The organism is Variovorax sp. dw_308, assembly GCF_019207085.1.
GTDB lineage: Bacteria > Pseudomonadota > Gammaproteobacteria > Burkholderiales > Burkholderiaceae_C > Variovorax.
In genome coordinates this window covers 169,351-214,428 of the sequence record NZ_JAATOM010000011.1, presented here as the reverse complement: position 1 = coordinate 214,428, position 45,078 = coordinate 169,351, and the positions used below count along the sequence as shown (strand labels likewise).

The 45,078-nt window shown below is 65.2% G+C and carries 42 protein-coding genes and 1 tRNA gene (1 of these 43 only partly in view); 11 read left to right on the top strand and 32 right to left on the bottom strand.

Annotation, left to right across the window (positions count from 1 at the left end; genetic code table 11):
* Positions 1–513 (bottom strand): FimV family protein (locus tag HCU76_RS21670; protein WP_371319876.1); only part of this gene is annotated, 513 nt, incomplete at its 3' end.
* An 85-nt stretch (positions 514–598) separates the two neighbouring features.
* Here HCU76_RS21670 and HCU76_RS21665 point away from each other — a divergent pair.
* The 5 genes from HCU76_RS21665 to HCU76_RS21645 are packed head-to-tail and all read left to right on the top strand — an operon-like array spanning position 599 to position 6,106.
* Entirely contained in the window at positions 599–2,119 is a 1,521-nt protein-coding gene (locus HCU76_RS21665) for a 3-hydroxyacyl-CoA dehydrogenase (protein ID WP_213954307.1), read from the top strand.
* An 8-nt stretch (positions 2,120–2,127) separates the two neighbouring features.
* Positions 2,128–2,907, top strand: a complete 780-nt coding sequence (locus tag HCU76_RS21660) for an oxepin-CoA hydrolase, alternative type (protein ID WP_213954306.1) — start codon at positions 2,128–2,130, stop codon at positions 2,905–2,907.
* Positions 2,908–2,964: 57 nt separating this feature from the next.
* Positions 2,965–3,684: a Crp/Fnr family transcriptional regulator gene (locus HCU76_RS21655; RefSeq protein ID WP_213954305.1), complete on the top strand. Its 720-nt coding sequence runs from the start codon at positions 2,965–2,967 to the stop codon at positions 3,682–3,684.
* 34 nt (positions 3,685–3,718) lie between these two features.
* Complete coding sequence (locus HCU76_RS21650) at positions 3,719–4,804, top strand: phosphotransferase (protein ID WP_213954304.1); 1,086 nt, start codon at positions 3,719–3,721, stop codon at positions 4,802–4,804.
* A 30-nt stretch (positions 4,805–4,834) separates the two neighbouring features.
* The gene (locus HCU76_RS21645; protein ID WP_213954303.1) at positions 4,835–6,106 is read left to right on the top strand and encodes an acyl-CoA dehydrogenase family protein; all 1,272 of its coding nucleotides are present in this window, start codon (positions 4,835–4,837) and stop codon (positions 6,104–6,106) included.
* A 78-nt stretch (positions 6,107–6,184) separates the two neighbouring features.
* Here HCU76_RS21645 and HCU76_RS21640 read toward each other — a convergent pair whose 3' ends face one another.
* From HCU76_RS21640 to HCU76_RS21620, 5 genes are all read right to left on the bottom strand, one after another.
* Positions 6,185–6,664: a GNAT family N-acetyltransferase gene (locus HCU76_RS21640; protein ID WP_213954302.1), complete on the bottom strand. Its 480-nt coding sequence runs from the start codon at positions 6,662–6,664 to the stop codon at positions 6,185–6,187.
* Positions 6,665–6,677: 13 nt separating this feature from the next.
* Positions 6,678–8,012, bottom strand: coding sequence for a phosphoglucosamine mutase (gene glmM, locus HCU76_RS21635; protein WP_213954301.1), 1,335 nt, complete (start codon positions 8,010–8,012; stop codon positions 6,678–6,680).
* The gene (gene folP, locus HCU76_RS21630; RefSeq protein ID WP_213954325.1) at positions 8,009–8,863 is read right to left on the bottom strand and encodes a dihydropteroate synthase; all 855 of its coding nucleotides are present in this window, start codon (positions 8,861–8,863) and stop codon (positions 8,009–8,011) included. The genes glmM and folP overlap by 4 nt, the downstream gene beginning before the upstream one ends.
* Positions 8,864–8,927: 64 nt before the next feature.
* Positions 8,928–10,847, bottom strand: coding sequence for an ATP-dependent zinc metalloprotease FtsH (gene ftsH / locus HCU76_RS21625; protein ID WP_213954300.1), 1,920 nt, complete (start codon positions 10,845–10,847; stop codon positions 8,928–8,930).
* Positions 10,848–11,018: 171 nt separating this feature from the next.
* Positions 11,019–11,687 carry an RlmE family RNA methyltransferase gene (locus tag HCU76_RS21620; protein ID WP_213954299.1) on the bottom strand — a complete coding sequence of 223 codons (669 nt, stop codon included), beginning with the start codon at positions 11,685–11,687 and terminating at the stop codon, positions 11,019–11,021.
* Between the two features lie 82 nt (positions 11,688–11,769).
* On the opposite strand from HCU76_RS21620, the gene HCU76_RS21615 reads away from it, so the two are divergent.
* Together HCU76_RS21615 and HCU76_RS21610 are read left to right on the top strand one after the other, a co-directional pair.
* Positions 11,770–12,249, top strand: coding sequence for a YhbY family RNA-binding protein (locus tag HCU76_RS21615; protein ID WP_213954298.1), 480 nt, complete (start codon positions 11,770–11,772; stop codon positions 12,247–12,249).
* A 3-nt stretch (positions 12,250–12,252) separates the two neighbouring features.
* Positions 12,253–13,020: a glycosyltransferase gene (locus tag HCU76_RS21610; protein ID WP_213954297.1), complete on the top strand. Its 768-nt coding sequence runs from the start codon at positions 12,253–12,255 to the stop codon at positions 13,018–13,020.
* Positions 13,021–13,024: 4 nt separating this feature from the next.
* Here the strand turns inward: HCU76_RS21610 and HCU76_RS21605 are convergent, their stop codons facing one another.
* From HCU76_RS21605 to rpsB, 21 genes are all read right to left on the bottom strand, one after another.
* A complete protein-coding gene (locus HCU76_RS21605; protein ID WP_213954296.1) occupies positions 13,025–13,459 on the bottom strand; it encodes a DUF4149 domain-containing protein in 435 nt (144 codons plus the stop codon).
* A gap of 5 nt (positions 13,460–13,464) precedes the next feature.
* The gene (gene greA, locus HCU76_RS21600; protein ID WP_213954295.1) at positions 13,465–13,941 is read right to left on the bottom strand and encodes a transcription elongation factor GreA; all 477 of its coding nucleotides are present in this window, start codon (positions 13,939–13,941) and stop codon (positions 13,465–13,467) included.
* A 64-nt stretch (positions 13,942–14,005) separates the two neighbouring features.
* A complete protein-coding gene (locus HCU76_RS21595; protein WP_218510600.1) occupies positions 14,006–14,875 on the bottom strand; it encodes a Kdo hydroxylase family protein in 870 nt (289 codons plus the stop codon).
* Between the two features lie 86 nt (positions 14,876–14,961).
* Positions 14,962–18,186 (bottom strand): carbamoyl-phosphate synthase large subunit, encoded by a 3,225-nt coding sequence (gene carB / locus HCU76_RS21590; protein ID WP_218510599.1) that lies wholly within the window; start codon positions 18,184–18,186, stop codon positions 14,962–14,964.
* Positions 18,179–19,363 carry a glutamine-hydrolyzing carbamoyl-phosphate synthase small subunit gene (gene carA, locus HCU76_RS21585; RefSeq protein ID WP_218510598.1) on the bottom strand — a complete coding sequence of 395 codons (1,185 nt, stop codon included), beginning with the start codon at positions 19,361–19,363 and terminating at the stop codon, positions 18,179–18,181. The genes carB and carA overlap by 8 nt, the downstream gene beginning before the upstream one ends.
* A gap of 138 nt (positions 19,364–19,501) precedes the next feature.
* Positions 19,502–20,281: an RNA methyltransferase gene (locus HCU76_RS21580; protein WP_218510597.1), complete on the bottom strand. Its 780-nt coding sequence runs from the start codon at positions 20,279–20,281 to the stop codon at positions 19,502–19,504.
* Positions 20,278–20,985 (bottom strand): ribonuclease HII, encoded by a 708-nt coding sequence (rnhB, locus tag HCU76_RS21575; RefSeq protein WP_213954290.1) that lies wholly within the window; start codon positions 20,983–20,985, stop codon positions 20,278–20,280. The genes HCU76_RS21580 and rnhB overlap by 4 nt, the downstream gene beginning before the upstream one ends.
* Entirely contained in the window at positions 20,957–22,108 is a 1,152-nt protein-coding gene (gene lpxB, locus HCU76_RS21570) for a lipid-A-disaccharide synthase (RefSeq protein WP_218510596.1), read from the bottom strand. Before lpxB ends, rnhB begins: the two co-directional genes overlap by 29 nt.
* A 48-nt stretch (positions 22,109–22,156) precedes the next feature.
* Entirely contained in the window at positions 22,157–22,945 is a 789-nt protein-coding gene (gene lpxA / locus HCU76_RS21565) for an acyl-ACP--UDP-N-acetylglucosamine O-acyltransferase (protein ID WP_218510595.1), read from the bottom strand.
* A gap of 13 nt (positions 22,946–22,958) precedes the next feature.
* On the bottom strand, positions 22,959–23,405 hold the full coding sequence (fabZ, locus tag HCU76_RS21560) for a 3-hydroxyacyl-ACP dehydratase FabZ (protein WP_213954287.1): 447 nt from the start codon (positions 23,403–23,405) through the stop codon (positions 22,959–22,961).
* 16 nt (positions 23,406–23,421) lie between these two features.
* Positions 23,422–24,390, bottom strand: a complete 969-nt coding sequence (lpxD, locus tag HCU76_RS21555; protein ID WP_218510594.1) for a UDP-3-O-(3-hydroxymyristoyl)glucosamine N-acyltransferase — start codon at positions 24,388–24,390, stop codon at positions 23,422–23,424.
* Between the two features lie 13 nt (positions 24,391–24,403).
* Positions 24,404–24,964, bottom strand: coding sequence for an OmpH family outer membrane protein (locus HCU76_RS21550; RefSeq protein WP_213954285.1), 561 nt, complete (start codon positions 24,962–24,964; stop codon positions 24,404–24,406).
* Positions 24,964–27,390 carry an outer membrane protein assembly factor BamA gene (gene bamA / locus HCU76_RS21545; protein WP_218510593.1) on the bottom strand — a complete coding sequence of 809 codons (2,427 nt, stop codon included), beginning with the start codon at positions 27,388–27,390 and terminating at the stop codon, positions 24,964–24,966. The genes HCU76_RS21550 and bamA overlap by 1 nt, the downstream gene beginning before the upstream one ends.
* 37 nt (positions 27,391–27,427) lie before the next feature.
* Entirely contained in the window at positions 27,428–28,858 is a 1,431-nt protein-coding gene (gene rseP, locus HCU76_RS21540; RefSeq protein WP_218510592.1) for an RIP metalloprotease RseP, read from the bottom strand.
* 30 nt (positions 28,859–28,888) lie between these two features.
* Complete coding sequence (locus HCU76_RS21535) at positions 28,889–30,049, bottom strand: 1-deoxy-D-xylulose-5-phosphate reductoisomerase (protein WP_345944645.1); 1,161 nt, start codon at positions 30,047–30,049, stop codon at positions 28,889–28,891.
* Positions 30,050–30,075: 26 nt separating this feature from the next.
* Positions 30,076–30,921 (bottom strand): phosphatidate cytidylyltransferase, encoded by an 846-nt coding sequence (locus tag HCU76_RS21530; RefSeq protein WP_213954281.1) that lies wholly within the window; start codon positions 30,919–30,921, stop codon positions 30,076–30,078.
* 5 nt (positions 30,922–30,926) lie between these two features.
* Entirely contained in the window at positions 30,927–31,664 is a 738-nt protein-coding gene (gene uppS / locus HCU76_RS21525; RefSeq protein WP_213954280.1) for a polyprenyl diphosphate synthase, read from the bottom strand.
* A gap of 170 nt (positions 31,665–31,834) precedes the next feature.
* Positions 31,835–32,395: a ribosome recycling factor gene (gene frr, locus HCU76_RS21520; protein ID WP_213954279.1), complete on the bottom strand. Its 561-nt coding sequence runs from the start codon at positions 32,393–32,395 to the stop codon at positions 31,835–31,837.
* Between the two features lie 19 nt (positions 32,396–32,414).
* Complete coding sequence (gene pyrH, locus HCU76_RS21515) at positions 32,415–33,137, bottom strand: UMP kinase (RefSeq protein WP_213954278.1); 723 nt, start codon at positions 33,135–33,137, stop codon at positions 32,415–32,417.
* 88 nt (positions 33,138–33,225) lie between these two features.
* Positions 33,226–34,158, bottom strand: a complete 933-nt coding sequence (tsf, locus tag HCU76_RS21510) for a translation elongation factor Ts (RefSeq protein WP_213954277.1) — start codon at positions 34,156–34,158, stop codon at positions 33,226–33,228.
* 81 nt (positions 34,159–34,239) lie between these two features.
* Positions 34,240–34,995, bottom strand: a complete 756-nt coding sequence (rpsB, locus tag HCU76_RS21505) for a 30S ribosomal protein S2 (RefSeq protein ID WP_213954276.1) — start codon at positions 34,993–34,995, stop codon at positions 34,240–34,242.
* A 180-nt stretch (positions 34,996–35,175) separates the two neighbouring features.
* Between rpsB and HCU76_RS21500 the strand changes: the two genes are divergently transcribed.
* The 3 genes from HCU76_RS21500 to HCU76_RS21495 all read left to right on the top strand — a co-directional run bounded on the left by HCU76_RS21500 (position 35,176) and on the right by HCU76_RS21495 (position 39,403).
* On the top strand, positions 35,176–36,501 hold the full coding sequence (locus tag HCU76_RS21500; protein WP_218510590.1) for an amidase: 1,326 nt from the start codon (positions 35,176–35,178) through the stop codon (positions 36,499–36,501).
* 170 nt (positions 36,502–36,671) lie between these two features.
* Positions 36,672–37,928, top strand: a complete 1,257-nt coding sequence (locus HCU76_RS36695) for a D-amino acid dehydrogenase (RefSeq protein ID WP_256354321.1) — start codon at positions 36,672–36,674, stop codon at positions 37,926–37,928.
* A 17-nt stretch (positions 37,929–37,945) separates the two neighbouring features.
* Complete coding sequence (locus HCU76_RS21495) at positions 37,946–39,403, top strand: NAD(P)H-hydrate dehydratase (protein WP_371319875.1); 1,458 nt, start codon at positions 37,946–37,948, stop codon at positions 39,401–39,403.
* A gap of 8 nt (positions 39,404–39,411) precedes the next feature.
* Here the strand turns inward: HCU76_RS21495 and HCU76_RS21490 are convergent, their stop codons facing one another.
* Positions 39,412–40,179 (bottom strand): SDR family oxidoreductase, encoded by a 768-nt coding sequence (locus HCU76_RS21490; RefSeq protein ID WP_218510588.1) that lies wholly within the window; start codon positions 40,177–40,179, stop codon positions 39,412–39,414.
* Positions 40,180–40,216: 37 nt separating this feature from the next.
* Positions 40,217–42,508, bottom strand: a complete 2,292-nt coding sequence (rnr, locus tag HCU76_RS21485; RefSeq protein WP_256354320.1) for a ribonuclease R — start codon at positions 42,506–42,508, stop codon at positions 40,217–40,219.
* 83 nt (positions 42,509–42,591) lie between these two features.
* On the opposite strand from rnr, the gene HCU76_RS21480 reads away from it, so the two are divergent.
* Positions 42,592–42,676 (top strand) — tRNA-Leu (locus HCU76_RS21480).
* Positions 42,677–42,780: 104 nt separating this feature from the next.
* Here HCU76_RS21480 and rimO read toward each other — a convergent pair.
* The 3 genes from rimO to HCU76_RS21465 all read right to left on the bottom strand — a co-directional run.
* Positions 42,781–44,187, bottom strand: coding sequence for a 30S ribosomal protein S12 methylthiotransferase RimO (rimO, locus tag HCU76_RS21475; protein WP_218510587.1), 1,407 nt, complete (start codon positions 44,185–44,187; stop codon positions 42,781–42,783).
* A 39-nt stretch (positions 44,188–44,226) separates the two neighbouring features.
* The gene (gene phaR, locus HCU76_RS21470; RefSeq protein WP_213954269.1) at positions 44,227–44,760 is read right to left on the bottom strand and encodes a polyhydroxyalkanoate synthesis repressor PhaR; all 534 of its coding nucleotides are present in this window, start codon (positions 44,758–44,760) and stop codon (positions 44,227–44,229) included.
* 116 nt (positions 44,761–44,876) lie between these two features.
* On the bottom strand, positions 44,877–45,078 hold the 3' portion of the coding sequence (locus HCU76_RS21465) for a hypothetical protein (RefSeq protein ID WP_213954268.1). Its footprint extends 161 nt past the window's final position; 202 of the gene's 363 nt are visible here — the last part of the coding sequence; its start codon lies off the right edge, out of view — the gene reads right to left on this strand; the stop codon is at positions 44,877–44,879.

Here is a 45,078-nt window from a genome sequence, read left to right as displayed (position 1 = left end):
CGCACCCGATCCGAATTCGCTGCCGGCGCCCGCGCCGCGCGATCCGCGCCCACCGCGCTCGCCAAAGCCCGAGTCCGTCGACGAACCGGTGGATGGCAAAGGGGTTGCCGCGAATCGCGACGTGGAAGGCAGGCTCGCCGCCTCCATCGGCACGTCCGCCAGCAGGACGAATGTGCGATTCGACCGCGCATCGCAGCCGGCGCGCACCGTGACGTTGACCACCGGCTCTTCAATTGCAACGGTTGTGCGCACATGCAATCGCGGTGCGGCCGCCGATGCACCCGGTTCAAGGGATAAAGTCACCCGCTTGTCGTCAATGCGTGTATCACCCTGCACTACCTCGCCCTCGATGCACAAGGAGTTTCCTTCGCCGTCACCCAGCGTCAGAGGAATCACCAGATCGAGCGGCTTGCCGATCCATGCCGCACCTTGCGGGCGGCCGATCGTCAAGGCGAACGATGGGAGTGCGAGCCCCAACAGAATCAGGGTTGCCGCGGTGCGTCGATGTTTCAAGATTGGATGGGTACTCTGCAATCTAAAGTAAACACATTTTGACACGGTGATACACCAAATTCTTTCAGCAGGAGACTTTTATCAAATGACCGTGAATTTTTCCAATGTCGCCATTGTCGGTGCAGGCGCCATGGGGCGGGGAATCGCCCAAATGGCCGCGCAGGCCGGCAGCGAGGTATGGCTTGTCGACAACATGCCCGGCGCCGCCGAACGCGCCTTGGGCACGCTCGCCGAGCAGTGGGGAAAACTGCACGACAAGGGCCGGCTCGAAGCGACTGAGCGCGATGCACTCGTTGCAAGGGTTCATGCCGCCACAACGACCCGGGAGCTGGCGCATTGCGATCTGGTGATTGAGGCGATCATCGAAGACCTTGAAGTGAAACGCCAGTTGTTTCGCGAACTGGAAGATATCGTCGCGCCTTCAACGGTGTTGGCGACCAACACCTCGTCGCTTTCTGTAACAGCAATTGGCAAGGCATTGCGACATCCCGAGCGCTTCGCCGGTTTTCATTTCTTCAACCCGGTTCCGCTGATGAAGGTTGTCGAAGTTGTCGCCGGGTTCAGGACGTCCACCGACGTCTGTGCGCGCCTGGCCGGGTACGCCGGGCAGATGGGGCACAAGGCAGTCCAGGCGCAGGACACGCCGGGCTTCATCGTGAATCACGCTGGCCGCGCCTATGGCACCGAGGCGTTGCGCATCGTCAGCGAAGGCGTGGCCGATTTCGCCACCATCGACCGCATCCTCCGCGATCAGGCTGGCTTCAAGCTGGGTCCGTTCGAATTGATGGACCTCACCGGGCTGGACGTGTCGCATCCGGTGATGGAGTCGATCTACCGGCAGTACTACGAGGAGCCTCGCTATCGCCCGAGCGCGATCGCGGCCCAGCGCGTGGCGGCCGACGTGCTCGGCCGCAAGACATCGGAGGGCTTCTACCGCTACGCCGACGGTGCGATGCAGGTGGCGGCCGAACCGCCAGCGCCGGTGGTCGATGCGCTTCCCTCGTTCTGGATCTCGCCACGCGCCTCGCGCCGTGCCGAGTTGATCAAGCTGGTGCACGAACTCGGCGGCCAGATCGAGTCGGGTGCGACGCCCTCCCCGGCTGCGCTGATCCTGGTGGCGCCGCTCGGTTTCGATGTGACGACGGCGGCTGCCGTGGAACGCCTCGACGCCACGCGCACCGTGGGTATCGACATGCTGATCGACGACGCTGCCACCAAGCGCCGCGTGCTGGCCACCAACCCGGCCACGCGCATCGACATGCGCAATGCGGCGCACGCGCTGTTTGGCCGTGACGGCAAGCCAGTGAGCGTGATTCGCGACAGTGGCGGCTTCGTCACGCAGCGCGTGATCGCGTCCATCGTGAACATTGCGGCCGACATGTGCCAGCAGCGCGTGTGCACGCCGGCCGACCTGGAAGTGGCCGTGACGCGCGGCCTCGGCTATCCGCAAGGGCCGCTGGCGATGGGCAACCTCTACGGCCCGACCAACATCCTCGAAGTACTGTTCAACCTGCAGACCGTCTATGGCGATCCGCGCTATCGCCCCAGCCCGTGGTTGCGTCGGCGCGGTGCGCTGGGATTGAGCATGTTGCACGAAGAAGAATAGGGAGACCCATGACCGCAGAACTCAAGAGCCGCACCGAAGGCCAGACCATGGTGCTGACGATCAGCAACCCGTCGATGCGCAATGCGCTCGGGCCGGAGATGTATGCCGCGGGCGTGGAAGCGCTGAACGGAGCCGACAACTGCGCAGACGTGCGCAACGTCGTGATCGTCGGCGAAGGCGCCTGGTTCTGCGCCGGCGGTTCGCTGCAGCGCCTGGCCGGCAACCGTGAACGCGATCCGTCGGTACAGGCCGAAAGCATCGACGGGCTGCACAACTGGATCGACTCGATCCGCGCATTCCCCAAGCCGATCATCGCCGCCGTCGAAGGAGCGGCTGCGGGTGCGGGCTTCTCGCTCGCGCTGGCCTGCGACTTCGTGGTCTCGGCGCGCGATGCGGTGTTTGCCGCGTCATACAGCAACGTCGCGCTCTCCCCCGATGGCGGCCTGAGTTGGCAACTCGCGCAGGCGCTGCCGCGCCAGATCGCCAGCGAATGGCTCATGAACGGCGAGCGCATCGCGGCCACTCGGCTGCACGAGTTGGGACTGGTCAACAAGCTAACGGAACCTGGCCAGGCCCTGCAAGGGGCAATGGCCTTGGCCGACACCCTCGGCGCACGCGCACCCAATGCGCTGGCCAGCATCAAGGAACTGCTCAACGAAGCCAGGGGCGCCACGCTGGTGAACCATCTGGCGCAGGAGCGCGATCATTTCGTGCGCAACCTTCACCATGCGAATGCCGGCATCGGCATTGCCGCCTTCCTCGCCAAGACAAAGCCGCGCTACGAATAGCACCGGGTCGCGGCAGCGACAATCCGACCCCTTTTCAGTCGCCGACAGGACAGACCAATGGACGACCCCATTCTTACCATCGAAGAACGAGAAGCGATCAACTCCGGTCGCTGGTTCTCATCTCTCTCACCCTCGCTTCGTCACGACATCCTCCGATGTGCTTTCGTCAAACGCTACAAGGACGGCGACCTGCTGGCTGCACGCGGCGATCCGCCCGAATGCTGGATCGCCTGCGCCAAGGGCGCGGTGCGAGTGAGCTCGACGGCGGTGTCGGGCAAGCAGGTCACGCTCACCTATGTGGAACCGGGCATCTGGTTCGGCGATGTGGCGATGTTCGACGGGGACAGGCGCACGCACGATGCCTATGCACGCGGCGACACGACCACGCTGAACGTGGCGCGTGCCGATTTCCAGAAGATCCTCGCAGCCCATGTGGAGCTCTACGAAGCGCTGATGCGGCTGCAGGCGCGCCGCATCCGCACGCTCTTCGGACTGGTGGAAGACCTCAACACCCTGCCCTTGCGCGCACGCCTGGCCAAGCAACTGATTCACCTGGTGCGCAGCTATGGCGTGCCCAACCTGGACGACGGCAGCCAGATGCGCATCGGCCTGCAACTCGCGCAGGAAGAGTTGGCGCAATTGCTCGGCGCCTCGCGCCAGCGCGTCAACCAGGAACTCAAGGCCATGGAGCGGGAGAACGCGATCCGCATCGAACCGGGCGGCCTCGTGGTACTCGATCGCAGCGCGCTCATGCGCATCTCGGACGCAGATATTTGATGACCACCCCTGAACGCGCCTGCGACACACCGACATGACCGACTTCCAGAATTTCATCGGCACGCGTGCCGTTTCGTCGCAGCATGCCTTCGACATCGAGGCCCTGACCGGCTGGCTCGAAGCCAACCTCGACGGCTTCAAGGGCCCTCTGACGGTCGAGATGTTCAAGGGCGGCCAGTCGAATCCGACCTACAAACTCATCACGCCCGGCCAGGCCTATGTGATGCGCGCCAAGCCCGGCCCGGTGGCCAAGCTGCTGCCCTCCGCGCATGCGATCGAGCGCGAGTACAAAGTCATGAGCGGGCTTGCCGGCACCGATGTGCCGGTGCCGCGGATGTACTGCCTTTGCACGGATGAAAGCGTCATCGGCCGCGCCTTCTACGTCATGGAATTCATGGCCGGCCGCGTACTGTGGGACCAGTCGCTGACCGGCATGCGCAACGAAGAGCGCGGCAAGATCTACGACGAGATGAACCGCGTCATCTCCGCATTGCATACGGTCAAGTTCGCCGATCGCGGCCTGGCCGACTACGGCAAGCCGGGCAACTATTTCGACCGGCAGATCGGTCGCTGGAGCAAGCAGTACCTCGCCTCCATCACACAGCCGATCCCCGAGATGGACAAGCTCATGGAATGGCTGCCCGCCAACATGCCGGCCAGCGCGCGCGACGAGAAGATGACCAGCATCGTGCATGGCGACTTCCGGCTCGACAACCTGATGTTCCACGCCACCGAACCGCGCCCGATCGCGGTGCTGGACTGGGAGCTTTCCACGCTTGGGCATCCGCTGGCGGACTTCAGCTACCACTGCATGTCGTGGCACATCCCGCAAGGCATGTCGCGCGGGATCGGCGGGCTCGACCACAAGAGCCTCGGCATTCCGACCGAGAGCGAATACATCCGCAAGTATTGCGAGCGCACCGGCCTCACCACGCCCGAGGCGCTGGCGCCCGACTGGAACTTCTACCAGGCCTACAACCTGTTCCGCATGGCCGCGATCCTGCAAGGCATTGCCAAGCGGGTCGAGGCCGGCACCGCGTCAAGCGAGCAAGCCGTGGCATCCGGCCGCGGCGCACGCCCGATGGCCGAGATGGCCTTGGCCTTCGCCCAACGCGCCTGACGACCCTTTTCACCCCTGGAGACAGCAAAGATGGACTTCGAGTATTCGGCCAAGACACAAGAACTGCAAAAGCGCGTGCGCGCTTTCATGGACGAGCATATCTACCCGGCCGAGGCCGACTACACCGCCGAACTGGCCGCCAACACGGCAGCCGGGAAGCGCTGGAGCGCCTTGAAGACTGTCGAGAAGGTCAAGGAAAAGGCCAAGGCGCAGGGCCTCTGGAACCTGTTCCTGCCCGTCGACAGCGCGCATGTCGCCGGCTATGCGGGTGCGGGCCTCACGAACCAGGAATACGCGCCGCTCGCCGAGATCATGGGCGCGGTGCCCTGGGCCAGCGAGGCCTTCAACTGCTCCGCGCCGGACACCGGCAACATGGAAACGATCGCGCGCTACGGCTCCGAGGCGATCAAGGCGCGCTGGCTCAAGCCGCTGCTGGACGGCGAGATCCGCTCGGCCTTCGCGATGACCGAGCCTGCGGTTGCGTCGAGTGACGCCACCAACATCGCGACCCGCATCGAGCGCCAGGGCGACGAATACGTCATCAACGGCCACAAGTGGTGGATCTCCGGCGCGGCCGATCCGCGCTGCGCCGTGTACATCACCATGGGCAAGACGGACCCGGACGCGCCGAAGCATTCGCAGCAGAGCATGGTCATCGTGCCGGCCGACGCCAAGGGCATCCGCATCGTGCGCCCGCTCAACGTGATGGGCTACGACGACGCACCGCACGGCCACGTCGAGATGCACTTCGAGAACGTGCGCGTGCCTGTCGACAACATCCTGCTCGGCGAAGGCCGTGGCTTCGAGATCGCCCAGGGCCGCCTTGGCCCGGGACGCATCCACCACTGCATGCGCCTGATCGGCGTGGCCGAGCGCGCACTCGAACTGATGTGCAAGCGCGCCTCGTCGCGCGTCGCCTTCGGCAAGACGGTCGCCTCGCAAACCGTTACGCAGGAACGTATCGCCGAAGCCCGCTGCAAGATCGACATGGCCCGCCTGCTGACGCTCAAGGCTGCCTGGCTGATGGACGTGGCCGGCAACAAGGTCGCCAAGAACGAGATCGCGATGATCAAGGTCGTGGCGCCGAACATGGCTTGCCAGGTTATCGACTGGGCCATGCAGGTGCACGGCGGCGGTGGCATGAGCGACGATTTCCCGCTCGCCATGGCCTACGCCCACGCACGCACGCTGCGCTTTGCCGACGGTCCGGACGAAGTGCACCGCAATGCGATCGCCAAATGGGAACTGGGCAAGTACTCGGCCGACAAGCGCGAAGCGGAGATGCCCATCACGCGCTTCTGATCTATCTTCCTCCCTCTCCCTCCGGGAGAAGGCTGGGGGTGAGGGCCGCGGTGATCGATTCGCCGCGGCCTTTTTTTGTCAGAGCTTCTTCTGCATGAACACCGCAGTGCCGAAGGCCGGATCGAGCGAATAAGGCCCGAAACCTTCACGCTCATAGGCGCGGATCGCGCTGGCATTCCCCGACAACACTTCGAGCGTGAGCTTGCAGGCGCCGCGCACCCTCGCCTCCTGCTCCACACGCTCCAGCATGCGTTGTGCGACGCGCTGGCCACGATAGCGCGGCAGCACCACCACGTCATGGACATTGACGAGCGGCTTGCAGGCGAAGGTCGAAAAGCCCTCGATGCAATTCACCAGGCCGATCGCCAGGTCGCCATCGATCGCGAGCACGGTGAAAGCCTGCGGCCTTTTCGCCAACTCGCCCGGCAAACGCGTCAGCAGCTTGAGCGGAATGGCGGCGCCACCGCCCGCCGGATCGCGCGCATAGGTGTCGAGCAATGAAATGACGGCGGCGCCGTCCGCCGAATCGCCGTAGTCGGCCAGCCTGATCTCGATCACAGGGGCTTCCCGTTCAACCGGCCTCGACCGTGGCCACGAGCCGGCGCGCGCAGCTTTCCGCCTGGGCCGGATCGCGCGCCTCGACCATCACGCGCAGCAGCGGCTCGGTGCCGCTCGGGCGGATGAGCACGCGGCCACCGTCGCCGAGTTCAGCCTCGATGCGCCGGGTCTCGTCCGCCAGTGACGCGTTGCTGCGCCAGTCCTGCCCATCACGCAGGCGCACGTTCAGAAGCGTCTGGGGAAACAGGGTCACATCGACCAGCAACTGCGCGAGACTCTTGCCGGACCGCACGCACGCCTGGAGCACTTGCAGGGCGCTCACGATGCCGTCGCCGGTGGTGTGGCGGTCGAGCGCCAGCAGGTGACCCGAACCTTCGCCGCCCAGCACCCAGTTGCGCTTGGTCAGTTCTTCCAGCACGTAGCGGTCACCCACCTTGGCCCGCACGAAGTCGATGCCCTTGCCACGCAGCGCGACTTCCACCGCCTTGTTGGTCATCAGCGTGCCGACCACGCCTTGCAGTTGTTCGCCGCGTGCAAGGCGTTCGTTGGCCATGAGGTAGAGCAACTCGTCGCCATTGAAAAGGCGACCGCTGGCGTCGACCAGTTGCAGCCGGTCGGCGTCGCCGTCGAGGGCGATGCCGTAGTCGGCCTGCTGCGTCCTGACCATGTCGATCAGCGCCTGCGGATGCGTCGCGCCCACGCCCTTGTTGATGTTGAGCCCATCCGGCGCGCAGCCGATGACCGTGACGTCGGCGCCGAGTTCATGGAACACCTGCGGCGCCACCTGGTACGCCGCACCGTGGGCCGCATCGACCACCAGCTTGAGGCCACGCAGCGTCAGGTCGTTGGCGAAGGTGCTCTTGCAGAACTCGGTGTAGCGGCCGGTCGCGTCGTTGAGGCGGCGCGCCTTGCCGAGGTTGGCCGAATCGGCCCACACCGGCGGCGCCTCGATCGCAGCCTCCACGGCCAGTTCCCAGTCGTCATCGAGCTTGGTGCCCTGCGCGCTGAAGAACTTGATGCCATTGTCCGGAAAGGCGTTGTGGCTGGCGCTGATGACGACGCCCAGGCTGGCACGCTGGGCCCGCGTGAGATAGGCCACGCCCGGCGTGGGCAGCGGGCCGAGCAGCACGACGTCGACGCCCGCAGAATTGAAGCCGGATTCCAGCGCCGACTCCAGCATGTAGCCGGAAATGCGCGTGTCCTTGCCGATCAGCACGGTTGGCCGCGCCTCCTTCTGCTTCAGCACGCGGCCGACGGCGTGCGCGAGACGCAGGACGAAATCGGGCGTGATGGGCGGTACGCCGACCATGCCTCGAATGCCGTCGGTGCCGAAATACTGGCGTGTCATGTTGGGTTCTTCCTCGGTTGTTCTTGATTCATCGCACGCCACACGGCGAGCGCTTCCACCGTTTCGCGCACCTCGTGCACACGCACGATGCGCGCGCCGCGCTCCACCGCCAGCACCGCCGCCACCACACTGGGGAGCAGCCGGGCCGACGCGTCTGCAATGCCCGTCACCGCGCCGAGCGAGGACTTGCGCGACCAGCCCGCCAACAGCGGATAACCCGTCGCGAGCAATTCGTGCTGGCGCGCGAGCAGCGCGAAATTCTGGGGCACCGTCTTGCCGAAGCCAATGCCCGGATCGAGCACGATGCGCGAGGCATCGATATGCAGTGCCCGCAATTCATCCGCCGCGTCGACCAGGAAGGCTCGAACCTGCGGCACCACATCGCCCTCCATCGGCGACAGCTGCATGGTTTGCGGGTCGCGATGCATGTGCATCAGGCACACGCCGCAAGCCGGATGGGCGGCAACCACCTCGCGCGCGCCGGGTTGGCGGAATGCCCGGATGTCGTTGACGATGTCCGCGCCGATGTCCAGCATCGCGCGCATCACCTCGGGCTTGTAAGTGTCGACGGAGATCGCCACGCCGAGCGCCACGGCCTCCCGCACGACGGGCGACACGCGCGCCAACTCCAGTTCGAGCGGCACCGCCGGGCTGCCTGGCCGGGTCGATTCGCCACCGATGTCGAGGATGTCTGCGCCCTGCGCGATCAAGGCTTCGCAATGCCGCAACGCGGCCGAAGTATCCGCGTAGCTGCCACCATCCGAGAACGAATCAGGCGTGACGTTGACGATTCCCATCACGCGCGGCTGCGTGAGGTCGATACGAAACCGGGAGGTCTGCCAGAAGCTCATGGCCGACCGCTGCCTCCAAGAAAAAACGGGGCCGATGGCCCCGTTGCTTGCCGACGCAAAACGCTCACGCTGCAGTCGGCGCCGGGTCCGGCTTGACGGTGGTACCACCGGTGCCGCCACCGCTGCTGCCCGAGGGCGGAATGCGCGGCGTCCAGTCCTTCGGCGGACGCGGCTCCTTGCCGGCCATGATGTCGTCGAGTTGCTCGGTATCGATGGTTTCCCACTCGAGCAAGGCCTTGGCCATGGCGTGCATCTTGTCGCTGTTTTCCTCGATCAGGCGGCGCGCCAGGGCGTACTGCTCGTCGATGATGCGGCGCACTTCGGCGTCGACCTTCTGCATGGTCGACTCGCTCATGTTCGTCGTCTTGGTGACCGAGCGGCCAAGGAACACTTCGCCTTCGTTCTCCGCGTAGACCATCGGGCCCAGCGATTCGGTCATGCCGTAGCGCATCACCATGTCGCGGGCGATCTGCGTGGCGCGTTCGAAGTCGTTGCTGGCGCCCGTGGTCATCTGGTGCATGAACACTTCTTCTGCGATGCGGCCGCCGAACAGCATGCTGATCTGGTTCAGCATGTAGTCACGGTCGTAGCTGTAGCGGTCTTGCGCCGGCAGGCTCATGGTCACGCCCAAGGCGCGGCCGCGCGGGATGATGGTGACCTTGTGCACCGGGTCGCACTTGGGCAGCAGCTTGCCGATCAACGCATGGCCGGACTCGTGGTAGGCCGTGTTCCGGCGCTCTTCCTCGGGCATGACCATGCTCTTGCGCTCGGGGCCCATGAAGATCTTGTCCTTGGCCTTCTCGAAGTCCTGCATCTCGACGACGCGGGCGCTGCGGCGGGCAGCCATCAGGGCGGCCTCGTTGCAGAGATTGGCCAGGTCGGCGCCGGACATGCCAGGCGTGCCGCGGGCAATGATGCTCGGGTTCACGTCCTGGCCGAGCGGCACCTTGCGCATGTGCACGCCGAGGATCTGCTCGCGGCCACGAATGTCCGGCAGCGTGACGTAGACCTGGCGGTCGAAGCGGCCGGGGCGCAGCAAGGCGGCGTCCAGGATGTCCGGGCGATTGGTGGCAGCCACGACGATCACACCGAGGTTGGTTTCGAAGCCGTCCATCTCGACCAGCATCTGGTTCAGGGTCTGCTCGCGCTCGTCGTTGCCGCCGCCGAGGCCCGCGCCGCGTTGACGGCCGACCGCGTCGATTTCATCGATGAAGATGATGCAGGGTGCGTTTTTCTTGGCGTTCTCGAACATGTCGCGCACACGGGCCGCACCCACGCCGACGAACATTTCGACGAAGTCGGAACCGGAGATCGAGAAGAAAGGCACCTTGGCCTCGCCCGCGATCGACTTGGCCAGCAGGGTCTTGCCGGTGCCGGGAGGGCCGACCAGCAAGAGGCCGCGCGGAATCCGGCCACCGAGCTTCTGGAACTTCTGCGGGTCTTTCAGGAAGTCGACGACCTCCTTCACTTCTTCCTTGGCCTCGTCGCAACCAGCAACGTCGGCGAAGGTGACGGTGTTGCTGTTCTCGTCGAGCATGCGGGCCTTGCTCTTGCCGAAGCTGAAGGCCCCGCCCTTGCCACCGCCCTGCATCTGTCGCATGAAGTAGACCCAGACGCCGATCAGCAAGAGCATTGGCCCCCAGCTCACGAGCAGCGTCATGAGCAGCGAACCTTCTTCGCGGGGACGCACGTCGAACTTGACGTTGTTGTCGATCAGGTCGCCGACCAGGCCGCGGTCCAGGCCGGTGGAATTGGTGCGTATCTTTCGGTCATCGGTGCTGACCGCGACGATCTCGCCGCCCATCAGGCTCTCTGGGATGGACGCCGTCTTGATCTGCTTGCTGCGCACCATGTCCAGGAATTCGGAGTAGCTCACCGCGCCAGCACCGGCGCCGCCGCGGGTGTCGAACTGCTTGAACACGGTGAACAACACCATGGCAATGACGAGCCAAACGGCAATTTTCGAAAACCACTGATTATTCAAACCGAAGCTCCAGTCAGGCGGTGCGTGTGACAAGACGGGAAATCCGCGCACCAAGCAGGCAATTGGCGGCCATTTTAGGCTTTTCAAGCTGCGAAATAGCCTCTATTCACCCCAGCAGCCACAGGCTAAGCACGGTTATGTCCCGAAATGGGCCGTTATTCGTCGGACGTATCAATGCGTATCTGTAGTCCGGAGCCCGATGCCCACGAGGAAGGTTTCCGCCGACTTGTCGCGCGAGGCCTTCGGTTTCACCTTCTTGACCACCTTGAACGTGTCCTTGAACAGCTTGTTCAGCGGGTCGTAGCTGCTGCCGTGGAACAGTTTGGTCACCAGGGCGCCTTCGGGCCTCAGGTGCTGATTCGCGAAGTCGACCGCAAGTTCCACCAGATGCGCGATGCGCGCTGCATCGGCCGACGCAATGCCCGAGAGATTGGGTGCCATGTCGGAGACCACGACGTCGGCCTTGCGGCCTTGCATTGCCTCTTCCAGGCGCGCCAGCACCTCCGGCTCGCGAAAGTCGCCGAGCAGGAAGTTCACGCCCTCGATCGGCTCCATGGGCAGCATGTCGAGCGCGATGATGGTGCCGTCCAGCTGGCCCGATGCCGCCCCGCCCGGAGCCATGCGGCGCCGGGCGTACTGGCTCCAGGCGCCTGGTGTCGAACCGAGGTCGATGACGAGCTGGCCCGGCTTGATCAGCCCGAGCGTCTCGTCGATTTCCTTGAGCTTGTACGCGGCGCGGGCGCGGTAGCCCTCGCGGGTCGCCAGCTTGACCCAGGGGTCGTTGATGTGGTCGTGCAGCCAGGCCTTGTTGACCTTCTTGCCGGTGGACTTGGTGCTCATGGGAAACGGATCTGGTGGGCTGCGCAGCGTCGAAAAGCAGGGAATGCAAGGGATCGTTTCACAGTGGTTCGATAATACGGCCATGCCCGCCATTCAATTGACCCCCGCCCAACGCAAGGAGCACCGCTCCGAAGCGCACCACCTGAACCCCATCGTGATGATTGGCAGCGACGGGCTCACCCCCGCCGTCACCAAGGAAGCCGATGCCGCGCTGAAGGCTCATGGCCTGATCAAGATCCGCGTGTTCTCGGACGACCGGCTCGCGCGCGACGCCATGCTGCATACGCTGGCGGACACGCTCGGCGCCGCGCCGATCCAGCACATCGGCAAGTTGCTGGTGCTCTGGCGCCCCAAGGTGGAGAAGGTCAAGGAGATCGACGAGGACCGGATGCCCGGCCCGCGTGACATCAAGGTCGTCAAGTACAGCAAGCGTGCCGGCCAGCGCCCCGAGATCAAGACGCTGCGGGTGCTCGGCAACCAGCGCCTGACGGCCGGCGGCAACATCAAGCGCGCCAAGCCGCGCAAGCCGCTCTCGGTCAAGAAGCAGCGCCAGGCGGACTGAGCGATGGCGGCGGAGCCAACGGCGCAGCCGATGCGCCACGTCGTCTGCATGAAGTGGGGCACGAAATACGAGGCCACCTACGTCAACAAGCTCTACGCGATGGCACGCCGCCATCTGACGGGTGACTTCCGTTTCATCTGCCTGACGGACGACAACGTCGGCATCCGCAGCGAGGTCGAGTGCTTTCCGATTCCGCGCCTCGACATCCGCCCCGAGGCCGCCGGCGTGCGCGACCGCGCCTGGCGCAAGCTCACCACGCTGAGCCGCGACCTGCCCGATGTCTATGGATTGCATGGCCAGGCCTTGTTCCTCGACCTGGACATCGTGGTGGTCGGCAGCCTGGACGAATTCTTCACCCAGCCCGGCGAGTTCGTGATCATCAAGGACTACCGGCGTCCGTGGCGCGTGACCGGCAATTCATCGGTGTACCGCTACACGATCGGCGCCCATGCCGACGTGCTGGACTACTTCCGCGCGAACGAAACCGCCATGCGCGAGAAGTTTCGCAACGAGCAGACCTACCTGTCGGACTATGTGCACGCGCAGGGCAAGCTGTCGTACTGGCCCAGCGACTGGTGCCCGAGCTTCAAGTACGGCGGGATTCCGATCTGGCCAAGTAACTACTGGCGGCGGCCCTTCGTGCCGGAAGGCGCACGCGTGATGATCTTCCACGGCGAATGCAATCCGCCTGATGCACTGGCCGGCCGCCGTAACCGCCGGTTCCGCTTCATTCGCCCCGCCACCTGGGTGGCCGAGCACTGGCACGAATAGGCGATCAGTTCAGCGGTGGGTCCGACTGCCGCAGCACGCGCCAGAGCACCACCGCCGCGCAGACCCATTGCAGCAGGTACATGCCGCTGCCGACGGCATGCCACAGCGGCAGGTTGTCGCGGGCCACGATGCGCGGCGCGACGCCGAACTCGCCCAGCAAGGCCAGCAGAAGCCCCGACAACACGAACGGCAATGCCGCGTGGACCCGCGCTGCCACATCAGGCATGCGGGCGGACCGGCTCATCATCAATAGCAACATGGCGCAGCCCAGCGACACCCAGGTCTGCGCCGTGAACAACCGGGCTGCCATGCCGCCCGCCATGGCGGGGGTCGGCAGGTTCTTGAACAAGAGCGGCACGACCAGGAAACCGATCGTGCCCAGGCTGCCCCACCAGAGCGCCGCGACAAATCCGGGCAGGCGCGCAACGAGGCCGCGCATCCTCGTCAGACGTAGTGAACCGCGACGATTTCGTACCGCTTGAGGCCGCCGGGCGCCTGCACTTCGGCGGTGTCGCCCTCTTCCTTGCCGATCAGCGCGCGGGCGATGGGGCTGGAGATGTTGATGAGGCCCAGCTTCAGGTCGGCCTCGTCCTCGCCGACGATCTGGTACTTGACCGCTTCGCCGGTTTCTTCTTCCTCCAACTCGACCGTGGAGCCGAACACGACGCGTCCACCCGCATCGAGCGCCGCCGGGTCGATGATCTGGGCTGCCGAAAGCTTTCCTTCGACTTCCTGGATGCGGCCTTCGATGAAGCCCTGGCGGTCCTTGGCGACTTCGTATTCGGCGTTTTCGCTCAGGTCGCCCTGGGCACGGGCCTCGGAGATGGCATTGATGACCCACGGGCGGTCGACCGTTTTCAGACGGTGGAGTTCTGCGCGAAGCTTCTCTGCGCCGCGCTTGGTGATCGGAATAGTGGCCATGGTTTGTAGTCTCAAAAAGCGAAACCGCCGAACGTCGCCGTTCGGCGGTTTCAGAGGGTGCGGATCAGACGAGGGTTCGTCCAGTCAGCCGGCTCAGGATCGCCAGCGGACTTGCCTGCGGATTGTATTGGCTTGCAGCGGGCAAATGAAGGGTCTGCTCCGCCATGAACTGGCCCGACATCACGGCATGCGAAGTCTGGTCAGAGAAGCAAACCCACACCGATCCCGGGGGGAACGGCACGGTCTCCTGCGGCGACGATTTCTGGTAGTCCATGTCGGACTTCATTGCGTCGTGGAGTTGCAGCATCAGGTGGTCGTATTCGCTGCGGAAAGACTTGGTGACGTGCAATATCTTGAGCACGCTGGCTTGCAGGTGCGAATAGGGCTTGGCGCGTGGCAAGAAGCGCTGGGCAACGGCCTCGAAGGGCTCGCCGACGCGCCAGACGCGCGGTGCACCCTGGGGATTGAGGTTGGTGAACACGCGCAGGATGCGCTCGCCGTAATTGGGGCGCGACGGAAAGGAATCGACATGCAGGCGGCGATCGTCGGCACGCCACGATTGCACGCGCGATTCGACCTGGGCCGGCCTGTAACTGGTCGGCGCCATGCGCAAGGATGGGCTGTAGTGCGGCAGCAATCCGTCGATGAGCTGGCGCGCCTGCGAACGGAACCGCCCGATCATGGCTTCGGCGGCACGCTGGACGGATTCGTCGCCCTCCACGCCCTTCAGCTTGCCGCCGCCATCGAGGCTGATGTTGCGCACACCCTTCGCCAGCAGCGCCGGGTCGAGCAACCTGGCTTCGGATGGCAAGAGTTCGAAACCCAGGCGCGGAAAGTACAGGACCTTGCCGGCTTCGAGCGCAGTGATCCACGCATCGTTGGGCCGCGCAACCGCCCAATCGGCCAGATCGACTTCTACAACTTGAGATTCCATGGGGCCGGTACTCCGTTCAGAACCATGGCGAGACCGACGTCCGCCGGCCCGCTGAAATCGCCCACGGAAGTGGACAAACACGAAGGTTACTGCACAAGCTGCGCGTGCATTTCCTGCACCGAGATCACGCTCAGCTCGTTCATGTGCTTCATGCCTTCGACAGCGGCTTCCGCGCCGAAGATGGTCGTGATGGTCGTCACGCGCGCGAGCAGGGCCGAGGTTCGGATCTGGCGCGAGTCGGTGATCGCATTGCGGCGCTCCTCGACCGTGTTGATCACCAATGCGATCTCGTTGTTCTTGATCATGTCGACGATGTGCGGGCGGCCTTCGGTGACCTTGTTGACCACCGCGCAGGTCACGCCAGCCGCGTTGAGCGCCGCCGCCGTGCCCTTGGTGGCGATCAGGTCGAAGCCGAGCGTGGCCAGCCCGCGCGCGACTTCAACGGCGCGCGCCTTGTCGTTGTTCTTCACCGAGATGAAGACCTTGCCGGACTTCGGCAGGTGCGTGCCGGCGCCGAGCTGCGACTTCACGAAGGCTTCGCCGAAGGTCTTGCCCACGCCCATCACTTCGCCGGTCGACTTCATCTCGGGGCCGAGGATGGTGTCCACGCCCGGGAACTTGACGAACGGGAACACGGCTTCCTTGACGCTGAAGTACGGCGGGGTGACTTCCTTCGTAACGCCCTGCTCGGCCAGCGACTGGCCGGCCATGCAGCGTGCCGCCACCTTGGCGAGTTGAATGCCGGTGGCCTTGCTCACGAAGGGCACGGTGCGCGAGGCGCGGGGATTGACTTCCAGCACGTAGATCACGTCCTGGCCGTCCTTCTCCTGGATGGCGAACTGCACGTTCATCAGGCCGACCACGTTGAGCGCCTCGGCCATCGCGGCGCTCTGGCGCTTGAGTTCGGCGATCGTCGATGCCTTGAGGCTGTACGGCGGCAGCGAACAGGCGGAGTCGCCCGAATGCACGCCGGCCTGCTCGATGTGCTCCATCACGCCGCCGATCAGCGTGGCGCCGGTGGCGTCGCGGATGCAGTCGACATCGCATTCGACGGCGTCGTTCAGGAAGCGGTCCAGCAGCACCGGCGAATCGTTGCTCACCTTCACGGCCTCGCGCATGTAGCGCTCGAGGTCGCGCTGCTCGTGCACGATTTCCATGGCGCGGCCGCCGAGCACGTAGCTCGGGCGGACGACCAGCGGGTAACCGAGTTCGGCGGCCTTGGTGAGCGCTTCGGGTTCGGCGCGCGCGGTGGCGTTCGGCGGCTGGCGCAGGCCCAGCTTGTGCAGCAGTTGCTGGAAGCGTTCGCGGTCTTCGGCCGCGTCGATCATGTCGGGCGAGGTGCCGATGATCGGCACGCCGTTGGCTTCGAGGCCAAGCGCGAGCTTCAAAGGCGTCTGACCGCCGTACTGCACGATCACGCCGACGGGCTTTTCCTTGTCGACGATCTCCAACACGTCTTCCAGCGTCAACGGCTCGAAGTAAAGGCGGTCCGACGTGTCGTAGTCGGTCGACACGGTCTCGGGATTGCAATTGACCATGATGGTCTCGTAGCCGTCTTCGCGCATCGCCAAGGCTGCATGCACGCAGCAGTAGTCGAACTCGATGCCCTGGCCGATGCGGTTCGGTCCGCCGCCGAGCACCATGATCTTCTTGTTGTTCGTCGGCGCGGCTTCGCACTCGTCCTCGTAGGTCGAGTACATGTAGGCGGTGTTGGTCGCGAACTCGGCTGCGCAGGTGTCGACGCGCTTGTAGACCGGGCGCACGCCCAGGGCGATGCGCTTCTCGCGGATGGCCGTGTCGGTGGTCTTCAACTGGAATGCCAGGCGGCGGTCCGAGAAGCCCTTCTTCTTGAGTGCCAGAAGCGTGTCACGGTCGATGTCGTCGAGCGTCTTGGCTTCCAGCTCAAGCTCGATCTTCACGATCTCCTCGATCTGCACCAGGAACCACGGGTCGATCTTCGTCAGCGCGAAGACTTCACCGACGCTCAGGCCCATTGCGAACGCATCGCCGACGTACCAGATGCGCTCGGGGCCGGGCTCGCCCAGTTCCTTCTCGAGCACTTCGCGGTCTTGCGTCTTCTCGTTCATGCCATCGACGCCGACTTCCAGGCCACGCAGCGCCTTCTGGAACGATTCCTGGAAGGTGCGGCCCATGGCCATCACCTCGCCAACCGACTTCATCTGCGTCGTCAACCGCGAGTCGGCCTGTGGGAACTTCTCAAAGGCGAAGCGCGGGATCTTCGTGACCACGTAGTCGATGCTGGGCTCGAACGAAGCGGGCGTTGCACCACCGGTAATCTCGTTGCGCAGTTCATCGAGCGTGTATCCCACGGCCAGCTTGGCCGCAACCTTGGCGATCGGAAAACCCGTGGCCTTGGAGGCCAGTGCCGACGAACGCGACACACGCGGGTTCATCTCGATGACGACCATTCGGCCGTCCTTCGGGTTGATCGAGAACTGCACGTTGGAGCCGCCCGTGTCCACGCCGATCTCGCGCAGCACGGCCAGGGATGCGTTGCGCAGGATCTGGTATTCCTTGTCGGTCAGCGTCTGGGCCGGCGCCACGGTGATCGAATCACCGGTATGAACGCCCATCGGGTCCAGGTTCTCGATCGAGCAGACGATGATGCAGTTGTCCGCCTTGTCGCGCACCACTTCCATCTCGTACTCTTTCCAGCCGAGCAGCGACTCTTCGATCAGGAGTTCGTTGGTCGGCGAGGCTTCCAGGCCGCGCTTGCAGATCGTCTCGAATTCTTCCGGGTTGTAGGCGATACCGCCGCCCGTGCCGCCGAGCGTGAAGCTGGGGCGAATGACGGTCGGGAAGCCGACCGACCGCTGCACAGCCCAGGCCTCGTCCATCGAATGCGCGATGCCCGAGCGCGCCGAGCCCAGACCGATCTTGGTCATCGCGTCCTTGAACTTCAGGCGGTCCTCGGCCTTGTCGATGGCCTCGGGCGTGGCGCCGATCAACTCGACCTTGTACTTGTCGAGTACGCCGTTGCGCCACAGGTCGAGCGCACAGTTCAGCGCGGTCTGGCCGCCCATGGTCGGCAGGATTGCGTCGGGGCGCTCCTTGGCGATGATCTTCTCGACCGTCTGCCAGGTGATCGGCTCGATGTAGGTGACGTCGGCCGTGGCCGGGTCGGTCATGATCGTCGCGGGGTTGCTGTTGATCAGGATGACCTTGTAGCCTTCTTCGCGCAGTGCCTTGCAGGCTTGCACGCCGGAGTAGTCGAACTCGCAGGCCTGGCCGATGATGATCGGGCCGGCGCCGATGATGAGGATGCTCTTGAGGTCTGTGCGCTTAGGCATTCTTGTTCTCCGCCTTGTTCTTTTCCATGAGTGCCGTGAAGCGGTCGAACAGGTAGCTGATGTCGTGCGGGCCAGGCGACGCTTCCGGGTGGCCCTGGAAGCAGAAGGCCGGCTTGTCGGTGCGCGCCAGGCCTTGCAGCGTGTTGTCGAACAGGCTGATGTGCGTGGGGCGCAGGTTGGCCGGCAGCGTCTTCTCGTCGACTGCGAAGCCGTGGTTCTGGCTGGTGATGCTCACGCGGCCGTTGTCGAGGTCCTTCACCGGATGGTTCGCACCGTGGTGGCCGAACTTCATCTTGAAGGTCTTGGCGCCGGAGGCCAGCGCCATGATCTGGTGACCCAGGCAAATACCGAAGGTCGGGATGCCGGTCTCGATCAGTTCTTTGACGGCCGTGATCGCGTATTCACAAGGCTCCGGGTCGCCGGGGCCGTTGGCCAGGAAGATGCCATCGGGTTTCAGCTTGAGCACGTCGGCCGCGGGCGTCTGCGCGGGCACGACCGTGATGCGCGCGCCGCGCTGGGCGATCATGCGCAGGATGTTCTTCTTGACGCCAAAGTCGTAGGCGACGACGTGGAACCTGGGCGTGATCTGCACGCCGTAGCCCGCACCGAGCTTCCATTCGGTCTGGTTCCATTCGTAGGTCTGCTTGACCGACACGACCTTGGCCAGGTCCAGACCCGACATGCTCGGTGCACCCTTGGCGGCAGCGATGGCCTTGTCGATCAGCGCCTGCGTCACCGCTTCGCCTTCGGCCAGCCCCAGGATGCAGCCGTTCTGCGCGCCATTCGTGCGCAGGTGGCGCGTGAGCTTGCGCGTGTCGATGTTGGCAATGGCGACCGTCTTGCCGGCCACCAGGTATTCACTGAGCGTCGCCGTCTTGCGGAAGTTGGATGCGACGAGCGGCAGGTCCTTGATGATCAGGCCAGCGGCGTGGATCTTGTCGGCCTCGATGTCTTCCAAGTTGACGCCGTAGTTGCCGATGTGCGGATACGTGAGCGTCACGATCTGCTGGCAATAGCTGGGGTCGGTCAGGATTTCCTGGTAACCGGTCATGGCGGTGTTGAACACCACTTCGCCGGTGGTGGCGCCGGTGGCGCCAATCGAGTTGCCTTGAAAGACCGTGCCGTCTGCAAGCGCCAGGATGGCGGGCGGGAAAGCTCCCTTGAGAGACAAAAGCACTGGGATTCTCCGAATGGATGACGCCCAGAGTGCACCCAGGATCTGACTCGAAGGGTGCGACTTTCGTCGAGGAGTACGGCTAGTGCGCTGTGGGCGGGGGGTGTATGCGGGAAAGCCCTTGATTATAGCCGGCGCAGTTCAGGCTTTTGCCGAGGCTGCGCTTGCGTGAAGGCATATCGCCGCCGCAGCGGCAACATTGAGTGACTCTTCGCCGCCCGGTTGCGCGATGCGGATGTGGTGGGTCGCGCGCGCTTCCAGTTCGGGCGATACGCCCTGCCCTTCGTGCCCCATGAGCCAGGCGCAAGGATGCGGAAGGCGGGCCTTGTGCAGCCAATCGCCCCGGTGCGAACTGGTCGCCACCAGCGGCACCCGCAACGCATCGAGCGCGTCGACCGTGATACCTTCAATCAGCCGCAGAGCGAAATGCGCGCCCATGCCGGCCCGCAGCACCTTGGGCGCCCAGAGCGCGGCGGTGCCCTTGAGCGCCACCACCTGCATGAATCCGAACGCCGCGGCACTGCGCAGGATCGAGCCCGCATTGCCCGCGTCCTGCAGCCTGTCCAGCACGACCGTGGGCGCATCCGCGATCAGTTCCGCCCGGGCCGGCAGTTCGAGCACGAAACCCATCGGCGCGGGCGACTCGAGTCCGCTGACGGCGGCCAGCAGCGCGTCCGCAACGACGACAGTCTTGCCGGCGGACCGCGACCAGTCCGGCGGCGCCGACGGCCAAAACGACTCGGAGAAGACGGCAACGGCCGGGCGCACGCCACGCGCGAGCGCCGCGCGGCACAAGTGGTCGCCTTCGAGCCAGAGCCTGCCCATCTTGCGATAGGCTCCAGGCTCCTGCGCCAGTTTGCGAAGCTCCTTCAGCAGCGGGTTGTCGCGCGACGTGATGTGCTGGACCTCGGGCGAGGTCATTGCGCGGCCACGATCCCGGTCGTCCCGACGACGACCCCATTCGCGACCACGACCTCATGCGTGACGGCGATGTTGCCCGTGCCCATGCGCGCATATGCAGCCGCAACGGGGCTGAACGAACGTCGGTGATGCACGCAGGCTCCGTGTCGTTCCAGCGCCTCCATGTGCTCCGGCGTGCCGTAGCCCTTGTGATTGGCAAAGCCGTAGTGCGGGAACTCCAGGTGCAGCTGCTCGCACAGGCGGTCGCGGTGCACCTTGGCCAGGATCGAGGCGGCCGAAATGGCTTTCACCCGCGCATCACCCTTGACGATGGCTTCGGCCAGCACGTCGAGCACCGGCAGCCGGTTGCCATCGACCAGCACCTTCGCCGGCTTGAGCCGCAGGCCGTCCACGGCGCGACGCATGGCCATCATCGTCGCCTGCAGGATGTTGAACTGGTCGATCTCGTCGACGCTCGCCTGCGCCACCGAGCAGCAAAGCGCCTTCGCCATGATCTGGTCGTGCAGGCGCTCGCGTTGCAGCGCGGTCAGCGTCTTCGAATCGGCCAGTCCTCGAATGGGCCGCAGGTCGTCGAGGATCACCGCGGCGGCAACGACCGGGCCGGCCAGCGGGCCGCGGCCGGCCTCGTCCACGCCGGCCATCAGGCCCGGCGCATCCCAGACCAGCGGGGCCTGTTCAGCCTTCAAGAACTTTCTGGATCGCATCGGCGCAAAGTGTCGGGGTGTCGCGGCGCAATTCCTCGTGCACCGTCGCAAAACGCTGCTCCAGCGCCGCGACCTTGTCCGGCGACGACAACCAGGTCAGCGTGGCATCGGCCAGCGCTTCCGGCGTGGCGGCATCCTGTAGCAACTCGGGCACGACGAATTCGCCGCACAGTATGTTCGGCAATCCGACCCACGGTTGCAACTGCTGCCGCTGCATGAGCCGCCACGAGAGCGAGTGCATGTTGTAGGCGATCACCATCGGCCGCTTGAACAGCGCGGCCTCCAGCGTGGCGGTGCCGCTGGCGATCAGCGTTGCGTCGCACGCGGCCAGCGCAAGGTGCGACTGGCCTTCCAGCAGCTTCACCTTGCCGGCCATCGGACTGACCGTCAGCATTTGCTCGAGTTCGGCGCGCAAGGCAGGAATGGTGGGTGCGATGAACTGGACTTCAGGGCGTGCACGCTGCATCAGCGCCGCCGCCGCGAAGAACCTCGATGCGAGGTAGCGCAGTTCGGAACGCCGGCTGCCTGGCAGCAGTGCGACGACGGGCACGTCGGGCTCGATGCCGAGCGCAGCGCGCGCTGCGGCCCGGTCCGGCACCATCGGCACCACGTTGGCAATCGGATGACCGACGTAGCTGGCGGCAATACCCAGCTTTTCGAGCAGTGCCGGTTCGAACGGAAAGATGCACAACACGTGGTCGGCTGCCGCACGGATCTTGTCGGCCCGGTCGGCACGCCAGGCCCAGATCGAAGGGCAGACGAAATGAACCGTCTTCATGCCGCGGCTGCGCAATCCGGCTTCCAGGTCGAGGTTGAAGTCGGGTGCGTCGACGCCGATGAAAAGTTGCGGCCACTCGCGCAGCAGGCGGGCCTTGAGCTGGCGGCGAATGCCGGCGATCTCGGCATAGTGGCGCAGTACTTCGATATAGCCGCGCACCGCGAGCTTCTCCTGCGGCCACCAGCTTTCAAAGCCGTGGGCCAGCATTCGCGGACCGCCGATGCCGACCGAACGCATGTCCGGCCAACGCGCCTGCAAGCCATCCAGCAGCAGGCTCGCCAGCAGATCGCCGGACGCTTCACCCGCAACGAGTGCGAACCGGTGTTGTGCCGAAGAGCTCGTCATTTCAGCGTGCCATGGCGCTGCGCGCCGGGGGCGCAGGCGGGGAGGCCGTCACCGTGCGATGCCGCGCGTGCTGGCGGCGAGGAAGTCGCTCATCAGCGCGACATCGGCCGCAGCCTCGGGCACCTCGGCGGCCAACGCACTGATCGCGCTGCGCGCATCGTCCAGCGTGCGGCCCTGGCGATACAGCAGGCGGTGCATCTGCTTGACTGCTGCCAGCCGCTCCGCCGTGAAGCCGCGACGGCGCAAGCCGATGACGTTGAAACCCCGCACCGCCATCGGATTGCCGTCGACCAGCATGTAGGGCGGCACGTCCTGCGACACCGCCGTGGCAAAGCCGACCATCGCATGCGGGCCGACCTTCACGAACTGGTGGATTCCCACCAGGCCGCCGATCGTCACCCAGTCGCCCAGGTCGACATGTCCCGCCAACGTGGTGTTGTTCGACAGTGTGGTGTGGTTGCCGACATTGCAGTCGTGCGCAATGTGGCAGTAGGCCATGATCCAGTTGTCATCGCCGACGCGCGTGATGCCTCCCGCCCCGGGCACGCCCAGGTTGAAGGTGCAGAACTCGCGGATGATGTTGCGGTCCCCGATGACCAGTTCGGTGGGTTCTCCGGCGTACTTCTTGTCTTGCGGAATCGCGCCGATCGAGGAGAACTGGAAGATCCGGTTGTCGGCGCCGATGGTGGTGCGCCCTTCGATCACGCAGTGGGCGCCGATGGTCGTGCCCGCCCCCACCCTCACATGAGGACCGATGACCGCATAGGGGCCCACGGTGACCGTCTGGTCGAGCTGCGCCCCGGAATCGACGATGGCCGTCGCGTGGACTTGCGTCATGCCCGCGCGCAGCTCAGTTGATTTGACGCATCGCGCACATCAGCGTCGCTTCGCAGGCGAGCTCGGTGCCCACCAGCGCGCGGCCGCTGAACTTCGAGATGCCGGCCTTCATGCGGTCGATGGTGACCTCCAGCGTGAGCTGATCGCCCGGCTCCACCGGCCGCTTGAAACGCGCGCCGTCGATGGCGGCAAAGTAATAGACCGTGTTGTCGTCGGGCACCATGTCCAGCGAATGAAAAGACAGCAGCGCGGCAGCCTGCGCCATGGCTTCGAGCATCAGCACGCCCGGCATCACCGGCCGGTGCGGAAAGTGGCCGTTGAAGAACGGTTCGTTCATCGTCACGTTCTTCAGTGCCGTGATGCGCTTGCCCTTTTCCATCGAGAGCACCCGGTCCACCAGCAGGAACGGATAGCGGTGCGGCAACAATTTGAGAATCTGGTGGATATCGAGCGTCGTCATGGTTCCTGTCCTGCAATCACTTCTTTTCGAGGGCCTTGATCCGGTCGCGCAAGGCATGGAGTTGCCGCAGCGTGGCCGCGTTCTTCTCCCACGCGGCATTGTCGTCGATGGGGAACACGCCGGTGTACTGGCCAGGCTTGAGGATGGAACGCGTCACGAGCGATGCAGCCGAGATATGAACGCCTTCGGCCAGCGTGAGATGACCCAGCACCATGCCCGCGCCACCGACCGTGCAATGCGGCCCGATGACCGCACTGCCGGCGACGGCCGAGCATCCCGCCATGGCCGTGTGCTTGCCGATGCGCACGTTGTGGCCCACCTGGATCAGGTTGTCGAGCTTGACGCCGTCCTCGATCACCGTGTCTTCCAGCGCGCCGCGGTCAATGCAGGTGTTGGCGCCGATCTCGACATCGTCACCGATGCGCACTGCGCCCAGTTGCTCGATCTTGACCCAGGTGCCCCGGTCCGGCGCCAAGCCGAAGCCGTCGGCGCCGATCACGACGCCGGGATGCAGCAAGCAGCGCGCACCGACCTGGCAATCCTCGCTCACGGTCACGCTCGACTTCAGCACCGTGTCGGCCCCGATGCATGCGCCCCGCTCCACCACGCACAACGGGCCAATGCGCGCCGTCGGATCGATTTGGGCCTCCGGATCGACCACCGCGCTGGGGTGTATGCGCGGCTGACTGTCCGGCCTGGCGTGGGCACGCTTCCAGAATTGCGTGAGCCGCGCAAAGTAGAGATAAGGATCGGGCGTGACGATGAAGGCGCCGCGCGCCGCTGCCTGCTCGCGCATTGCCGGCGACACGATCACGCAAGCCGCGAGCGAAATGGCCAGTTCCTTCACCAACTTCGGATTGCTCAGGAAGCTGAGCGAATCGGGACTGGCGTTTTGAAGGGGCGCGAGCCGCGCAATCTCCAGGTCCGCGTCGCCCTGGAGTTCCCCCCCCAGGGCATCGACTATGGCTCCGAGGCGCAACGCCACTCCCGTCGCCGCCTTACTTGCCTGGACCGGCGCCCGTACCCGTACCCGTACCAGCCGCCGTGGACGCGTTCAGCGCCTTGATCACCTTGTCGGTGATGTCGTGCTTGGGGTTGATGTAGATCGCCTCCTGGAGGATGGCGTCGTACTTCTCGGCCTCGGCGACTTGCTTGACCACGCGGTTGGCGCGCTCGTACACGGCCTGCAATTCCTCGTTCTTGCGCGCGTTCAGGTCTTCCTGGAATTCGCGGCGCTTGCGCTGGAACTCGCGATCCTGGTCGACCAGCTGGCGCTGGCGCGTGGCGCGCTGTGTTTCGGTCAGCGTGGGCGCCTCGCGCTCGAACTTTTCGGAAGCGGCCTTCAGGGCCTCACCCTGCGCCTGGAGATCCTTGTCCCGCTTGGAGAATTCCGCTTCCAGCTTGGCCTGGGCCGCCTTGGCGGTCGTGGCCTCGCGCAGCACCCGATCGGGATTCACGAAGCCGACGCGAAAGGTCTCCTGCTGCGCTTGCGCTGGCGCCGCGCACAGCGCAAAAACGGGGATCAACAGGGTGCCAAAGGCACGGGCCAAATGAGTCATTAAAAGGCGGTTCCGATCTGGAATTGAACGCGCTGAATTCTATCCTTGGACACCGCCGGCGGAAGCAGCGGATTGTTGGTCGCATTCGGGATTTCCTTTTGCTGCTTGACCGGGATCGCGTACGCGATCCGCAGTGGGCCGAGCGGCGAAACCCAGCTGATGCCGAGGCCCACGGACGCGCGAATTTTTTGCTGTGCATCCCATTGCGCATCGGTTTCGGTCGTCCTGTGGTCCGCGAACACATTGCCGGCATCGAAGAAGCCATAGAGGCGCAGCGTGCGGTCGTTGCCCGCCCCGGGGAACGGCGTGCCAAGCTCGGCGTTGAAGATGGCCTTCTTGGTGCCACCGACCGCGGCGCCTTCGGTCTGGCCCGGGAACGGGGTGTCCTTCGGGCCCAGCGAGTTCTGCTCAAAGCCGCGAACCGAGCCCAGGCCGCCCGCATAGAAGTTCTTGAAGATCGGGTAGTCCTTGTTGCCGTAGGCCTTTCCATAGCCAACCTCGGTGTTGACAGCGAAGGTGTACTGCTTGTTGATCGGGAAGAACTGCTGGTACTGGTAGCTGCCGCGGTAGTACTGCATGTCGCCAGCCACACCCACTTCAAGGTTAGCGCGTTGAAGCCTGCCGCGCGTCGGCACCAGTGCGCTGTCGCGATCGTCGCGAGACCAACCCACCGTCAACGGAATGCCCCACTTGTTGTTGTCCGAACAGTTGAACCCGGACACTGTGATACCGCAGCCGAAGTAGTCCTTGTAGGACTGCGGCGTATACAAGGCCGCCTGGCTGCCCGGTTTGAACTGGTAACTCTCGGCGCCGACCCCGAAGAACACCGTGTCGACTTCGCTGAACGGCACGCCGAAGCGAATGCTCCCGCCGGTGCTGTTGAGGCGGTAGGTGCCGTCCACCGTGTCGTTGTAGGGGCTGGTCGAGGTGTGAAAGACGCTGAAGGTGCGCGAGATACCGTCCTTGGTGAAATAGGGATCGGTCGTGTTCAGCGAAATGACGCGGTTGTACTTGCTGGTGTTGACGTTCAGGCCCAGGAAATTGCCGGAACCGAAGGCGTTTTCCTGCGTGATGCCGAACGTGATGGAGACCTTGTCCGCCGTGGAGAAGCCAGCCCCCAACTGCAGCGTACCGGTCGGCTTTTCAACCAGGACCACACTGAGGTCGACCTGGTCCGGGATTCCGGGGATTTCCTGCGTGTCGACGTTCACTTCGGTGAAGTAGCCGAGCCTGTCGATGCGGTCGCGCGACAACTTGATCTTGTCGCCGTCATACCACGAGGCCTCGAACTGGCGGAACTCGCGCCGGACCACTTCGTCGCGCGTGCGGTTGTTGCCGGCGATGCTCACCCGGCGCACGTAGACGCGGCGCGCCGGCTCGGCCACCAGGTTCATGGTGACGGTGTTGTTGGTGCGGTCGACATCCGGACGCGCCTGCACACGCGCGAACGCATAGCCGAAGGAGCCGAAGTAGTCCGTGAAGGCCTTGGTGGTCTGGGCCACCGCCTCGCCGTTGTAGGGCTCGCCAGGCTTGATCGTCACGAGCGACTTGAACTCGTCGTCGCGGCCCAGGTAGTTGCCCGCAAGCTTGACGCCCGCAACCGTGAACTTCTCACCCTCGGTGATGTTGACCGTGATGGAGAGATCCTGCCGATCGGGCGAGATGGCGACCTGCGTCGAATCGATGCGGAATTCGAGGTAGCCGCGCGTGATGTAGTAGGAGCGCAGCGTCTCGAGGTCGGCGTTGAGCTTGGCCCGCGAGTACTGGTTCGACTTGGTGTACCACGAGAGCCAGCCACCGCTGTCCTGGTCGAACAGGCCCAGCAGGGTCGACTCGCTGTACTCCTTGTTGCCGACGATCCGGACTTCCCTGATGCGGGCGGAATCGCCTTCGTTCACCGAGAAGGTCAGGTTCACCCGATTGCGCTCGGTCGGCGTGACCGTGGTGATGATGGTTGCGTTGTAGAGGCTGCGGCTGATGTACTGGCGCTTGAGTTCCTGCTCCGCGCGGTCCGCCAGCGCCTTGTCGAACGGCCGGCCTTCGGCCAGGCCGATCTCGCGCAGCGCCTTGGTCAGGGCCGCCTTGTCAAATTCCTTGGCGCCGGCGAAATCAACACTGGCAATGGTAGGCCGCTCCTCGACGATGACCACCAGCACGTTGCCGTTCACGTCGATGCGCACATCCTTGAACAAGCCCAGGTCGAACAGTGCGCGGATCGCAGCGGAGCCGCGCTCGTCGCTGTAGGTATCGCCCACCCGAAACGGCAGCGAAGCGAAGATGGTGCCGGGTTCGACGCGCTGCAGCCCTTCGACGCGGATGTCGCGCACCGTGAAAGGCTCAACGGCCCAGGCGGCGGTGGCGGCCAGCGCGCCCGCAACCAAAGCGACCACGCTGCGCATACGAAAGCGACTGTTTGACTTATTCATCTGAGAAGTAACCGGCGCGGAAAGGGCCGGTGGAAAGTTAACCAAAGAGCCGTGAGACGTCGTTGAAGAGTGCGATCGACATCATGACCAGCAACAAAACGAGCCCGCCATTCTGAAGCCCGTTCATCCATGCCGTGGAGACGCCCTTGCCAGTCAGCCCCTCCCAAAGATAATACATCAGGTGTCCTCCATCGAGGACCGGCAACGGCATCAGGTTCAGCACGCCCAGGCTCACGCTGATCAGGGCCAGGAACAGCAGGTATTGCGTGAAGCCTATGCTGGCGGACTTGCCAGCGTAGTCGGCGATCGTGAGCGGTCCGCTGAGGTTCTTCAGCGACGCCTCGCCGATGACCATCTTGCCCATCATTCGCACGGTCAGCGCGGACACTTCCCAGGTTCGCACCACGCCGTGCCACGCGCCATCGACGAGGCCCTGCCGCACCGTGACCATGTCGGGAGCGGTGCCCACATAGGCGCCGATCCGTCCGACCTTGAGCTTGCCTTCTTCGCGCACCTCGGGCGTGACATCCAGCGTCATGCTGCGGCCGCCCCGCTCGATGCGCCAGGGCTGCGTGCGCGGCTTGTCAACGTCGACAGACGCGCGAATGGCGTCTCTCAGCTGCTGCCCGTCGACAATCGCTTCGCTGCCAACCATCTGCACTACATCGCCACGTTGCAGGCCGGACTTGGCGCCAGGGCCACCCGCTACCACGTCACCGATCTCCGGCCGGGTCAGGGGTGCGAGCACGCCAATCTTGCGGAACATCTGCGCATCGGCATCCTTGGCTTCGATGCGGCTCAGCGGGAGCATCAGCATGCGCGACGGCCGCCCCCGCTCACCCGCGATTTCGAGTTCGAGGTCGTGACCGTCCAGCGCAGCGCGCGTCATGCGCCAGCGCAGGTCTTCGAAAGACTTCACCGGCTCCAGTGCATCGCCGGCATAGGCAGCGGCGCCGATGAGTTCACCGCCGCGCAAGCCGGCCTGCTCGGCGATCGACGCCACCGCCGGCCGCCCCAGTCGCGCCACCGGCTCCAGCACGCCGATCCAGTTGACCAGCGTGTAGAGCAGCACCGCGAGCAGCAGGTTGGCGATCGGGCCGGCGGCCACGATGGCCACGCGCGAGCGCAAGGGCTGGTTGTTGAGCGCAAGGTGCAATTCCTCGGGCGCGACGTCGCCTTCGCGCTCGTCCAGCATCTGGACATAGCCGCCGAAGGGAAACACGCCAAAGGCAAACTCCGTGTCCTGCCCTGGATGCTGCCGCTTCGGCTTGTAGGTCCACACCGGCTTGCTGATGCGCCAGAGGAAGCGCGAGGCGATGTTGGGGCTGTCGGGGTCGCCGAACGGCAAAGTGGCAATACCGAAGCGCTTGACCTTCACGCCGCACGCCACCGCCACCCGGTAGTGGCCGTATTCGTGCACCGTGATCAGCAAGCCGAGCGCGACGACAAAGGCAACGAGGGTGAGCATCGGGATTCCTCTGTAGTGCGATGCCGCGCGTCAGTGGGCGAAGCGTTGCGCTGCGGCGTTCGCGGCGGCGCGCGCCTCGGCGTCGAGCGCCAGCAGATCGGCCAGCGATGCAGGCTTGGACGGCTTGACCGTCTCCAAAGTTTCAAGATTCACCGCGTGGATACGGTCGAAGCGCAGCCGCTGCGCCAGGAAGGCCTCGACGGCGACTTCATTGGCCGCATTCAACACCGCCGTGGTGCCGGGCAAGGCGCGCAGTGCGTGCCACGCCAGGTGCAAGCCTGGAAAGCGCGCAGCATCCGCCTCTTCGAAAGTCAGGGCAGACAACGCGGCGAAATCCAGGCGACCCGCGCCGCTCGCGATCCGTTCCGGCCAGGCCAGGCCGCAAGCGATCGGCACCCGCATGTCAGGCGTGCCGAGTTGCGCGATGACGGACGAGTCCTGGAACTGCACCATGGAATGGATGATCTGCTGCGGGTGGATCACCACCTTGACCTGTTCGGGCGTCAGGTCGAACAGCCACCTGGCCTCGATCACCTCGAGCGCCTTGTTCATCATGGTGGCGGAGTCGACGGAGATCTTCCGGCCCATCGAGAAGTTCGGATGCGCGCATGCCTCCTCGGGCGTGATGGCACCGAGCGTCTTCGGGTCGCGCAGCCTGAAGGGGCCGCCTGAAGCCGTCAGCAACACATGATCGACGCGCTCGGCCCAGGTACTGCGGTCTTCCGGAAGGCACTGGAAGATGGCCGAATGCTCGCTGTCGATGGGCATCAGGTTGGCGCCGCCGTCGCGCACCGTGCGCATGAACAGCTCGCCGCCCACGACGATGGCTTCCTTGTTGGCCAGCATCAGGCGCTTGCCGGCGCGCGCCGCGGCCAGGCACGGCCCGAGGCCGGCCGCACCCACGATGGCGGCCATCACGGCATCCACCTCTTCATGCGAGGCGATCATTTCCAGGGCGCCCTGTGCGGTTAACACGGTCGTTCCGAGGCCGTTCTGCTTGAGCTTCTCGGCCAACTGGGCAGCGTGTGGCGCGCTCGCCATCGCGGCGTAGCGCGGCTTGTAGCGCGCGCACTGGGCCAGCAATTCATCCACTTTCGTGGCGGCCGAGAGCGCGAACACCTCGAATCGCTCCGGATGGCGCGAGATCACGTCCAAGGTGCTGACGCCGACCGAACCGGTCGACCCGAGCACCGTCAAGCGAAGTTTCCGTCCCTCCGTCACAGCGACACCAGCATCATCGCAAGCGGGAGCACCGGCAGCAGCGCATCGACCCGGTCCAGCACCCCGCCATGGCCTGGCAGCAGGTTGCTGCTGTCCTTGGCCCCCGCGGCGCGCTTGATGAGGGACTCGACGAGGTCGCCGACCACGCTCATCGCAGCCAGGAACACCACGCCGATCAAGAGCAACCACCAGCCACGCGCATCCAGGCGCGAGTAGAGGCTCTGCACCGACGCATCCAGCCGTCGATCCGACCAGACCCAGGCAAAGGCCAGCACCACCACGCCCGCCATGCCGCCCCACACGCCTTCCCAGCTCTTGCCGGGGCTGATCGACGGCGCGAGCTTGCCCGTCGTGAACTTGAGTCCAAACGCGCGCCCCGCGAAATAGGCGAACACGTCGGCCACCCAGACGAGCAAGAGGATCGACAGCAGGAAATTGATGCCTTCGATGCGCGCCTGCACGGCCGCCAGCCACGCGACCCACAAGGCCAGCAGACCGCCGACGAGGCGAACCGCACGCGGAATCTTCGGCCAGCCCGGCACGGCCACGCGCAACAGCGCCGCACCTCCGAGCACCCATGCCGCGCCCGCAATGATCCAGACCAGGTTCAGGGACTGATCGAGCAGGCCGCCCCACCAGGACAGCGCGCACAGCAGCACCATCTCGGCGCCCAGCATGAGCGACAGGCGCGGCCCGTAGCCGTTGAGCCGACCCCACTCCCAGGCAGCGGCGCCGATCAGCACCAGCATGACGACCGCAAAGGGCTCGTACGACTTGTAGAACAGGGCCGGCAGCAAGACCGCCAGAAGCGCCAGCGCGGTGATGATTCGTTGCTTGAGCATGCGCCTCAGGCCGTTTGCCGCGGCGATTTCGGCGCGCCACCGGCGATCTGCGCCGAGGTCTTGCCGAAGCGGCGTTCGCGATTGCTGAACGCGGCGATGGCTGCGTCCAGCGCGGCCTCGTCGAACTCAGGCCACAGCTTGTCGCTGAATACCAGCTCCGCGTAGGCACTCTGCCAGAGCAGGAAATTCGACAGCCGTTGCTCACCACCGGTGCGGATGAAAAGGTCCGGGTCGGGCACATGGGCCAGCGCCATCGCACGGTCGAGGTTCGCCTCGGTCAAGGGCTCGCCACGCGCGGCCAATTGCGCGGCGGCACGGGCGATGTCCCAGCGGCCGCCATAGTTGAAGCAGACGTTGAAGACAAGCCGTGTGTTGTGGGCCGTAGCGGCCTCGGCTTGCACCAGGCCGGCGATCATCTTGTCGGACAGGCCGCCCCGCTCGCCGATGAAATGAAGCTGCACGCCGTCGTCGCGGAGCCGGGGCACTTCCCGGCCGAGCGAGCCGACCATCAGGTCCATGAGCCCGGACACTTCTTCGACCGGTCGATTCCAGTTCTCCGACGAGAAGGCAAAGACGGTCAGCACGCGGACGCCGCGATCCGCGCAGGCGCGCACGCAACGCCGCAGCGATTCCACGCCCTGCTTGTGGCCGGCCACGCGCGGCAGGAAGCGCCGCGTCGCCCAGCGACCGTTGCCGTCCATCACGATGGCGATGTGATGGGGGACGGCGGGTGAAGGCGTCATGTCAGGAGCAGCGCCGGGCCGCCCCAAGCTGCGAAAGCCCCCTCGGGGGGCAGCGAGGACACGACAGTGCCGAGCGTGGGGGCCATACCGAGCAGCGCCGGGCCGCCCCAAGCTGCGAGAGCCCCCTTGGGGGGCAGCGAGGACACGACAGTGCCGAGCGTGGGGGCCATTTAAACAGCCATGATCTCGGCCTCTTTGGCCGCGATCAGCTTGTCGATTTCCGCGATGTGGCGGTCGGTCACTTTCTGGATGTCGGCTTCGGCGCGCTTCTGGTCGTCTTCCGACGCAGCCTTGTCCTTGACCAGCTTCTTGACCGCTTCATTGGCGTCACGGCGCAGGTTGCGCGTGGCGATCTTGGCGGCCTCGCCTTCGTTGCGCACGAGTTTGGTCATTTCCTTGCGGCGCTCTTCGCTCATCGGGGGCATCGGCACGCGGATCAGGTCGCCCATCGACGCCGGGTTGAGGCCGAGGTCACTCTCGCGAATGGCCTTTTCGATCTTGGCACCCATGCCCTTTTCCCACGGCTGGATGCTGATGGTCCGTGCGTCGAGCAGCGCCACGTTGGCGACCTGGCTCAGCGGCACCTGAGAGCCGTAGTAATCGATATGGATCGAATCGAGCAGCGCCGGATTGGCGCGGCCGGTGCGGATCTTCGTCAGGTTGTTCTGGAATGCTGCAAGCGACTGATCCATCTTGGTGTCGGTCGCCTTGCGGATGTCTGCAATGGTCACTTCAATTACTCCTCAAGCCTCAAGCATGGACCAGCGTGCCTTCGTCCTCGCCCATCACGACGCGCTTGAGCGCGCCATTCTTGAAAATCGAGAACACCTTGATCGGCAATTTCTGGTCGCGGCACAGCGCGAAAGCGGTGGCGTCCATGATGCCAAGATTCTGCGCGATCGCTTCGTCAAAGCTGAGCGTCGCATATCGCGTGGCGCTCGGGTCTTTCTTGGGGTCGGCGGTGTAGACGCCGTCGACCTTGGTGGCCTTCAGCACCAGTTCGGCACCGATCTCGGCGCCGCGCAACGCGGCCGCGGTGTCGGTGGTGAAGAAGGGATTGCCGGTGCCCGCCGCGAAGATCACGACCTTGCCCTCTTCGAGGTACTGCAGGGCCTTGGGACGCACGTAGGGCTCGACCACCTGCTCGATGGCGATCGCCGACATCACGCGTGCGGTCAGCCCCTGCTTGTTCATCGCGTCGGCCAATGCCAGCGCGTTCATCACGGTGGCCAGCATGCCCATGTAGTCGGCCGTCGCGCGGTCCATGCCGACCGAGCCGCCGGCCACACCGCGGAAGATGTTGCCGCCGCCGATGACCACGGCGACTTCCACGCCCATGTTCACCACCTCGGCCACTTCCTCCACCATGCGGACGATCGTCGCGCGGTTGATGCCGAAGGCATCATCTCCCATCAGCGCCTCTCCCGACAGCTTCAACAAGATGCGCTTGTGGGCTGGGCGGGCATTGGGCATGAAGAGATTCCTTGAAGTGGTTGGCGGGGGGAGTTTAAGCGGGGGGAGAGTGACGGCACCGCACGTGCGGCGCCATCGGTCACGGCGGTCAGGCGGCAGGCTTTTCGCCCTTGGCGGCAGCCACCTGGGCAGCCACTTCGGCGGCGAAGTCGTCGACCTTCTTCTCGATGCCTTCGCCGACGATGAACATCGTGAAGCCCTTGATCGAGGTGCTGGCGGCCTTGAGCATCTGCTCGACGGTCTGCTTGTCGTTCTTCACGAAAGGCTGGTTGTGCAGCGAGACTTCCTTCAGGAACTTCTGCACGCCGCCTTCGACGCGCTTGGCAACGATCTCGGCCGATTGCGTCGGCTTGCCGGCAGCTTCGGCGACCTTGCGGTCTTCCTCGGCCTTGCCCATGGCAACGGCGCGCTCTTTCTCGATCAGGTCGGCAGGCACGTCGGCGGTCGACAGCGCGACCGGCTTCATGGCGGCGATGTGCATCGCGACGTCCTTGGCAGCCGTGTCGTCGCCTTCGAACTCGACCAGCACGCCGATGCGGGTGCCGTGCAGGTACGAAGCCAGCTTGGCGCCGGAATTGAAGTGCTTGAAGCGGCGGAACGTCATGTTCTCGCCGATCTTGCCGATCAGGCCCTTGCGCACGTCCTCGAGCGTCGGGCCGAAGCCGTCCTGCTCATAGGCAACTGCGCCCAGCGCGGCGACGTCGGCCGGGTTGTTCTTGGCAACCAGTTCGGCGGCCGCCTTGGCCATGGCCAGGAAGCTGTCGTTCTTGGTGACGAAGTCGGTTTCGCAGTTGATCTCGATCATGCCGCCGGAGGTGCCGTCGACGTAGGCGGTCACCACGCCTTCAGCGGTCACGCGAGCCGAGGCCTTGCCAGCCTTGTTGCCCAGCTTGATGCGCAGCAGTTCTTCGGCCTTTTCCATGTTGCCTTCGGCCTCGGTCAGGGCCTTCTTGCATTCCATCATGGGCGCGTCGGTCTTTGCGCGAAGTTCGCCGACCATGCTTGCGGTGATTGCAGCCATTTGATTTCTCCGGTTTTCTCAGTATTCAGATTAAAAAAAGGGGCCACAAAGCCCCTTCTTCAGGCGCGCGTGAGCGCCTTATCAGGCGGAGGCGCCTTCTTCGACTTCAACGAACTCGTCGCTGTTGCCTTCGGCGATGGCCTTGACCACGTCGCCGGTGGCGCTGTTGCGGCCTTCGATGATCGCGTCGGCGATGCCGCGGGCGTACAGCGTGACGGCCTTCGACGAGTCGTCGTTGCCGGGAATCACGTAGTCGATGCCTTCAGGCGAGTGGTTCGAGTCGACCACGCCGATCAGCGGGATGCCGAGCTTCTTGGCTTCGGCAACGGCGATCTTGTGGAAGCCCACGTCGATCACGAAGATCGCGTCCGGCAGTGCAGCCATGTCCTGGATGCCGCCGATGTCCTTTTCGAGCTTGGCGATTTCGCGCGAGAAAGTTAGTTGCTCCTTCTTGCTCAGCGAATCGAGACCGGCTTCCTGCTGGGCCTTCATGTCCTTCAGGCGCTTGATCGAAGTCTTGACCGTCTTGAAGTTGGTCAGCATGCCGCCGAGCCAGCGGGTGTCGACGAAAGGCACGCCGGCGCGGCGGGCTTCGGCTGCCACGATCTCACGGGCCTGGCGCTTGGTGCCGACCATCAGGATGGTGCCGCGGTTGGCGGTGAGTTGCTTGGCGTACTTCATCGCGTCCTGGAACATCGGAAGCGACTTTTCCAGGTTGATGATGTGGATCTTGTTGCGATGGCCGAAGATGTACGGGGCCATCTTGGGGTTCCAGAAGCGGGTTTGGTGACCGAAGTGGACACCGGCTTCCAGCATTTCGCGCATGGTGGTCGACATAGGAATAACTCCAAAGGTTGTGTCTTAAATCCAGCCCGTTTTGCTGTCACTTGCGAATGACGGCAACACCTTGAGTGGGCTGGTTTGCGGATGTGTTTCTAAACCGAAGGTTGCCTGAATTGTCCGGGTAGATCCGGATGGCGCCCTCTCAGCGAAACCCAAGGAGTATAGCATGGGGGCATGCACGACCTTCATGCCACACGCCTCGCGCTGCGCGCGGGCAGGACCGACGCGCGCGCCGAGATCGAGCGCGCCATCGCAGCCGCCGGATCGCCGGCCTGCGCCCATGTCTTCACGCGCCCGATGTTCGACCAGGCGCGCGAAGACGCGGCTCGCGCCCGACCTGAACAGCCTCTCGCCGGGCTCGCCTTTTCGGCCAAGGACCTGTTCGACATCGAGGGGCAGGCGACGCCGGCCGGGTCCAAGGTGCTGGCTCACGCGCCGGCGGCGAAGGCCGATGCGCCTGCCGTCGCCCGCCTGCGTGCAGCCGGCGCGGCCCTCGTGGGCCGCACCAACATGACCGAGTTCGCCTTTTCGGGCGTGGGCGTGAACCCGCACCATGGAACTCCCGCCAATGCGAGCGATGCGGCCACGCCGCGCATTCCGGGCGGATCGTCCTCCGGCGCCGCCATCTCCGTGGCCACTGGGGCGGCCTTCATCGGCCTGGGCTCGGACACCGGCGGCTCGATCCGCATTCCGGCCGCGCTCAATGGCATCGTCGGCTTCAAGAGCACCGCCCGGCTCGTGCCGGCCGATGGCGCGCTGCCGCTGTCGACCACGCTCGACACCGTGTGCGCGATGACGCGCTCGGTGCGCGATGCGGTCATCGCCCACGAGGTCCTGGCTGCGCGCGGCGTCACGCGCGGCAACGCGCCGCTGGCCGCCTACCGCCTCGCCGTTCCCACCAACGTGTTCCTGGATGGCCTTGAACCGGCGGTCGCCGCCGCCTTCGACGGCGCCCTGGTTCGCCTGCGTACAGCCGGCGCCCGGGTCGAGGAGATCAGCCTGCCGCCGCTGGCCGACCTGCCCTCCATCAACGCGACGGGCGGCTTCTCGGCCGCCGAGGCCTATGCCTGGCATCGCCTGCTGCTCGAGCGCAGCGCGGCCGGCTACGACCCTCGGGTCGCCAGGCGCATCGTGAATGGCGCCCACATGAAGGCGCACGAATACATAGAGCTGGTCCATGCACGGCGCGCCTGGATCGAACGGATGGAAGGCTTGCTGTCGCCGTTCGACGCCCTGCTTTCCCCCACCGTGCCGATCACGGCGCCGACCATCGCCAGCGTGGCGCCCGGCGCCGAGCGGGACGACGAGTTCTTCCGCATCAACGGCTTGCTGCTGCGCAACCCGTCCATCATCAACATGCTTGACGGCTGCGCGATCTCGATCCCCTGCCCCGTGGGCGGGGGCTTGCCTGTCGGCTTGATGATCTGGCACGCCGCCTTGCATGACGACGCCGTGCTGGCGATCGCCGCCCAGGCCGAGCAGGCACTGCAAGCGGCGTAGCGCGCATCGGCATAGGTCCAATCGCGAGTGGTCAACGCCGCCCCCCCGTTGCGGCGATGGCACAACGCCGCATCGAATCCGCCCCCGCCGTCCACCGCAGCGCCCCTCGCGTCGTCTATCCTCGGCGCTTGGCGCGCAACGCCGCGCCCTCTTCTGAATTTTCGAATCCAATGAAAATCGCAATCGTGGGCGCCGGCATCATCGGTGTCACCACTGCCTGGGAATTGGCCTGCGACGGTCACGAAGTCATGGTGTTCGAGCGCCGTGGCGCCGTCGCGGAAGAATCCAGCTTTGCCAACGCGGGCGTGGTTGCGCCCGGCTACATCACCCCTTGGGCCGCGCCTGGCATGCGCGCGAAGGTGCTGCGCTCGCTGCTGTCAAGGCACGGCGCCGTCAAGGTGCGCTGGCCGCTCGCCATGCGCGACTTCGCATTCATGAGCCGTTGGCAGCGCGCTTGCAAGCTCGAAACCTACCTGGCCAATCGCACCCGCATGCAACGGCTGGCTTTCTACAGCCGCACCCGCCTGCACGAGGTCACCGAGGCCTGCGAACTGAGCTACGAACGCAGCGACGGCTACATGGTGCTGTTGCGTTCCAAGCGAGACCTCAAGATGGTGCAGCCCGGCCTCGACGTCCTGCGTGCCGTGGGCACCAAGTTCCAGCAGCTCGATGCCGACGAGGCCCGCAACATCGAGCCCGCACTGAGCACCGAGACCTCGCTCAGCGGCGCCATTCACCTGCCCGACGACGAGGTCGGCAACTGCCGCCAGTTCGCGCTGCTGCTCAAGCGCGAGGCAGAGGCGCTCGGCGTTCAGTTCCATTTCGGCTGCGACATCGCACCGCTGTCGCGCGCCACGCCGCGGGCCATCTCGCTCGCCGGCGGCTCCGAGGCGCATGAGTTCGACGCCATCGTGATGTGCGCCGGGGTCGACTCGGCCCGCATGCTGAAGCCCCTCGGCTTGCGCATCCCGCTCGCGCCTGTCTATGGCCACTCGATCAGCGCCAACATCCGCGAGCCGCTCAACGCCCCGCGCAGCGCAGTGATGGACGAGCGCTACAAGGTCGCCATCTCGCGGCTCGGCTTGCGCGTGCGCGTGGCTGGCAGCGCCGAACTCGGCGGCGCGCGCGACCAGGTCAATCCGGCCGCCCTGCGAACGCTGTACAAGGTGCTGCACGACTGGTTTCCCGGCGCGGTGACGCTGCAGGCCGGCGTGCAGCAATGGAAAGGTGCGCGCCCAATGCTGCCCGACGGTCCGCCGATCCTCGGACCCAGCGGCACACCCGGCGTCTGGCTCAACCTGGGGCACGGCTCCAGCGGCTGGGCGTTGTCCTGCGGGAGTGCGCGCGTGACGGCCGACCTGATCGGCGGCAACGATCCCGGCGTCGACCTCGAAGGCTTGGGCGTCGAACGCCTGCTGGTGCACTGATCCGCGCGGAGCATCGGGTGCTGCACATCACTTCATCGACCGTTGCAGACCTGTTCGACGTGGCGGGCACGCGCAGTCTGGAGCAGGCCGCGGCTGCGACGCTGGCACCCCACACGCTGATGCAGCGGGCTGGCCTCGCCGTCGCCCGGCTGGCGATGGCGATCACGCCGCACGCGGGCACGGTCTGGATTGCCTGCGGCCCCGGCAACAACGGGGGCGATGGGCTGGAAGCGGCCGCGCAGCTGGCGCAGCGCGGCTTTGCGCCGGTCGTCACCTGGCTTGGCCATCCGGAACGCGCGCCACCGGATGCCCGGGCCTCGTTCCAACGTGCCCAGACCGCGGGCGTGGCGTTCACGGATTTGCCGCCAGCCACCTGGGATCTCGCGATCGATGCACTGCTCGGCATCGGCGCCAGTCGCCCGCCGGACGGCGCGATGGCGCAATGGCTTCGCCAGATGCACGCCGGGCCAGCACCGGTCCTCAGCGTCGACGTACCGTCCGGTCTGGACGCCGGCACGGGCTGCCTTGCAGCGGACACGATGCCGCCAGGCGTCCACGGCGCTGCGCGCGTCTGCCTCAGCCTCCTGACCCTGAAGCCCGGCCTGTTCACCGCCCAGGGCCGGGATGCCGCCGGCGAAGTGTGGCTCGACGACCTGGCTTGCGATGCTTCCGCCGCGACGCCAGCGGCCCGGCTCGCCGGCGCGCCTCCTCCTCGTCAACGCTTGCAGGCCTCGCACAAGGGCAGCTACGGCGACGTTGCCGTGATCGGCGGCGCAGCCGGCATGGCGGGTGCGGCATTGATGGCGGCTTCCGCGGCATTGCATGCCGGGGCGGGACGGGTCTTTGCGGGCCTGCTCGATGGCCGCGCGGCATTGGATACGTCCCAACCCGAACTGATGCTGCGCGACCCCGCTTCGCTGGACCTGGGTCGGATGACTGCCGTCGTGGGATGCGGCGGCGGGGATGCCATACGCGCCTTGCTGCCCCGTGTGTTGTCGACGGCGCGACAGGCGGTGATCGACGCCGACGCATTGAATGCCATCGCATCGGATTCCGCGTTGCAGCGGTTGCTGGAAGCGCGCGGCCGCCGGGGTCAGCCGACCGTGCTCACCCCGCATCCACTGGAGGCCGCGCGCCTGCTGGGCGCCGACACGTCCACGGTCCAGGCCGACCGCCTCCGCGCTGCGCAACAGTTGGCGGATCGCTTCGGCTCCACGGTCGTACTCAAGGGGTCGGGCACGGTGATCGCCGCGCCGGGCGAACGACCCTCCATCAACCTGACCGGCAATGCCCGCCTGGCTTCAGCAGGCACCGGCGACGTGCTCGCCGGCATGGTTGGCGCCGCCTTGGCGAGCGGCCTGCCGGCGCTGCCAGCCGCACGCGAAGCGGTTTGGCTGCACGGCCACCTGGCCGACCGTTGGCCTGCCGAGGTGCCGCTCACCGCCGGCGCCCTGGCACGCGGCGGCGCACGCTAGAACGGGGATCAGCCGCGTCCCACGAAGGGCATCTTGGTCGCCATGATCGTGTGGAACAACACGTTGGCTTCCAGGGGCAGGTTGGCCATGTAGAGCACCGAACGTCCGACGATGTCCACGTCGATCACAGGCTCCACCGCGATCTCTCCATTGGCCTGAGGCACGCCGTTCGCCATGCGCCCGCCCATCGCAGTCATCGCATTGCCCACATCGACCTGGCCCACGGCGATGTCGTACTTGCGGCCGTCCAGCGACGCCGTCTTGGTCAGGCCCTGCACCGCGTGCTTGGTGGCGGTGTAGGCGATCGAATTGGGACGCGGCGTCGTCGCCGAGATCGAGCCGTTGTTGATGATCCGCCCACCGCGCGGCGACTGTGCCTTCATCGTCCGAAACGCCTGCTGGATGCAATAGAACATGCCGTTCAGGTTGATGTCCACGACACCCTTCCACTGTTGCGCGGTCCAGTCCTCGAACGGGCCGGGCGGGTTGCCGGTGCCGGCATTGTTGAACAGCAGGTCGACACGGCCGAATTGCTTCACCGCCGTTGCGAACAGCGCCTCGACGGATTGCGGATCGGCCACGTCGGTCGGCACCGCGATCACGCGCGAACCGGCGCCGGACTCGTCGGCAACGGCTTGCAAGGTCTCGGCCCGGCGCCCGGCCAACGCGACGCTCCAGCCGTCGCCCAGCAGGGCCAGTGCGGCGGCGCGCCCGATGCCGGTGCCGGCGCCGGTCACGACAGCGATGCGCGAGGTCGAGGTTGTCTCTGCAGTCATTCAGTCATCACTTTCTTCTTGGTTGGGTGTGGATCGGTCAAGGACGGCGCGGCTTGCGCCCTTTCATCTTGTTGGCGGCCTTCTTCACCGCCGACTTGAACGCCTGCATGGCGCTTTGCTGCGCGGGGCGATCGGTGCCCGCCATCACAGCGGCAGCGGCCTCGGCCTTGCTGTCGCCGTGCGAACGTGGCTGGCGCGACGAAGCCCGGGCAGAGGACCTGGAGGTCGAGCCGCCGCCGGGGCCGGACTTTTCCTTCACGCCCTTTTCCTTCATCGCCCGCGCGACGAGGTCCTCGCCTTCACGGATCAGGCGGAAGTCGATCTTGCGGCCGTCGAGGTCGACGCGGCTGACCTGCACCCGCACGCGCGTGCCGATGGCATAGCGGATGCCGGTGCGCTCTCCGCGCAGTTCCTGGCGCTGCTCGTCGAACTTGAAATACTCGCCGCCGAGTTCGGTGATATGCACGAGGCCTTCCACATACATCGCATCGAGCGTGACGAAGATGCCGAAGGTCGTGGCCGCGCTCACCACGCCGCCGTATTCCTCGCCCAGGTGCTCGCGCATGTACTTGCACTTGAGCCAGGCCTCGACGTCGCGGCTCGCTTCGTCGGCGCGCCGCTCGTTGGCGCTGCAATGCAGGCCTGCAGCCTCCCACGCCTGCACTTCCTTGGTCGGCGCGACGGTGGCCTTGGCCGGCTTGGCGGTCGGCGCCTTCACGCGCGATGCAAGGCGCTTGGCCAGCTTGGCATGCGCCTCGCCGGGCGTGGGCAACATCGGCAACTGGTAGCGGCTCTTGCTCAAAATTGCCTTGATCACGCGGTGCACCAGCAAATCCGGGTAGCGCCGGATCGGGCTGGTGAAGTGCGTGTAGGCCTCGTAGGCGAGGCCGAAGTGGCCGCTGTTGATCGGCGTGTAGATCGCCTGCTGCATCGAGCGAAGCAGCATGGTGTGGATCTGCTGCGCGTCGGGGCGCTCCTTGGTGGCGTCGGCGATCGCCTGGAACTCGCCGGGCTTCGGATCGTCGGTGATCGACAGGCCCACGCCCATCGCCTTCAGGTAGCCACGCAGGATTTCCTTCTTCTCCGGCGTCGGCCCTTCGTGCACGCGGTACAGACCCGGATGCTTGCCTTCGGCGATGAAGTCGGCGCTGCAGACATTGGCCGCGAGCATCGCCTCCTCGATGAGCCGGTGCGCCTCGTTGCGCGTGCGCGGCACGATCTTCTCGATGCGGCCCGCGTCGTCGCAGACGATCTGCGTCTCTGTCGTTTCGAAGTCCACGGCGCCGCGCTTGCCGCGCTGCTTGAGCAGGGCCTTGTAGACGTCGGACAGGTTGAGTAGGTCCTTGACCCGGTCCTTGCGCTTGGCCGCTTCCGGGCCGCGTGTGTTGGCGAGAATGGCCGCCACTTCCGTGTAGGTGAAGCGGGCGTGGCTGAACATCACGGCCGGGTAGAACTGGTAGGCGTAGATCTCGCCATCGGCCGCGACCAGCATGTCGCAGACCATGCACAGGCGCTCGACTTCCGGGTTGAGCGAGCAGAGGCCGTTGGACAACTTCTCCGGCAGCATCGGAATGACGCGGCGCGGGAAGTAGACGCTGGTCGCGCGATCGTAGGCATCGATGTCGATGGCCGAGCCGGTCTGCACATAGGCACTGACATCGGCAATGGCCACCAGCAGGCGCCAGCCCTTCGCGCGGCCGACCTTCGCGGGCTCGCAGTAGACGGCATCGTCGAAGTCGCGTGCATCCTCGCCATCGATGGTGACGAGCGGCACGTCGGTGAGGTCGATGCGGCCCTTCTTGTCGGCGGGACGAACCTTGTCGGGCAGCGCCTTCGCGGCAGCGATGCAGGCTTCGGAGAATTCATGCGGCACGCCGTACTTGCGCACCGCAATCTCGATCTCCATGCCCGGATCGTCGATCTCGCCGAGCACTTCCTTGACGCGTCCCACGGGCTGGCCGAACAGCGCAGGCGGTTCCGTCAGTTGCACGACCACGACCTGCCCGGTCTTGGCCGTGCCGGTCGCGCCCTTCGGAATAAGTACATCCTGGCCGTAGCGTTTGTCTTCCGGCGCGACGAGCCAGATGCCGCCTTCATGCAGCAGGCGTCCGATGATGGGTTGCTCCGGCCGCTCGACGATTTCAACGACCCGCCCCTCCGGACGCCCGCGTCGGTCTTGCCGCACGACACGCGCCTTGACGCGGTCCTTGTGCAGCACCGCGCGCATCTCGTTCGGGGGGAGGTAGATGTCAGCTTCGCCGTCGTCGCGCTGCACGAATCCGTGCCCGTCACGATGGCCTTGGACAGTTCCTTCAACTTCATCCAGCAAGCCGCTGGAATGGGTGCTATTTTTGATGATACAATCTCTTTCTACACTGAAATCAAAACATAACTGCTTATGCAGTCATGTGGGCCCAGATGGCGGAATTGGTAGACGCACTAGTTTCAGGTACTAGCGAGTAACATCGTGGAGGTTCGAGTCCTCTTCTGGGCACCAAGTTAAAAAGATCCCCTACCAGGATCTTGCAAATGAAGCCACCGGTCTCCGGTGGCTTTTTTGTTGCCTGAACGGCAGCGCCTCGGCGCATTTTTACAGCGCCCTCATACAGGCACCGCCACCAGGTCGTGGCCCTCGGCGCCGACGATGCGGGCACGGGTGAACTCACCGACCTTCAGCGTCTTGCTGATCTTCTCGGGCGGCAATAGGCGCACGACGCCGTCGATCTCCGGCGCATCCGCGTAACTGCGACCCACCCCGCCCTTGCGGCCCATGCCGGGCGCCGAATCGACCAACACCTGCATGCTCGCGCCGATGCGGCGGCGCAGGCGCGTGATCGACACCGACTCCGCCACCTCCATGAACCGCGCACGGCGCGCCTCGCGTTCGGCCTCCGGCAGCATGCCGGGAATCTCGTTCGCCGCCGCACCCGCCACCGGGCTGTAGGCAAAGCAACCCGCGCGGTCGATCTCGGCCTCGCGAATGAAGTCGAGGAGGTGTTCGAATTCCTCTTCGGTCTCGCCAGGAAAACCTGCAATGAAAGTGCTGCGGATCACCAACTCGGGGCAGATTTCGCGCCACCGGGCGATGCGCTCCAGGTTGCGTTCGCCGCTCGCTGGCCGCTTCATGCGCTTGAGCACTGCCGGATGGCTGTGCTGCAGCGGCACATCGAGGTACGGCAGGACCTGCCCGCTGGCCATCAGCGGGATGACCTCGTCGACGCTCGGATACGGATACACGTAGTGCAGCCGCACCCAGGCGCCATAAGGCTCCGCAATCTCGCCCAGCGATTTCACAAGGTCGAGCATGCGCGTCTTCACCGGCTTGCCGTTCCAGAAGCCCATGCGGTATTTGGTGTCGACACCGTAGGCCGAGGTGTCCTGGCTGATCACCAGCAGTTCCTTCACGCCGCCTTCGAACAAGGCCTTGGCCTCGTTCAGCACATCACCAATAGGACGCGAGACCAGATCGCCGCGCATCGACGGGATGATGCAGAAGGTACAACGATGGTTGCAGCCTTCGCTGATCTTCAGATAGGCGTAGTGCCGCGGGGTGAGCTTGAGGCCCGCGATGCCGAAGGTGTTCGGCACAAGGTCGATGAAAGGGTCGTGCGGCTTCGGCAGGTTGGCATGGACCGCATCCATCACCTCCTGCGTCGCATGCGGACCGGTGACTGCGAGCACGCTGGGGTGCATCTGGCGCACCATGTTGCCGCCGTCGGCACCGGACTTGGCGCCGAGGCAGCCGGTGACGATGACGCGGCCGTTGGCGGCCAGCGCTTCGCCGATGGTGTCGAGGCTCTCCTTCACCGCGTCATCGATGAAGCCGCAGGTGTTCACGATGACGATGTCAGCGCCCTCGAAAGTCTTCGAGGTCTCGTAGCCTTCTGCGCTCAGTTGGGTCAGGATCAGTTCGGAATCGGTCAGGGCCTTGGGGCATCCAAGGCTGACAAAGCCGACCTTGGGTGCGGCGGACGTGGCCGCGCGTTCGGGGAGTGCAACTTCGCTCATAACCCCGTATTGTCCCAGCTATCGCCGGTCGTGCCAGTTTCAGGGACGCTTGATGCCAAAGGCGCCCAGGACCTGCTCGGTGTTCTTCTGCATCTGCTCCTGCATCTGCAGGAAGACATTCTTGGACTGCTCGACGTAGTTGCCCATGAGGCCCTGCAGCATCGGCGACTGCATGCTCATGAAGTTGGCCCACATCTCGGGGGTGAGCCCTTGGGCCTTTTCCTTGAGCAGCGCCTGCATCTCGGTCATGGCCTGGATGTTCTTCTCCAGGTAGGGGCCCATGTATCCCTGCATGGCCTGGCCGTAGAAACGGATGATGCTGGCGAGCACCTGCTCTGTGAACATCGGTGCGCCGCCGGCCTCCTCTTCCAGGATGATCTGCAGCAGGATGCTGCGCGTCAGGTCGTCACCGCTCTTGGCGTCGCGCACCACGAATGATGCCTTTGACATGACAAGTTGCTTGACCTCCGCCAACGTGATGTAGGTGGAGGTGTCAGTGTCATAGAGCCGCCGATTCGGGTACTTCTTGATGACCCGTATGGCCGGCTTTCCACCGACTTTCTTACTCTGCACTAGATCTCCTTGAGGTCGGAAGCGACCACGCCCAAGGCATTCTAGGGAGCGGGTTTGCTGCACTGCGCCAAGGTTTACCCTGACGGACAGCGTCGTGAGTTTCGAGGGTTGCGAGGCTATTCGAGGGAGCTGGTGTACTCCGCGCCGCAGACCTTGCAGATCGCGGTTTCAGGGCGGTCTTCACTGGCCTCGCGGAAGTGCAAAGGGCTCTTGATGCCATTGAAAACCCAGCAGCGCGGGCAGTGCTCGTGGCCTGCGACGGGAAGGTAGGCGCGGGCTCGTTGCTCGGCACGTTCGCGCGTGACCGGCACGCCCTGG

Bases quoted from the DNA above. Each gene is read 5' to 3' on its own strand.
- HCU76_RS21665 (WP_213954307.1), top strand. From the start codon at position 599: ATGACCGTGAATTTTTCCAATGTCGCCATTGTCGGTGCAGGCGCCATG.
- HCU76_RS21660 (WP_213954306.1), top strand. From the start codon at position 2,128: ATGACCGCAGAACTCAAGAGCCGCACCGAAGGCCAGACCATGGTGCTG.
- HCU76_RS21655 (WP_213954305.1), top strand. From the start codon at position 2,965: ATGGACGACCCCATTCTTACCATCGAAGAACGAGAAGCGATCAACTCC.
- HCU76_RS21650 (WP_213954304.1), top strand. From the start codon at position 3,719: ATGACCGACTTCCAGAATTTCATCGGCACGCGTGCCGTTTCGTCGCAG.
- HCU76_RS21645 (WP_213954303.1), top strand. From the start codon at position 4,835: ATGGACTTCGAGTATTCGGCCAAGACACAAGAACTGCAAAAGCGCGTG.
- glmM (WP_213954301.1), bottom strand. From the start codon at position 8,012: ATGACACGCCAGTATTTCGGCACCGACGGCATTCGAGGCATGGTCGGC.
- folP (WP_213954325.1), bottom strand. From the start codon at position 8,863: ATGAGCTTCTGGCAGACCTCCCGGTTTCGTATCGACCTCACGCAGCCG.
- HCU76_RS21620 (WP_213954299.1), bottom strand. From the start codon at position 11,687: ATGAGCACCAAGTCCACCGGCAAGAAGGTCAACAAGGCCTGGCTGCAC.
- HCU76_RS21615 (WP_213954298.1), top strand. From the start codon at position 11,770: ATGCCCGCCATTCAATTGACCCCCGCCCAACGCAAGGAGCACCGCTCC.
- HCU76_RS21610 (WP_213954297.1), top strand. From the start codon at position 12,253: ATGGCGGCGGAGCCAACGGCGCAGCCGATGCGCCACGTCGTCTGCATG.
- HCU76_RS21605 (WP_213954296.1), bottom strand. From the start codon at position 13,459: ATGCGCGGCCTCGTTGCGCGCCTGCCCGGATTTGTCGCGGCGCTCTGG.
- greA (WP_213954295.1), bottom strand. From the start codon at position 13,941: ATGGCCACTATTCCGATCACCAAGCGCGGCGCAGAGAAGCTTCGCGCA.
- HCU76_RS21595 (WP_218510600.1), bottom strand. From the start codon at position 14,875: ATGGAATCTCAAGTTGTAGAAGTCGATCTGGCCGATTGGGCGGTTGCG.
- carB (WP_218510599.1), bottom strand. From the start codon at position 18,186: ATGCCTAAGCGCACAGACCTCAAGAGCATCCTCATCATCGGCGCCGGC.
- HCU76_RS21580 (WP_218510597.1), bottom strand. From the start codon at position 20,281: ATGACCTCGCCCGAGGTCCAGCACATCACGTCGCGCGACAACCCGCTG.
- rnhB (WP_213954290.1), bottom strand. From the start codon at position 20,985: ATGCGATCCAGAAAGTTCTTGAAGGCTGAACAGGCCCCGCTGGTCTGG.
- lpxB (WP_218510596.1), bottom strand. From the start codon at position 22,108: ATGACGAGCTCTTCGGCACAACACCGGTTCGCACTCGTTGCGGGTGAA.
- lpxA (WP_218510595.1), bottom strand. From the start codon at position 22,945: ATGACGCAAGTCCACGCGACGGCCATCGTCGATTCCGGGGCGCAGCTC.
- fabZ (WP_213954287.1), bottom strand. From the start codon at position 23,405: ATGACGACGCTCGATATCCACCAGATTCTCAAATTGTTGCCGCACCGC.
- HCU76_RS21550 (WP_213954285.1), bottom strand. From the start codon at position 24,964: ATGACTCATTTGGCCCGTGCCTTTGGCACCCTGTTGATCCCCGTTTTT.
- bamA (WP_218510593.1), bottom strand. From the start codon at position 27,390: ATGAATAAGTCAAACAGTCGCTTTCGTATGCGCAGCGTGGTCGCTTTG.
- rseP (WP_218510592.1), bottom strand. From the start codon at position 28,858: ATGCTCACCCTCGTTGCCTTTGTCGTCGCGCTCGGCTTGCTGATCACG.
- HCU76_RS21530 (WP_213954281.1), bottom strand. From the start codon at position 30,921: ATGCTCAAGCAACGAATCATCACCGCGCTGGCGCTTCTGGCGGTCTTG.
- uppS (WP_213954280.1), bottom strand. From the start codon at position 31,664: ATGACGCCTTCACCCGCCGTCCCCCATCACATCGCCATCGTGATGGAC.
- pyrH (WP_213954278.1), bottom strand. From the start codon at position 33,137: ATGCCCAATGCCCGCCCAGCCCACAAGCGCATCTTGTTGAAGCTGTCG.
- tsf (WP_213954277.1), bottom strand. From the start codon at position 34,158: ATGGCTGCAATCACCGCAAGCATGGTCGGCGAACTTCGCGCAAAGACC.
- rpsB (WP_213954276.1), bottom strand. From the start codon at position 34,995: ATGTCGACCACCATGCGCGAAATGCTGGAAGCCGGTGTCCACTTCGGT.
- HCU76_RS21500 (WP_218510590.1), top strand. From the start codon at position 35,176: ATGCACGACCTTCATGCCACACGCCTCGCGCTGCGCGCGGGCAGGACC.
- HCU76_RS36695 (WP_256354321.1), top strand. From the start codon at position 36,672: ATGAAAATCGCAATCGTGGGCGCCGGCATCATCGGTGTCACCACTGCC.
- HCU76_RS21490 (WP_218510588.1), bottom strand. From the start codon at position 40,179: ATGACTGCAGAGACAACCTCGACCTCGCGCATCGCTGTCGTGACCGGC.
- rimO (WP_218510587.1), bottom strand. From the start codon at position 44,187: ATGAGCGAAGTTGCACTCCCCGAACGCGCGGCCACGTCCGCCGCACCC.